This window comes from Micromonospora sp. NPDC047670 (assembly GCF_043204915.1).
GTDB lineage: Bacteria > Actinomycetota > Actinomycetes > Mycobacteriales > Micromonosporaceae > Micromonospora.
In genome coordinates this window covers 181,328-238,190 of record NZ_JBIDDA010000001.1, presented here as the reverse complement: position 1 = coordinate 238,190, position 56,863 = coordinate 181,328, and the positions used below count along the sequence as shown (strand labels likewise).

At 73.0% G+C, this 56,863-nt stretch carries 50 protein-coding genes and 1 riboswitch (1 of these 51 only partly in view); of the genes, 10 read left to right on the top strand and 40 right to left on the bottom strand.

Annotated elements, in window-relative coordinates; all coding sequences use genetic code 11:
- Together ACGF7U_RS01160 and ACGF7U_RS01155 are read right to left on the bottom strand one after the other, a co-directional pair.
- A protein-coding gene (locus tag ACGF7U_RS01160; RefSeq protein WP_393102058.1) for an anti-sigma factor family protein crosses the window boundary here: on the bottom strand, positions 1 to 61 show its beginning. 632 nt of this gene lie to the left of the window's left edge; 61 of the gene's 693 nt are visible here — the first part of the coding sequence; the start codon lies at positions 59 to 61; its stop codon lies off the left edge, out of view.
- Positions 58 to 552: a sigma-70 family RNA polymerase sigma factor gene (locus tag ACGF7U_RS01155; RefSeq protein ID WP_393102885.1), complete on the bottom strand. Its 495-nt coding sequence runs from the start codon at positions 550 to 552 to the stop codon at positions 58 to 60. The genes ACGF7U_RS01160 and ACGF7U_RS01155 overlap by 4 nt, the downstream gene beginning before the upstream one ends.
- A gap of 248 nt (positions 553 to 800) precedes the next feature.
- On the opposite strand from ACGF7U_RS01155, the gene ACGF7U_RS01150 reads away from it, so the two are divergent.
- Positions 801 to 2,924 carry a PhoX family protein gene (locus ACGF7U_RS01150; RefSeq protein WP_393102057.1) on the top strand — a complete coding sequence of 708 codons (2,124 nt, stop codon included), beginning with the start codon at positions 801 to 803 and terminating at the stop codon, positions 2,922 to 2,924.
- Between the two features lie 110 nt (positions 2,925 to 3,034).
- Here the strand turns inward: ACGF7U_RS01150 and ACGF7U_RS01145 are convergent, their stop codons facing one another.
- Positions 3,035 to 3,817: an IclR family transcriptional regulator gene (locus ACGF7U_RS01145; protein ID WP_393102056.1), complete on the bottom strand. Its 783-nt coding sequence runs from the start codon at positions 3,815 to 3,817 to the stop codon at positions 3,035 to 3,037.
- Positions 3,818 to 3,971: 154 nt separating this feature from the next.
- Between ACGF7U_RS01145 and ACGF7U_RS01140 the strand changes: the two genes are divergently transcribed.
- A complete protein-coding gene (locus ACGF7U_RS01140; protein WP_393102055.1) occupies positions 3,972 to 5,153 on the top strand; it encodes an MFS transporter in 1,182 nt (393 codons plus the stop codon).
- Between the two features lie 85 nt (positions 5,154 to 5,238).
- Here ACGF7U_RS01140 and ACGF7U_RS01135 read toward each other — a convergent pair whose 3' ends face one another.
- The 26 genes from ACGF7U_RS01135 to paaA form a co-directional block, all read right to left on the bottom strand.
- On the bottom strand, positions 5,239 to 6,324 hold the full coding sequence (locus ACGF7U_RS01135) for a polyprenyl synthetase family protein (protein WP_393102054.1): 1,086 nt from the start codon (positions 6,322 to 6,324) through the stop codon (positions 5,239 to 5,241).
- Positions 6,325 to 6,414: 90 nt separating this feature from the next.
- Positions 6,415 to 7,968, bottom strand: a complete 1,554-nt coding sequence (gene nuoN, locus ACGF7U_RS01130) for an NADH-quinone oxidoreductase subunit NuoN (protein WP_393102053.1) — start codon at positions 7,966 to 7,968, stop codon at positions 6,415 to 6,417.
- 52 nt (positions 7,969 to 8,020) lie between these two features.
- Positions 8,021 to 9,556 carry an NADH-quinone oxidoreductase subunit M gene (locus ACGF7U_RS01125; RefSeq protein WP_393102052.1) on the bottom strand — a complete coding sequence of 512 codons (1,536 nt, stop codon included), beginning with the start codon at positions 9,554 to 9,556 and terminating at the stop codon, positions 8,021 to 8,023.
- Positions 9,557 to 9,620: 64 nt separating this feature from the next.
- Positions 9,621 to 11,579, bottom strand: a complete 1,959-nt coding sequence (nuoL, locus tag ACGF7U_RS01120) for an NADH-quinone oxidoreductase subunit L (RefSeq protein ID WP_393102051.1) — start codon at positions 11,577 to 11,579, stop codon at positions 9,621 to 9,623.
- Positions 11,580 to 11,590: 11 nt separating this feature from the next.
- On the bottom strand, positions 11,591 to 11,890 hold the full coding sequence (gene nuoK / locus ACGF7U_RS01115) for an NADH-quinone oxidoreductase subunit NuoK (RefSeq protein WP_089002424.1): 300 nt from the start codon (positions 11,888 to 11,890) through the stop codon (positions 11,591 to 11,593).
- The gene (locus ACGF7U_RS01110) at positions 11,887 to 12,657 is read right to left on the bottom strand and encodes an NADH-quinone oxidoreductase subunit J (protein ID WP_393102050.1); all 771 of its coding nucleotides are present in this window, start codon (positions 12,655 to 12,657) and stop codon (positions 11,887 to 11,889) included. Before ACGF7U_RS01110 ends, nuoK begins: the two co-directional genes overlap by 4 nt.
- Positions 12,654 to 13,295 carry an NADH-quinone oxidoreductase subunit NuoI gene (gene nuoI / locus ACGF7U_RS01105; protein ID WP_393102049.1) on the bottom strand — a complete coding sequence of 214 codons (642 nt, stop codon included), beginning with the start codon at positions 13,293 to 13,295 and terminating at the stop codon, positions 12,654 to 12,656. Before nuoI ends, ACGF7U_RS01110 begins: the two co-directional genes overlap by 4 nt.
- Before the next feature lies 1 nt (position 13,296).
- Entirely contained in the window at positions 13,297 to 14,652 is a 1,356-nt protein-coding gene (nuoH, locus tag ACGF7U_RS01100; RefSeq protein ID WP_393102048.1) for an NADH-quinone oxidoreductase subunit NuoH, read from the bottom strand.
- Entirely contained in the window at positions 14,649 to 17,138 is a 2,490-nt protein-coding gene (locus ACGF7U_RS01095; protein WP_393102047.1) for an NADH-quinone oxidoreductase subunit G, read from the bottom strand. The genes nuoH and ACGF7U_RS01095 overlap by 4 nt, the downstream gene beginning before the upstream one ends.
- A 55-nt stretch (positions 17,139 to 17,193) precedes the next feature.
- Positions 17,194 to 18,510, bottom strand: a complete 1,317-nt coding sequence (nuoF, locus tag ACGF7U_RS01090) for an NADH-quinone oxidoreductase subunit NuoF (protein ID WP_393102046.1) — start codon at positions 18,508 to 18,510, stop codon at positions 17,194 to 17,196.
- Positions 18,507 to 19,685, bottom strand: a complete 1,179-nt coding sequence (nuoE, locus tag ACGF7U_RS01085; RefSeq protein WP_393102045.1) for an NADH-quinone oxidoreductase subunit NuoE — start codon at positions 19,683 to 19,685, stop codon at positions 18,507 to 18,509. The genes nuoF and nuoE overlap by 4 nt, the downstream gene beginning before the upstream one ends.
- A 52-nt stretch (positions 19,686 to 19,737) precedes the next feature.
- A complete protein-coding gene (locus ACGF7U_RS01080) occupies positions 19,738 to 21,063 on the bottom strand; it encodes an NADH-quinone oxidoreductase subunit D (protein WP_393102044.1) in 1,326 nt (441 codons plus the stop codon).
- Positions 21,060 to 21,797 carry an NADH-quinone oxidoreductase subunit C gene (locus tag ACGF7U_RS01075; RefSeq protein WP_393102043.1) on the bottom strand — a complete coding sequence of 246 codons (738 nt, stop codon included), beginning with the start codon at positions 21,795 to 21,797 and terminating at the stop codon, positions 21,060 to 21,062. Before ACGF7U_RS01075 ends, ACGF7U_RS01080 begins: the two co-directional genes overlap by 4 nt.
- The gene (locus ACGF7U_RS01070; protein ID WP_393102042.1) at positions 21,794 to 22,465 is read right to left on the bottom strand and encodes a NuoB/complex I 20 kDa subunit family protein; all 672 of its coding nucleotides are present in this window, start codon (positions 22,463 to 22,465) and stop codon (positions 21,794 to 21,796) included. The genes ACGF7U_RS01075 and ACGF7U_RS01070 overlap by 4 nt, the downstream gene beginning before the upstream one ends.
- Positions 22,466 to 22,479: 14 nt before the next feature.
- On the bottom strand, positions 22,480 to 22,845 hold the full coding sequence (locus tag ACGF7U_RS01065) for an NADH-quinone oxidoreductase subunit A (protein ID WP_091099323.1): 366 nt from the start codon (positions 22,843 to 22,845) through the stop codon (positions 22,480 to 22,482).
- A 134-nt stretch (positions 22,846 to 22,979) separates the two neighbouring features.
- Positions 22,980 to 24,257, bottom strand: coding sequence for a geranylgeranyl reductase family protein (locus tag ACGF7U_RS01060; RefSeq protein WP_393102041.1), 1,278 nt, complete (start codon positions 24,255 to 24,257; stop codon positions 22,980 to 22,982).
- Positions 24,258 to 24,437: 180 nt separating this feature from the next.
- Positions 24,438 to 24,668: a hypothetical protein gene (locus tag ACGF7U_RS01055; protein ID WP_393102040.1), complete on the bottom strand. Its 231-nt coding sequence runs from the start codon at positions 24,666 to 24,668 to the stop codon at positions 24,438 to 24,440.
- A gap of 80 nt (positions 24,669 to 24,748) precedes the next feature.
- Positions 24,749 to 25,459: a demethylmenaquinone methyltransferase gene (locus tag ACGF7U_RS01050; protein WP_393102039.1), complete on the bottom strand. Its 711-nt coding sequence runs from the start codon at positions 25,457 to 25,459 to the stop codon at positions 24,749 to 24,751.
- Positions 25,460 to 25,559: 100 nt separating this feature from the next.
- Positions 25,560 to 26,783, bottom strand: a complete 1,224-nt coding sequence (locus tag ACGF7U_RS01045; protein WP_393102038.1) for a cell wall anchor protein — start codon at positions 26,781 to 26,783, stop codon at positions 25,560 to 25,562.
- A gap of 255 nt (positions 26,784 to 27,038) precedes the next feature.
- The gene (locus ACGF7U_RS01040; RefSeq protein WP_393102037.1) at positions 27,039 to 28,211 is read right to left on the bottom strand and encodes an LPXTG cell wall anchor domain-containing protein; all 1,173 of its coding nucleotides are present in this window, start codon (positions 28,209 to 28,211) and stop codon (positions 27,039 to 27,041) included.
- A 342-nt stretch (positions 28,212 to 28,553) separates the two neighbouring features.
- A complete protein-coding gene (gene mqnC, locus ACGF7U_RS01035; RefSeq protein ID WP_393102036.1) occupies positions 28,554 to 29,744 on the bottom strand; it encodes a cyclic dehypoxanthinyl futalosine synthase in 1,191 nt (396 codons plus the stop codon).
- Between the two features lie 174 nt (positions 29,745 to 29,918).
- Entirely contained in the window at positions 29,919 to 31,028 is a 1,110-nt protein-coding gene (gene paaE / locus ACGF7U_RS01030) for a 1,2-phenylacetyl-CoA epoxidase subunit PaaE (protein WP_393102034.1), read from the bottom strand.
- Positions 31,025 to 31,501, bottom strand: a complete 477-nt coding sequence (gene paaD, locus ACGF7U_RS01025) for a 1,2-phenylacetyl-CoA epoxidase subunit PaaD (protein ID WP_393102883.1) — start codon at positions 31,499 to 31,501, stop codon at positions 31,025 to 31,027. The genes paaE and paaD overlap by 4 nt, the downstream gene beginning before the upstream one ends.
- Positions 31,495 to 32,220, bottom strand: coding sequence for a 1,2-phenylacetyl-CoA epoxidase subunit PaaC (paaC, locus tag ACGF7U_RS01020; RefSeq protein ID WP_393102033.1), 726 nt, complete (start codon positions 32,218 to 32,220; stop codon positions 31,495 to 31,497). The genes paaD and paaC overlap by 7 nt, the downstream gene beginning before the upstream one ends.
- 76 nt (positions 32,221 to 32,296) lie before the next feature.
- A complete protein-coding gene (gene paaB, locus ACGF7U_RS01015) occupies positions 32,297 to 32,617 on the bottom strand; it encodes a 1,2-phenylacetyl-CoA epoxidase subunit PaaB (RefSeq protein ID WP_393102032.1) in 321 nt (106 codons plus the stop codon).
- The gene (gene paaA, locus ACGF7U_RS01010) at positions 32,614 to 33,681 is read right to left on the bottom strand and encodes a 1,2-phenylacetyl-CoA epoxidase subunit PaaA (RefSeq protein ID WP_393102031.1); all 1,068 of its coding nucleotides are present in this window, start codon (positions 33,679 to 33,681) and stop codon (positions 32,614 to 32,616) included. The genes paaB and paaA overlap by 4 nt, the downstream gene beginning before the upstream one ends.
- Positions 33,682 to 34,041: 360 nt before the next feature.
- On the opposite strand from paaA, the gene ACGF7U_RS01005 reads away from it, so the two are divergent.
- Both ACGF7U_RS01005 and ACGF7U_RS01000 read left to right on the top strand, forming a co-directional pair.
- Entirely contained in the window at positions 34,042 to 34,998 is a 957-nt protein-coding gene (locus ACGF7U_RS01005) for a hypothetical protein (protein WP_393102030.1), read from the top strand.
- Entirely contained in the window at positions 34,998 to 35,939 is a 942-nt protein-coding gene (locus tag ACGF7U_RS01000; protein ID WP_393102029.1) for a hypothetical protein, read from the top strand. Before ACGF7U_RS01005 ends, ACGF7U_RS01000 begins: the two co-directional genes overlap by 1 nt.
- Before the next feature lie 17 nt (positions 35,940 to 35,956).
- Here the strand turns inward: ACGF7U_RS01000 and ACGF7U_RS00995 are convergent, their stop codons facing one another.
- The 3 genes from ACGF7U_RS00995 to ACGF7U_RS00985 are packed head-to-tail and all read right to left on the bottom strand — an operon-like array spanning position 35,957 to position 38,794.
- Entirely contained in the window at positions 35,957 to 36,808 is an 852-nt protein-coding gene (locus ACGF7U_RS00995) for a menaquinone biosynthetic enzyme MqnA/MqnD family protein (protein ID WP_393102028.1), read from the bottom strand.
- Between the two features lie 34 nt (positions 36,809 to 36,842).
- On the bottom strand, positions 36,843 to 38,171 hold the full coding sequence (locus tag ACGF7U_RS00990) for an MFS transporter (protein ID WP_393102027.1): 1,329 nt from the start codon (positions 38,169 to 38,171) through the stop codon (positions 36,843 to 36,845).
- A 41-nt stretch (positions 38,172 to 38,212) separates the two neighbouring features.
- Positions 38,213 to 38,794 (bottom strand): ArsR/SmtB family transcription factor, encoded by a 582-nt coding sequence (locus ACGF7U_RS00985; protein WP_393102026.1) that lies wholly within the window; start codon positions 38,792 to 38,794, stop codon positions 38,213 to 38,215.
- Between the two features lie 281 nt (positions 38,795 to 39,075).
- Here ACGF7U_RS00985 and ACGF7U_RS00980 point away from each other — a divergent pair, with 281 nt between their 5' ends.
- The gene (locus ACGF7U_RS00980; RefSeq protein ID WP_393102025.1) at positions 39,076 to 41,274 is read left to right on the top strand and encodes a HelD family protein; all 2,199 of its coding nucleotides are present in this window, start codon (positions 39,076 to 39,078) and stop codon (positions 41,272 to 41,274) included.
- Positions 41,275 to 41,310: 36 nt separating this feature from the next.
- On the opposite strand, the gene ACGF7U_RS00975 is transcribed toward ACGF7U_RS00980, so the two are convergent.
- Positions 41,311 to 41,601, bottom strand: coding sequence for a DUF1905 domain-containing protein (locus ACGF7U_RS00975; RefSeq protein WP_393102024.1), 291 nt, complete (start codon positions 41,599 to 41,601; stop codon positions 41,311 to 41,313).
- 308 nt (positions 41,602 to 41,909) lie between these two features.
- Between ACGF7U_RS00975 and ACGF7U_RS00970 the strand changes: the two genes are divergently transcribed.
- On the top strand, positions 41,910 to 42,671 hold the full coding sequence (locus ACGF7U_RS00970; protein WP_393102023.1) for a VOC family protein: 762 nt from the start codon (positions 41,910 to 41,912) through the stop codon (positions 42,669 to 42,671).
- 227 nt (positions 42,672 to 42,898) lie between these two features.
- Here ACGF7U_RS00970 and ACGF7U_RS00965 read toward each other — a convergent pair whose 3' ends face one another.
- The 4 genes from ACGF7U_RS00965 to ACGF7U_RS00950 form a co-directional block, all read right to left on the bottom strand.
- Complete coding sequence (locus ACGF7U_RS00965) at positions 42,899 to 43,768, bottom strand: ABC transporter ATP-binding protein (protein WP_393102022.1); 870 nt, start codon at positions 43,766 to 43,768, stop codon at positions 42,899 to 42,901.
- Positions 43,765 to 44,868 carry a FecCD family ABC transporter permease gene (locus ACGF7U_RS00960; RefSeq protein ID WP_393102021.1) on the bottom strand — a complete coding sequence of 368 codons (1,104 nt, stop codon included), beginning with the start codon at positions 44,866 to 44,868 and terminating at the stop codon, positions 43,765 to 43,767. The genes ACGF7U_RS00965 and ACGF7U_RS00960 overlap by 4 nt, the downstream gene beginning before the upstream one ends.
- Positions 44,869 to 44,881: 13 nt before the next feature.
- On the bottom strand, positions 44,882 to 45,820 hold the full coding sequence (locus tag ACGF7U_RS00955; protein ID WP_393102020.1) for an ABC transporter substrate-binding protein: 939 nt from the start codon (positions 45,818 to 45,820) through the stop codon (positions 44,882 to 44,884).
- A 111-nt stretch (positions 45,821 to 45,931) separates the two neighbouring features.
- Positions 45,932 to 46,014, bottom strand: a riboswitch (cobalamin riboswitch).
- Between the two features lie 167 nt (positions 46,015 to 46,181).
- Complete coding sequence (locus ACGF7U_RS00950) at positions 46,182 to 48,071, bottom strand: M14 family metallopeptidase (protein WP_393102019.1); 1,890 nt, start codon at positions 48,069 to 48,071, stop codon at positions 46,182 to 46,184.
- Between the two features lie 212 nt (positions 48,072 to 48,283).
- Between ACGF7U_RS00950 and ACGF7U_RS00945 the strand changes: the two genes are divergently transcribed.
- On the top strand, positions 48,284 to 49,615 hold the full coding sequence (locus tag ACGF7U_RS00945) for a C39 family peptidase (protein WP_393102018.1): 1,332 nt from the start codon (positions 48,284 to 48,286) through the stop codon (positions 49,613 to 49,615).
- Between the two features lie 111 nt (positions 49,616 to 49,726).
- On the opposite strand, the gene ACGF7U_RS00940 is transcribed toward ACGF7U_RS00945, so the two are convergent.
- From ACGF7U_RS00940 to mqnE, 3 genes are read right to left on the bottom strand one after another with little or no spacing between them, the layout of a single operon-like run.
- Positions 49,727 to 50,002, bottom strand: a complete 276-nt coding sequence (locus ACGF7U_RS00940) for a DUF4229 domain-containing protein (protein ID WP_393102017.1) — start codon at positions 50,000 to 50,002, stop codon at positions 49,727 to 49,729.
- Positions 50,003 to 50,048: 46 nt separating this feature from the next.
- Positions 50,049 to 50,471 (bottom strand): hypothetical protein, encoded by a 423-nt coding sequence (locus ACGF7U_RS00935; RefSeq protein ID WP_393102016.1) that lies wholly within the window; start codon positions 50,469 to 50,471, stop codon positions 50,049 to 50,051.
- A 23-nt stretch (positions 50,472 to 50,494) separates the two neighbouring features.
- Positions 50,495 to 51,664, bottom strand: coding sequence for an aminofutalosine synthase MqnE (mqnE, locus tag ACGF7U_RS00930; protein ID WP_350686558.1), 1,170 nt, complete (start codon positions 51,662 to 51,664; stop codon positions 50,495 to 50,497).
- 242 nt (positions 51,665 to 51,906) lie between these two features.
- Here mqnE and ACGF7U_RS00925 point away from each other — a divergent pair, with 242 nt between their 5' ends.
- The 3 genes from ACGF7U_RS00925 to ACGF7U_RS00915 all read left to right on the top strand — a co-directional run.
- Positions 51,907 to 53,481, top strand: coding sequence for an NlpC/P60 family protein (locus ACGF7U_RS00925; RefSeq protein ID WP_393102015.1), 1,575 nt, complete (start codon positions 51,907 to 51,909; stop codon positions 53,479 to 53,481).
- A gap of 166 nt (positions 53,482 to 53,647) precedes the next feature.
- Positions 53,648 to 54,979 (top strand): hypothetical protein, encoded by a 1,332-nt coding sequence (locus ACGF7U_RS00920; RefSeq protein ID WP_393102014.1) that lies wholly within the window; start codon positions 53,648 to 53,650, stop codon positions 54,977 to 54,979.
- Between the two features lie 281 nt (positions 54,980 to 55,260).
- Positions 55,261 to 56,863 (top strand): DEAD/DEAH box helicase (locus tag ACGF7U_RS00915; RefSeq protein WP_393102881.1); only part of this gene is annotated, 1,603 nt, incomplete at its 3' end.

Sequence of the window (56,863 nt, the reverse complement as noted above, 5' to 3'; positions counted from 1 at the left end):
CGGGAGCCAGCGCACCCAGCACGTACGCGCCGTCGTCGTGCGCGAACTCGCACCGGGTCATCCGGTCACCCCCATCTCGGCAAGCACCAACCGTAGTGAGCGCAGGGCGTAGTGCGTCCGCGACTTCACCGTGCCCGGCGGCACGCCCAGCCGGGAGGCCGCCTCCGCCACCGACCGGCCCTGGTAGAAGCACTCCACCAGCACCTCGCGGTGGGTGGGGCTGAGCCGGTTCAGCGCCTCGGCGACGGTCCAGGCCTCCACCGCGCGCTCCGCCTCGTCGACGGTCTCCGAGGGCTCGGGCAGTTCGTCGGTGAAGACCTCGCCGACCCGCGTGGAGCGGCGCCGCCAGGCGTCGATGGCCAGGTTGCGGGCGGTGGTGAAGAGCCAGGCGCGGACCGAGCCGCGCGCCGGGTCGAGCGACCCCGGGTGCCGCCAGGCCCGCAGCAGCGTCTCCTGCACCAGGTCCTCGGCCCGCTGCCGGTCGCCGTTGACGAGGCGCAGGGCGTGCGCGTACAGCGCCTCCGCGTGCTCGTCGTGCAGCGTGCGGAGCAGTTGGGCGTCGTGGTCGCTGATGGCGGTCTCCTCGCTCTCGGGCGCGAGTCCGGCGGTGGCGTTCGCACGGGAATACGCGTGGTCGCCCCGATCGGTTCAGCCGCAGGTCACCCTGGCCTCCCGGCGCAGGTGTTCACGCCCGGTTCACGCCGCCGCCGACGCCCGCTCACCGCGTCCTCCTACCGTCCGGCGGGTACGCACGCCAGCGGCTGTCCGGCGTGCACCGACCCCTCCAGGAGGCTCCTTCCATGAGCGACCGTCCCCGGCTGCTCCCGTTGCTGGGCGCCACCCGCCACGGCAGCCGCGACGCCATGACCTGTCTCTACCGGTGCGGCAACGCCTGCGACCACCCGGTGCCGAACACCTCCGACAACGCGTACTTCGGTGACGTGGTGGGCGCGGAGGTCTCCCGGCGCGGCGTAGTCCGGGCCGGCGCGGTCGGCGCGCTGGTCCTCGGCTTCGGTGGCGCGGCGGCCGGCGCGCTGGCCGCCGCCCCCGCCGCGGCCGCCCCCGCCACTCCCGTGGTCCCCGAGGCCGCCGGCTTCGGCCGTCCGGCCGGCGGCGTCGGCAGCGGCGCCCTGACCTTCAAGCCGGTGCCGCCCAACACCCTGGACAGCCTCGTCGTCCCCAACGGGTACGACCACGCGGTCGTCATCCGCTGGGGCGATCCCGTCGTCCCGGGCGCGCCCGAGTTCGACCTGCACGGTCAGACCGCCGCCGCGCAGGCCAAGCAGTTCGGCTACAACAACGACTTCGTGGGGGTGCTGCCGCTGGACGGTCGCGGCCGGCGGGCGCTGCTCGTGGTCAACCACGAGTACACCAACGAGGACCTGATGTTCCCCGGCTTCACCGGCCAGGACGCCCTGACCGTGGAGCAGCTCCGGATCGCCATGGCCGCGCACGGCATGTCCGTGGTGGAGTTGGAGCGGGTGGACGGCACCGGGCAGTGGCGGCCGGTCGGCAACGGCCGGCGGCCGTACAACCGGCGGATCACCGCGCTCGCCACGAAGTTCGAGCTGACCGGCCCGGCCGCCGGCTCGGACCACCTGAAGACCGCCGCCGACCCGAAGGGTCGTACGGTCGTCGGCACCCTGAACAACTGCGCCGGCGGCGTGACCCCGTGGGGCACCGTGCTCTCCGGCGAGGAGAACTTCAACCAGTACTTCGTCGGCGGCGACGCGGTGGCCGCCGAGCTGAAGCCGAAGCTGGCCCGCTACGGCATCACCACCACCGCCCGCTACCCGAACGGCAGCCGCAAGTGGGAGCGCGCCGACGAGCGGTTCGACCTGGCGAAGCACCCGAACGAGGCGAACCGGTTCGGCTGGATCGTGGAGATCGACCCGTTCGACCCGGAGAGCCGCCCGCGCAAGCACACCGCGCTGGGCCGGTTCAAGCACGAGGGCGCGAACGTCATCGTCGCGAAGAGCGGGCACGTGGTCGCGTACATGGGTGACGACGAGCGCTTCGACTACCTCTACAAGTTCGTCTCCGACAAGAAGTTCATGAAGGGCAACTCCTGGGTCGCCCGCCGGCACAACCTGACCCTGCTGGAGTCGGGCACCCTCTACGTCGCCGAGCTGAAGCAGAGCAGCGCCGGCGAGATCGACGGTTCCGGCAAGCTCCCGTCCGACGGCGCGTTCAACGGCCGGGGCCGCTGGATCAAGCTGGTCAGCGGCAACCGCTCGTACGTCGACGGGATGACCGCCGCCGACGTGCTCACCTTCACCCGGCTGGCGGGCGACAAGGTCGGGGCGACGAAGATGGACCGCCCCGAGGACGTCGAGCCGAGCCTGCTCACCGGCAAGGTGTACGTGGCGCTGACCAACAACACCGACCGGGGCAAGACCGAGAAGCCGGCCGCCGACGAGGCGAACCCGCGCAACCTCAACAAGCACGGCCAGGTGCTGGAGCTCATCGAGGACGGCGGCGACAACTCCGCCGAGACGTTCGCCTGGTCGCTGCCGATCGTCTGCGGCGACCCGGCCGACCCGTCGACCTACTTCTCCGGGTACGACAAGACGAAGGTCTCCCCGATCTCCTGCCCGGACAACGTCGCGTTCGACGCCACCGGCAACCTCTGGATCTCCACCGACGGCAACGCGCTGGGCAGCAACGACGGCCTCTTCGCGACCGCCGTCGAGGGGCCGGAACGGGGTCACCTCAAGCAGTTCCTGACCGTGCCGGTGGGCGCGGAGGCCTGCGGCCCGTTCATCACCGGCGACAACCGCTCGGTCTTCGTGGCGGTGCAGCACCCCGGTGAGATCAGCGGGGCGTCGGTCGAGAAGCCGGCGTCGAACTGGCCGGACGGCGACTACGCCAAGCCCGGCGTGGTGGTGACCTGGCGTCTGGACGGCGGGCCGATCGGCAGCTGACTCCTCCTCGGGCGGTCCGGCGCCGGACCGCCACCGGGGGCCCTCACCCCAACCGGGGTGCGGGCCCCCGGTCGTTTCCGCCCCGGACACCGCCACGCGGCGCGGCCGGGTCAGCTGTCGGCGGCCAGGCAGTCGGCGATCGTCCGGGCGACCGTGAGCAGCTTCGCCCGGACCACCCGGGCCGAGGTCATCATCTCGCCGGCCGGCAGGGCGCAGGCCAGCACCACCCGGCGCTCCATGTCCTTGTCGGGGCTGACCAGCACGGCGGCGCAGGCCACGCCCTGCCGGAACTGGCCCAGCTCCAGCTGCATGCCCCGCCGGTCGCCGGCGGCCAGGTCGGCCTCGAACGCCTCCGGGGTGGTCAGGGTGGCCGAGGTGAACGGGCGCATGCCGTATTCCCGCAGGTAGCGGAAGCGCTGCTCGGCCGTCAGCGTGGCGAGCAGGGCCTTGCCCAGGGCGGTCGCGTGCGCCCCCTCGTCGAACCCGGGCACCATGTCCTCCAGGTACGGCGAGCGGGGCCCCTCGGCGACGGCCGTGACCGCCACCTGGCCGCCCACGAACCGACCCAGGTAGTGGCTGTAGCCGGTGTCCAGGGCGGCCCGGCGCAGGCTCTCGCCGACCGTCGGCGGCCCCCGGAACGCCGTCACCAGCTCGCGGTAGCGGTCGGCCACCTCCAGACCCACGATGTACGTGCCGTCCTCGCGCCGGATCACGTAGCCCTCGTAGGCCAGGGTGCGGACCAGGTGGTAGGTCGTCGCCACGGTCAGCTCACACCGACGGGCGATCTGCTTGACGGTCAGCCCCTTCGGGGCACGACCGACCGACTCGAGCACTCGTAGCGCGCGGGACACGCTCCGGATGAGGTCCGAAGGTTCCGCCAAGGGGTCGCGCACAACCACCTCCGCCGCCGGGGACTTACACCATATGAAAAACAGGCCCGGTGCGAAATGCCCGTTCGGATGGAGGATGCCAGATCATCCCGAACCGTGCGTACCCCTGCCGCCACGATCCGTGACCCGAAACGGGCTCGGGTAGGTTGGCCGAGCTATGACCAGCACCACACTCGACCCCGCTCCGGGCGTCACCCCGCCCCGCCCCGCGCGTGCCGCCGCCGGCGCCGTCGCGGTCACCATCGCGTCCGTCCTGCCGGTCTTCCTGGTCGGCGGGCTCGCCGTGCAGATGGGCGACGACCTCGGCTTCTCCCCCGCCGGGCTCGGCCTGGCCGTCTCCGTCTACTTCGGGGTCGGCGCGCTGGCGTCGGTGCCGTCCGGGCGGCTCGTGGAGCGGTACGGGCCGGCCGTGGTGGCCCGCAGCGCCATCCTGCTCTCCGCCGGGACGATGCTCGCCGTCGCCGCCCTCGCCCGGTCGTACGCCGTGCTGGTCGGGCTGCTGGCGCTCGGCGCCGCCGCCAACGCCCTCGGCCAGCTCGCCAGCAACGCCGCGCTGGCCCGGCACGTGCCGGCGCGGCGGCAGGGGCTGTCGTTCGGGGTGAAGCAGGCCGCCATCCCCGTCTCCACCCTGCTCGCCGGTGCGGCGGTGCCGACGGTCGCGCTGACCGCCGGGTGGCGCTGGGCCTTCGTGGCGGCCGCGGGCGCGGCCCTGGCGGCACTGCCGGCCGTACCCGCACGGGAGCCCCGCCCGGACCGGACGACCACGCCCACCCGGGCCGGGCGCGCCACCGCGGCCCTGCTGGTGGTCGGGGCCGCCGCGATGCTCGCCGCGGCCGCCGCGAACGCGCTGGGCACCTTCGTGGTGGACTCCGCCGTCGACCGGGGACTGACGCCCGGGCTGGCCGGCCTGACCCTGACCCTCGGCAGCGCGGTCTGCGTCGTCGCACGGGTCGGTGCCGGCTGGCTCGCGGACCGGCGCGCCACCGGTCACGTGGCCGTCATCGCCGGCATGCTCGTGCTCGGCGCGGGCGGGCTGGGCCTGCTCGCGGCGGCCGGCTCGGCGCCGCTGGTCCTCGGCGTGGTGCTCGGCTTCGGCCTGGGCTGGGCGTGGCCCGGGCTGATGACCTTCGCGGTGGTCCGGCTGCATCCGCAGGCCCCGGCCGCCGCCACCTCGATCACCCAGACCGGGGTGTACGCGGGCGGCTGCCTCGGCCCGCTGGGGCTCGGCGCGGTGGCCGCCCACGCCGGCTACCCGGCGATGTGGCTGACCGCCGCAGCGGCGATGCTGGCCGCCGCAGCCCTGATGCTCACCGGCAGCCGGCTGCTCACCCGCCGGTGACCGGGCCGGGGCGACCCTCGGCTCGGCACCACGGGCACGAGTGACCGGCCGGGCCGGTCGCGCCCCACGCGAGGCGGGCCGGGTGTCAGCTGGTGCGGTCGGCGATGTAGTCGCAGAGGGATTCGAGGGCGCGGCGGGCCGGGCCCTGCGGGAGCGGCGCGAGCTGCTCCCGGGCCTCCTCGGCGTAGCTGCGGACGGTCTCCCGGGCCCGCTTGAGCGCCGGGCTCTCGCGGAGCAGGCCGAGAGCCTCGGCGTGCAGGTCGTCGTCGGTCAGCGGGCCGGTGGCCAGGATCTCCCGCAGCCGCACCGAGGCGGCGTCGGCGTCGTCCGAGCCGAGCGCGTAGAGCACCGGCAGGGTCGGCACGCCCTCGCGCAGGTCGGTGCCGGGCGTCTTGCCCGACTCCACCGACTCGGAGGCGATGTCGAGCAGGTCGTCGGAGAGCTGGAAGGCCACGCCGATGGTCTCGCCGTAGCCGGCCAGGGCCTCGATGTGCTCCGGCGAGGCGCCGCCGAACATGCCGCCGAAACGGGCCGAGGTGGCGATCAGCGAGCCGGTCTTGCCGGCGATCACGTCGAGGTAGTGGGCCACCTGGTCGTCCCCGGGGCGGGGGCCGACAGTCTCGGCGATCTGACCGTGCACCAGCCGGGCGAAGGTGCGCGCCTGCAAACGCACGGCCTCGATGCCCAGGTCGGCGGCGATGTCGGCGGCGCGGGCGAAGAGGTAGTCGCCGACGAGGATGGCGACCGAGTTGGTCCACCGGGAGTTGGCGCTCGGCGCGCCCCGGCGCACGGCGGCCTCGTCCATCACGTCGTCGTGGTAGAGCGTCGCCAGGTGGGTGAGCTCCATCACCACCGCGGCGGGCACGACCTGGGCGTTGGTCGGGTCGCCGAACTGCGCGCCCAGCGCCACCAGCAGCGGGCGGAACCGCTTGCCGCCGGCCTCCACCAGGTGCCGTGCGGCCTCCGTGACGAACGGGTCGGCGCTGGCCACACTGGCCCGCAGCTCGGCCTCGACGCTCTCCAGCAGGCCCAGCACGGACGCCTCGACGCGGGGGTCGGCGAGATAGAGGCCGAGCGCGCCGAACTGACTCGTGCTCACCCTGGTCCGACGGCCGCCGGACCCGGGGGCACCTGAACGCTCGCCAGCCGGATTCACCACGCCATCAACCATGCCACACCCCTCCGACCTGCCCGGGACGGGGGATACGGCGCGGGGGCCGGCACGCTGTGGCGTACCGGCCCCCGCGGGCGTGAGCGTCGGTCATCTGACAAATTCGGCGGCACCGGTGGCCAGGTCGAGCAGCGGCGCGGGGGCGACACCGAGGACCAGGGTGGCGATCACGCCGATCATCAGTGCGGCGGAGGTCAGCCCGCCGGGCACGGCCACGGTGGGGGTCGACTCGCCCGGCTCGGAGAGCCACATCATCACCACGACCCGCAGGTACGGGAAGGCCAGCACCATGCTGGTCAGCACGCCGGCGATCACCAGCCACGCCTGCCCGCCGTCGAGCGCCGGGCCGAAGACCGCGAACTTGCTCGTGAAGCCGCTGGTCAGCGGGATGCCGGCGAAGGCGAGCAGGATGAAGGTGAAGATCCCGGCGTAGAACGGCGAGCGCCGCCCCAGCCCCGCCCAGCGGGACAGGTGGGTGGCCTCCCCGTCGGCGTCGCGCACCAGGGTCACCACGGCGAACGCGGCGAGCACCGAGAAGCCGTACGCGACCAGGTAGAACATCGTCCCGGAGACGCCGTCGGCGCTCGGCGCCAGCACGCCGACCAGCAGGTAGCCGGCGTTGGCGATCGAGGAGTACGCCAGCAGCCGCTTGATGTCGGTCTGGGTCACCGCCAGCACCGCGCCGATCAGCATGGTCAGCACCGCCACCGCGCCGAGGACCGGGGTGAAGTCCCACCGGGCCCCGTCGAAGGCGACGTGGAACACCCGCAGCAGGGCACCGAACGCGGCGACCTTGGTGCAGGCGGCCATGAAGGCGGTGACCGGGGTCGGCGCGCCCTGGTAGACGTCCGGCGTCCAGACGTGGAACGGGGCGGCCGCGGCCTTGAAGAGCAGGCCGATGGCGAGCAGCGCCATGCCGGCGAAGAGCAGCACCGGGCTGGCCGGGGAGTCCGCGACGGCGGCGTGGACGGTGGCGAAGTCGACGCCCGCCGGCCGGCCCGGGACGCCCGAGGTGAAGCCGTACACCAGGGCCACGCCGAACAGGAAGAAGGCCGAGGCGTACGCGCCGAGCATGAAGTACTTCAGCGCGGCCTCCTGGCTCAGCAGGCGCCGGCGACGGGCCAGCGCGCAGAGCAGGTACAGCGGCAGCGAGAAGACCTCGAGCGCGATGAACATGGTCAGCAGGTCGTTCGCCGCCACGAAGATCAGCATGCCGCCGATCGCGAACGTGGTCAGCGGGTAGACCTCGGTGAGGCCGTTCTTGCCCTCGGCCTGCCGCCGGTCGTCGGCCGACTCGGCGGTGACCGCGGCCTGGGCGACGAACGCCCCGCCCCGCTCCACCGAGCGCTCGCCGATGAGCAGCAGCGCCATCGCGGCGAGCACCAGGATCGCGCCCTGGAGGAAGAGCGTCGGCCCGTCCACCGCGATCGCCCCGCCGATGGTGATCGACCGCTCGTCGGCCGCCAGCACCACCATGGTCAGCGCGGCGAGCACCGCCAGCAGGGCCAGCGACAGCTGCACCACGTGCCGGAGCCGGCGGGGCACGAACGCCTCGACCAGCACGCCGAGCAGCGCGGCGCCCAGCATGATCAGAGTCGGCGCGAGCGCCGCGTAGTCGATCGACGGCAGTTTCAGCTCGGTCACTGCGCAAACCTTTCGTTCGCGACTGCGGGGCTCGCGAGCTCACGCCTCGCGCTCACTTTGCCGCCTCCTGGACGGTGCCGCCCGAGGTCGGGGCGGGGTCGGTCCGGCCGACGTCCTGCATGGTCGCCTGCACGGCCGGGTTGATCACGTCGGTCACCGGCTTCGGGTAGAAGCCGAGCAGCACGATCAGCGCGATCAGCGGGGCGACCACGAACTTCTCGCGCAGGTTGAGGTCGCGCCGCATGCCGTCGACCTCGGTCAGCGCCGGGTTGAGCGTGCCCTGCGTGGTGCGCTGCACCATCCACAGCACGTACGCGGCGGCCAGGATGATGCCGAGCGTCGCGATCACCGCGACCGGCTTGTTCACCGTGAAGGTGCCGATCAGCACCAGGAACTCGGAGACGAACGGCGCGGTGCCGGGCAGCGCGAGCGAGGCCAGACCGGCGAAGAAGAGCACTCCGGCCAGGATCGGCACCAGCTTGCCGGCGCCGCCGAAGTCGCTGATCAGGGCCGAGCCGCGCCGGGCGATGAGCATGCCCACCACCAGGAAGAGCAGGCCGGTGGCGAGCCCGTGGTTGACCATGTAGAGCACGGCGCCGGTGCCCGCCTGCGTGGTGAAGGCGAAGATGCCCACGCCGATGAAGCCGAAGTGCGCGATCGACGTGTACGACACCAGCCGCTTCAGGTCGTTCTGGCCCACCGCCAGCAGCGCGGCGTAGATGATGCCGATCAGGCCCAGCGCCAGCGCCCACGGGGCGAACCACTTGGCCGCGTCCGGGAACAGCGGCAGGCAGTAGCGCAGGATGCCGAAGGTGCCGACCTTGTCGAGCACGCCGACGAGCAGCGCCGCCGCGCCGGCCGGGGCCGCGCCACCGGCGTCCGGCAGCCAGGTGTGGAACGGGAAGAACGGCGCCTTGATCGCGAACGCGAGGAAGAAGCCGAGGAAGAGCCAGCGCTCCGTGCCCGTGGAGATGTCCACCTGGGACAGCGCCTGCCAGTCGAAGGTCTTCCCGCCGACCACCCAGAGGCCGATCACCGCGGCGAGCATGAACAGACCGCCGACCAGGGAGTAGAGGAAGAACTTCACCGCCGCGTACTGCCGCTGGTGGCCGCCGTAGCTGCCGATGAGGAAGTACATCGGCACCAGCATGACCTCGAAGAACACGTAGAACAGGAACACGTCGGCGGCGGCGAAGACGCCGATCATCGTGCACTCGAGGACGAGCAGCAGCGCGAAGTAGACCGGCACCGACCGCTTCGACGACTCGGCGTCGTGCCAGGACGCCAGGATCACCAGCGGCACCAGCACCGCGATCAGCATCAGCATGACCAGCGCGATGCCGTCGGCGGCGAAGGTGAAGTTGACGCCCCAGTTCGGGATCCACGCGTAGGACTCGCGGAACTGGAAGCGGTCACCGCCGACCTTGAAGGTCACCCACATGACCACCGACAGCGCCAGCACCAGCAGCGACCAGCCGAGCGCCACCTGCTTGGCCAGCTCCGGCCGGCTGCGCGGCAGGAAGGCCACCACCAGGGCGCCGACCAGCGGTGCCACGGTGAGCACCGAGAGGAACGGGAAGTCGGACATTATGCGGCCTTACCTCCGTCGTCACTGCGCGGTCCGCCGACGACGGCCGCCTGGAAGAGGTCGATCACGCCAGCCACCCCGCCTCGACGGCCAGGAACGCCGCCACCACCAGCAGCGCGCCGGTCAGGATCGAGGTGGCGTACGACCGGACGAAGCCGGTCTGGAGCCGCCGGAGCCGACCGGAGCCGCCGCCGACCGCCGCGGCGAGGCCGTTGACCAGCCCGTCCACGCCCCGGTTGTCCAGGTAGACCAGCGCCCGGGTGAGGAAGATGCCCGGCTTCTCGAAGACCGCCTCGTTGAACGCGTCGGTGTAGAGGTTGCGCCGGGCGGCGGTGACCAGCACCCCGGCCGGCTGCGGCGCGGTGGCCGTGCCGCCCCGGAACAGGAACCAGGCCAGCCCGGCGCCGAGCACGGTCACCAGCAGCGAGAGCACGGTGATCACGGTGTGCGAGAGCACCGCGTGGTGGCCCTCCTCCTGGCCGCCCAGCCCCGCGGTGGCCTCCAGCCAGTCCGGCACCGAGGTGGCGAGCAGGAAACCCGCCCCGACCGAGCCCACGGCGAGGAGGATCAGCGGGATGGTCATGAGCTTCGGCGACTCGTGCGGGTGCTCGATGTCCTCCGTCCAGCGCTTCGGCCCGTGGAAGGTGAGCACGAAGAGCCGGGTCATGTAGAACGCGGTGAGCCCGGCGCCGAGCAGCGCGGCCATGCCGAAGAGCCAGGCCGTCCAGTCCTCCCGCTCGAACGCGGCCACGATGATCGGCTCCTTCGAGAAGAAGCCGGAGAACGGGAACATGCCGATGATGGCGAGCCAGCCCATCATGAAGGTGATCCAGGTGATCTTCATGTGCTTCGACAGCCCGCCGAAGCGGCGGATGTCGACCTGGTCGTTCATCCCGTGCATGACCGAGCCGGCGCCGAGGAACATGTTCGCCTTGAAGAAGCCGTGCGCCAGCAGGTGCACGATCGCCAGGGCGTACGCCGCGCCGCCGAGGCCGACGCCGACGAACATGTAGCCGATCTGGCTCACCGTCGACCAGGCCAGCACCCGCTTGATGTCGTCCTTGGCCGCGCCGATGACGCAGCCGATCAGCAGGGTCAGCGCGCCGACGCTCACCACCACGAGCTGGAGGGTGGAGTTGGCCGAGAAGATCGGGTTGGACCGGGCGATCAGGTAGACGCCGGCGGTGACCATGGTGGCGGCGTGGATGAGCGCCGACACCGGGGTCGGGCCCTCCATCGCGTCCGGCAGCCACGCCTGGAGCGGGAACTGGCCGGACTTGCCGGTCGCGCCGAGCAGCAGCAGCAGGCCGAGCACCAGCACGGTGGTCGCGCCCAGCGCGCCGACGCCGTTGAAGACCTCGTCGTACTGCGTGGTGCCGAGGGTGGCGAACATGATGAAGATGCCGATTGCCAGGCCGGCGTCGCCGACCCGGTTCATCAGGAACGCCTTCTTGCCGGCCGTGGCGGCGCTCGGCCGCTCGTACCAGAACGAGATCAGCAGGTACGACGCCAGGCCGACGCCCTCCCAGCCGAAGTAGAGCATCACGTAGTTGTTGCCGAGCACCAGCAGGAGCATGGCGGCGACGAACAGGTTGAAGTACCCGAAGAACCGCCGCCGGCCCGCGTCGTGCGCCATGTACTCGACCGCGTAGAGGTGGATCAGGAAGCCCACCCCGGTGATCAGCAGCACGAAGACGGCGGCCAGCGGGTCGAAGAGCAGACCGAAGTCCACCCGCAGGTCGCCGACCGTGATGAAGTCCCAGAGGCTCAGCTCGACCGACTTGTTCTCCAGGCCACGCAGCTGGAAGAAGTAGGTCAGGCCCAGCACGAACGCGGCGCCGATGGCGGCCACCCCGAGCCAGTGCCCCCAGCGGTCGGCCCGCCGGCCCAGCAGCAGCAGGACCGCCGCGCTGACCAGCGGGATCGCCACCAACAGCCAGACGCTGCCCAGCAGCCCGTCCGCCGTCGCGTAGGCGATGGTGCCCGCCGGCTCAGCCGGGGCGTTCGTCAGAATCGTTCCCACCGCAGGACCCCTCAGTACTTCAGCAGGTTGGCGTCGTCGACGCTCGCGGAGCGCCGGGTCCGGAAGATCGCCATGATGATGGCGAGCCCGACCACGACCTCGGCCGCCGCCACCACCATCACGAAGAACGCCATGATCTGGCCGTTGAGGTCACCGTTGATCCGGCTGAAGGTGACCAGCGTCAGGTTGGCCGCGTTGAGCATCAGCTCGACGCACATGAACAGCACGATCGCGTTGCGTCGGATGAGCACGCCGACCGCGCCGATGGTGAACAGCACCGCGGCCAGCACCAGGTAGTAGTCGGGCGTCACTTGTCGGTCCCCTTCAGCGTGGTCTCCCGGTCGGTGAGCTCGCGCACCGGCAGGATGTCCGGGGTGCTCCCCTCGGTCAGCCGGCCGTCGGGCAGGCGGGCCGGGGTGGCCACCGAGGAGGAGGTCGCGTAGACACCCGGGCCGGGCTTCGGGCCCGGGTAGTTGCCCGGGGCGAAACGCGCCCGCATGGTCGTCGGCTGGTCCAGCTTGTCCTGCTTGCGCCGCTCGAGGTGCGCCAGCACCATCGCGCCGACCGCGGCGGTGATGAGCAGCGCCGAGGTCAGCTCGAAGGCGAAGACGTACTTGGTGAACAGCAGCCGGGCGATGCCCTGCACGTTGCCCTCGGCGTTGGCCTGCTCCAGGCCGACGGCCGAGGTGCCGTCCAGCGCGCGCCAGAGCCCGCCGCCGACGAGGCCGGCGAAGCCGAGCCCCAGCACCACCGCGGCGACCCGCTGCCCGCGGAGCGTCTCGATCAGCGAGTCCGAGGCGTCCCGGCCGACCAGCATCAGCACGAACAGGAACAGCATCATGATCGCGCCGGTGTAGACGATGATCTGCACCATGCCGATGAACGGCCCCGCCTGGAGCACGTAGAACACGCCCAGGCAGAGCATGGTCAGCACCAGCCAGAGCGCCGAGTGCACGGCGTTGCGCGCCGCGACCATCCCGATCGCGCCGATCAACGCCAGCGGGGCCAGGATCCAGAAGGTGACCTGCTCCCCGCCGGAGACACCGCCCGCCGCGGCGAGCACCGTCTGCGTGGTCATGCTCCGTCCCCCTTGCCGGCCGCGGCCCGCTGGGCGTGCTGCTCGGCGCCGGGGAAGGTCACGCCGGGGTGCTCCTCCACCTGGTACCGGCCCGGGTTGTTGGCCGAGTGCTCGGCGCCGGCCGAGGTGCCTGGGTTGGTCAGCGCGCCGACGTAGTAGTCCTTCTCGCTGTCGCCCAGCCGCATCGGGTGCGGCGGCTGCTCCATGCCCGGCAGCAGCGGCGCGAGCAGCTGCTCCTTCGTGAAGATCAGGTCCTGCCGGCTGTCCCGGGCCAGCTCGTACTCGTTGCTCATGGTGAGCGAGCGGGTCGGGCAGGCCTCGATGCAGAGCCCGCAGAAGATGCACCGGGCGTAGTTGATCTGGTAGACGCTGGCGTACCGCTCACCCGGCGAGAAGCGCTGCTCGTCGGTGTTGTCGCCACCCTCGACGTAGATCGCGTCCGCCGGGCAGGCCCAGGCGCACAGCTCGCACCCGATGCACTTCTCCAGCCCGTCCGGGTGCCGGTTCAGGATGTGCCGCCCGTGGTAGCGCGGCGCCGAGACCGGCGGCTTGAACGGGTAGTCGGTGGTGACGACCTTCCTGAACATGTGCGAGAAGGTGACACCGAAGCCCTTGAACGTTCCGGTGATCGCGCCCACGTCACACCTCCCTGGAGTCCGAGCCGGCGGCGATGTTGGCCGGCTCCCGCTCGGCGACCACGCGCCTGGTGCGCGGGCTCGGTGGTACCTGCAGGTCCATCGGGGGCAGCGGGAAGCTGCCGTGCGGCCGGTTGTCGACCTGCTCCTGGACGGTCGGCTTCGGCTGCGGCTTCCGGCTCGGCCACAGCAGCGTGGCGAGGAGCAGGATGCCGGCCGGGATGCCGACCGCGATCAGCTTGCTGCGCGAGTCCCAGTCCTCGATCGAGCGCAGGCCGGACAGGACGAGGATCCAGACCAGGTTGATCGGGAGCAGCACCTTCCAGCCGAAGCGCATGAACTGGTCGTAGCGCAGCCGGGGCAGCGTGCCCCGCAGCCAGACGAAGACGAAGACCAGCAGGACGACCTTGGTGAAGAACCAGAGCATCGGCCACCAGCCGGAGTTGGCGCCGGCCCAGATCGTGGTGATCGGCGCCGGGGCCCGCCAGCCGCCCAGGAAGAGCGTCGTGGTGACCGCGGACATGGTGACCATCGAGACGTACTCGCTGAGCATGAAGAGCGCGAACTTCAGCGAGCTGTACTCGGTCATGAAGCCCGCGACCAGCTCGGACTCCGCCTCGGGCAGGTCGAACGGCGCGCGGTTGGTCTCGCCGACGGTGGCGATGAAGAAGATGACGAAGCTGGGCAGCAGCAGGATCGCGTACCAGCCGGGGGCCGGGACCTCGACGCCCGCGATGCTCAGCCGGGTGCCGTCCGCCTGGGCGGCGACGATCCCGCTGGTGGACATCGTGCCGGCGGTCATGAACACCGCCACGATGCTCAGGCCCATGGCGACCTCGTACGAGATCATCTGGGCGCTGGAGCGCAGGCCGCCGAGGAGCGGGTAGGTCGAGCCGGAGGCCCAGCCGCCGAGCACGATGCCGTAGATGCCCATCGACGAGCAGGCCAGCAGCACCAGCACCGCCACCGGCACGTCGGTGACCTGTAGCGGCGTCCAGTGGCCGAAGATGCTCACCATCGGGCCGAACGGCACCACCGACAGCGCGGTGACCGCGCAGATCACCGAGATGGTCGGCGCGAAGAAGTAGACGACCTTGTCGGCCGCCTTCGGCAGGATGTCCTCCTTGAAGGCCATCTTGAGGCCGTCGGCGAGGGTCTGCAGCAGGCCGAACGGACCGACCTGGTTGGGGCCGGGCCGCACCGCCATGCGGCCCACGACCCGCCGCTCGAACCAGACGCCGAGCAGGGTGGCGAGCAGACCGAAGACGAAGGCGAAGACGATCTTGATGAGGACCAGCCACCACGGGTCCCGGCCGAAGTCGGCCAGCGTCGGGTCCTGGGCCAGGTAGACCGCGTTCACTGGATTGCACCCCCTGCGTTGAGGAGCGGGCCCGGGCGGTCGGTCGCGTCGGCGGCGACCGCGGCGGCGGGGATCCGGACGACCGCGCCGGACGTCGCGCCGAGGCTGCGCCGCACGGTCGCGCCGGGCGAGTTGGTCGGCAGCCAGACGACGCCGTCCGGCATCTCGGTGATCGCCGCCGGCAGGGTCAGCGCCCCCCGGTCGGTGCCCACCGTCACCGGGTCGCCGTCGGCGACGCCGAGCGTCTCCGCGGTGCCCTTGCCCAGCCGGACCACCGGCGGGCGGGCGGTGCCCGCGAGGTGCTCGTCGCCGTCGGTGAGGCTGCCCAGGTCGATCAGCTGGTGCCAGGTGGCGAGCACCGCCTCGCCGGCGCCGGGCTGCGGCACCGTGGCGGGCTCCACCGCCGGGGCGGCCGGCCGGTCGGTGCGGGTGCGCGGCAGCGCGCCCAGCTCGCGGCGGACGCTGAGCACGTCGCCGGTGCCGAGCCGCACGTCGAGCTGGGCGGCGAGCGCGTCCAGCACCCGGCCGTCCGTCATCGCGCCCGTGTTCAGCACCGCCTCGAAGGTGCGCAGCCGCCCCTCCCAGTCCAGGAAGCTGCCGGCCTTCTCCGCCACCGGGGCGACCGGGAAGACCACGTCGGCCCGGCGGGCCACCGCGCTCATCCGCTGCTCCAGGCTGACCAGGAACGGCACCGCGTCCAGGGCCGCCTCGGCCAGCCGGGGGTCGGCCAGGTCGGCCGGGTCGACCCCGGCCACCACCAGCGCGCCGAGCTGGTCGTTGGCGGCGGCGGCGAGGATGCCGTCGGTGTCCCGGCCGGCCTGGCTCGGGATCACCCCGGCCGCGATGTCCCAGGCCTCACCCAGCTCCGCCCGGGCGGCGGGCTCGGTGACCAGCCGGCCACCGGGGAGCAGGTTGGGCAGGCAGCCCGCGTCGACCGCGCCGCGGTCGCCCGCGCGCCGCGGCACCCAGGCCAGCTTCGCGCCGGTACGCCGGGCGACGTCCGCGGCGGCGGAGAGGCCGCCCGGAACGCTCGCCAGCCGCTCGCCGACGATCAGGATCGCGCCCTCGGCGCCCAGCGCCTCGGCGACCGTGGCGTGCTCGGCGAGCACGGTCGCCTCCTCGCCCGGCACCACCCGGGCCAGCTTGGCCCCGAGCTTTTCCAGGCCGCGGGTGGCGAACGGCGCGATCGCGTACACCGTCAGCTTCTTCTTCAGGTACGCCTTGCGCAGCCGCAGGAAGAGGATCGGGCACTCCTCCTCCGGCTCCAGCCCGACCAGCACCACGGCCGGCGCGTTCTCCACGTCGGCGTACGTGACGTCGGTGACCCCGGCGACGGAGCTGGCCAGGAAGTCGGCCTCCTCACGGGAGACCGGCCGGGCCCGGAAGTCGATGTCGTTGGTGTTCAGCGCGACCCGGGCGAACTTCGCGTACGCGTAGGCGTCCTCGACGGTCAGCCGGCCGCCGGTCAGCACCGCCGTGCCCCGCCCACCGTCCCGCGCCGCACGCAGTCCCTCGGCCGCCACGGTCAGCGCCTCGCTCCACGACGCCTCGCGCAGCTCGCCGGTGCGCTCGTCACGCACCAGCGGGGTGGTCAGCCGGTCGAAGGCGCGGGTGTACTGGAAGCCCCACCGCCCCTTGTCGCAGTTCCACTCCTCGTTCACCGCCGGGTCGTCGCCGGCCAGCCGCCGCAGCACCTTGCCCCGCCGCCAGTCGGTGCGCTGGGCGCACCCGGCCGAGCAGTGCTCGCAGACGCTCGGGGTGGAGACCAGGTCGAACGGGCGGGCGCGGAAGCGGTACTGGGTGCCGGTCAGCGCGCCGACCGGGCAGATCTGCACGGTGTTGCCGGAGAAGTACGAGTTGAACGGGACGTCGCCCGTCTCCTCGCCGGGCTCCGCGCCGTACTCCTCGTCCCGGTAGATGTTGATCTCCTCGGCGGACGACCGGCCCATCAGGTCGATGAACTTGTCGCCGGCGATCTCCTCGGAGAACCGGGTGCAGCGCTGGCACAGCACGCAGCGCTCGCGGTCGAGCAGCACCTGGGTGCTGATCGGCAGCGGCTTCGGGTACTCCCGCTTGTGCTCGTGGAACCGCGAGTCGCTGCGACCGGTGGACATCGCCTGGTTCTGCAGCGGGCACTCGCCGCCCTTGTCGCACATCGGGCAGTCGAGCGGGTGGTTGAGCAGCAGCAGCTCCATGACCCCCTCCTGCGCCTTCTTGGCGACCGCGGAGGTGAGCTGGGTGCGCACGACCATGCCGTCGGCGACGGTCTGGGTGCAGGAGGCGACCGGCTTGCGCTGCCCCTCCACCTCGACCAGGCACTGGCGGCACGCGCCGGCCGGGGCCAGCAGCGGGTGGTCGCAGAACCGGGGGATCTCGGTGCCCATCTGCTCGGCGACCCGGATCAGCAGCGCCCCCTTGGGGGCGGTGACCTCGACGCCGTCGATGGTGAGCGTGACGGTCTCGGGGGCCTTGACCACGTCAGTCATCAGAGCCGCCTTCCATTCGCGACTGCGGGACTCGCAAGCTCGTTCCTCGCGCTCATCAGTGCGCTCCCACCAGCTGCTTGTCCGACAGCTTCGGCGCGGTACGTCCCTCGATGTAGTCGAGGTAGTCCTGCTTGAAGTACTTCAGCGACGAGGTCACCGAGCTGGTCGCACCGTCACCCAGGCCGCAGAACGAGCGGCCGAGGATGTTGTCGCAGGTGTCGAGCAGGGTGTCCAGGTCCTCGTGGGTGCCCTGGCCGGCGAGGATCCGCCGGTAGACCCGGACCATCCAGTAGTTGCCCTCGCGGCACGGGGTGCACTTGCCGCACGACTCGTGGTGGTAGAACTCCAGCCACCGGTAGGTCGCGTAGACCGGGCAGTCCTGGTCGGAGAAGATCTGGGTGGCCGTGGTGCCGAGGATCGAGCCGGCCGCCGCCACCCCCTCGAAGTCCAGCGGCACGTCCAGGTGCTCGGCGGTGAGCAGCGGCGTCGACGAGCCGCCGGGCGTCCAGAACTTCAGGTTGTGGCCGGGCTGCATGCCGCCGGCCAGCTCGATCAGCTCCCGCAGCGTGATGCCCATGGAGCACTCGTACTGGCCCGGGTTGGCGATCCGGCCGGAGAGCGAGTAGATCATCGGGCCGGAGGACTTCTCCGTGCCCATGGTCTTCCACCAGTCCGCGCCGCCCAGCACGATGTACGGCACGCTGGCGATGGTGCCGACGTTGTTGACGACGGTCGGGCTCGCGTACAGGCCGTGGGTCGCCGGGAACGGCGGGCGCAGCCGGGGCTGGCCCCGGAAGCCCTCCAGCGAGTCCAGCAGCGCCGTCTCCTCGCCGCAGATGTACGCCCCGGCGCCGGAGTGCACCACCAGGTCCAGGTCGAAGCCGCTGCCCTGGATGTTGCGGCCGAGGTAGCCCCTCGCGTACGCCTCCTGCACGGCGTTGCGCAGCCGGCGCGCGGCGTGCACCGCCTCGCCCCGGATGTAGATGTAGGCGCGGCTGGCCCGGATCGCGTACGACGCGATGATCACGCCCTCGACGAGCGAGTGCGGGTCGTGCGTCATCAGCGGGAGGTCCTTGCAGGTGCCCGGCTCGCCCTCGTCGGCGTTGACCACGAGGTAGTGCGGCTTGCCGTCGCCCTGCGGGATGAACCCCCACTTGAGACCGGTCGGGAAGCCGGCGCCGCCGCGACCGCGCAGCCCGGAGTCCTTGATGAGCTGGATCAGGTCGTCCGGGTGGGCCTTGAGCGCCTTGCGCAGGGCCGCGTAGCCGTCGAGCTTCTCGTAGGTGCCGATCCGCCAGGCGTCCGGCGACAGCCAGCGCTTGGTGAGTACCGGCGTCAGCTTGGCCAGGGTCTCCGGCCGGGGAGTGGTCACTTCTGGACCCCCGTCTCGCTCGCGCGGGCGGAGCCCGCGCCACCGGCGCCGGCCCCCGCCTCGGCTTCCTTGAGGTTGCGCTCCTGCGCCCCGGCCTCGTCGCCGGCGGGCTTGCCGTCGCCGGCCGGCGCGTTGGCCGCGGCTCCGGCGGCCTCCGCCGCCTGGGCGTCCCGGGGCGCCGGCGGCACGGCGTCCGTCGGGACCTTGGTGCCCGGCGCGTCCGGCACGGCGGTCGCCGCGTCGGGCTGCCGGGTCTCGGCGGCCCGCACCTCGGGCGACTTGTCGTCCGGCGCCTTCACGTCGCGGGTGGTGCTGCCGGCTGCCTCGGCGGGGCGGGCCGGCTCGCCGACGCCCGCGTTGGCGGCCGTACCCGGACGGGCCGCGCCGCCGTTCGACGCGGCCTTGGCCGGCTCGGTCCCGGCCGGCGCCGGGGCCGGCTTCGCGGCGGCCTCGGTCCTGGCCTTCGCCTCGGCGGCGGCCCTGTCGGCCTCGGCCTTGCTCCGGATCGGGGTGTTCGGGTCGAAGCCCGGCACCGAGATGCCGTGTTCCTGCGCCAGCCGCAGCCCGCGCAGGGTGGGCTCCCCCGGCCCGCCGTCGGCGACCGCGCCCTCGCGCTCGTCGGCGAAGCCGGCGAGCTGCACCGCCATCTCCTTGAGCGTGCAGAGCCGGGCGCCCCGGGTCGGCATCGGCCGCCCACCGGCGCGCAACTCGTCGACCACGCCGACCGCGGTCTGCGGGTCCACGCCGTCGAAGAAGTCGTAGTTGACGGTCATCACCGGCCCGTAGTCGCAGGCCGCCAGGCACTCGGCGTGCTCCAGGGTGATCTTGCCGTCGGCGGTGGTCTCGTCGTGCCCCACCCCGAGGTGCTCGGCGAGGGTGTCGTAGACCTTCTGGCCACCGAGCACGTCGCACATGGTGTTGGTGCAGACGCTGACCAGGTAGTCGCCGGTCGGCCGGCGCTTGTACATGGTGTAGAAGGTGGCCACCGCGCCGACCTGGGCCTTGTTCAGGCCCAGCACCTCGGCGCAGAACTCCACGCCGGCCGGCGAGACGTAGCCCTCCTCGGCCTGCACCAGGTGCAGCAGCGGCAGCAGCGCCGACCGGGACCGGTCGGCCGGGTAGCGGGCGATGATCTCCCGCGCCCGGGCCCGGGTCTCGTCAGTGAAAACGCTCATCAGCGTCGCCTTCCGTTCGCGACTGCGGGGCTCGCAAGCTCACTCCTCGCGCTCACCTGTCACACCCACCCATGACGGGGTCCAGCGAGGCGCCGCCGGCGATCACGTCGGCGATCAGGCCGCCCTCGGCCATCGCCGGGAGGGCCTGGAGGTTGACGAAGCTCGGTTCGCGGTAGTGCACCCGGTACGGCCGGGTGCCTCCGTCGGAGACGGCGTGCACGCCCAGCTCGCCGCGGGGCGACTCGATGCCGACGTAGACCTGGCCCGGCGGCACCCGGAAGCCCTCGGTGACGAGCTTGAAGTGGTGGATCAGCGACTCCATCGACTGACCCATGATCTTCGCGACGTGCTCCAGCGAGTTGCCCATGCCGTCGACGCCGATGGCGAGCTGCGCCGGCCACGCGATCTTCTTGTCGGCGACCATCACCGGGCCCGGCCGGAGCCGGTCCAGCGCCTGCTCGACGAGCTTGAGCGACTCCCGGATCTCGGCGAGCCGGACCAGGTAGCGGCCCCACACGTCGCCGTCGGTGTGCGTCGGCACGTCGAACTCGTACGTCTCGTAGCCGCAGTACGGCATGGTCTTGCGCAGGTCCCAGGCCAGGCCGGCGGAGCGCAGCACCGGACCGGTCACGCCGAGCGCCACGCAGCCGGTCACGTCGAGCACCGCGACGTTCTTCGTCCGCTCGATCCAGATCGGCTGCCCGGAGAGGAGGTCCTCGTACTCCTTGAGCTTCTTCGGCATCAGCTTCAGGAACTCGCGGATCTTGACGATCGCCTCGTCCGGCACGTCCTGCGCCACGCCGCCCGGCCGGACGTACGCGTGGTTCATCCGCAGGCCGGTGATGATCTCGAAGATCTCGAGGATGTGCTCCCGCTCGCGGAAGCCGTACAGCATCATGTTGATCGCGCCCAGCTCCATGCCGGTGGTGGCCAGCCAGACCAGGTGCGAGGAGATCCGGTTCAGCTCCATCATCAGCACCCGGATGGTGGTCGCCCGCTCGGTGATCTGGTCGGTGATGCCGAGCAGCTTCTCCACGGCCAGCGCGTACGCCGTCTCGTTGAACAGCGGGGAGAGGTAGTCCATCCGGGTCACGAAGGTGCTGCCCTGGACCCAGTTGCGGTATTCGAGGTTCTTCTCGATGCCGGTGTGCAGGTAGCCGACGACCGAGCGGGCCTCGCGGACCGTCTCGCCCTCCAGCTCCAGGATCAGCCGGAGCACGCCGTGCGTGGACGGGTGCTGCGGGCCCATGTTGACGACGATCCGCTCGTCGTTGATCGGGTCGGTGCCCGACACGACGCTGTCCCAGTCGCCACCGGTGACGGTGAAGACCTTGCCCTCGGTGGTGTCGCGCTCGGTGGCGTAGTTCGACGTGGTCACTGGTACGACCTCCGCTGGTCCGGCGGTGGAATTTCAGCGCCCTTGTACTCGACGGGCACGCCGCCGAGCGGGTAGTCCTTGCGCTGCGGGTGCCCCTCCCAGTCGTCCGGCATGAGGATCCGGGTCAGGTTGGGGTGGCCGTCGAAGACGATGCCGAACATGTCGTACGTCTCGCGCTCCTGCCAGTCCGCCGTCGGGTAGACCGAGGTGACGCTCGGCAGGTGCGGGTCCTCGGCGGGGACCGCGGCCTCCAGCCGCACCGTGCGGCGGTAGGTCATCGAGGTGAGCTGGTAGACGACGTGCAGCCGGCGGGAGTCGGCGCCGAGGTAGTCCACCCCGGACACCGAGGAGCACAGCTCGAAGCGGAGCGCCAGGTCGTCCCGCATCACCTGGCAGACCTCGGCGATCCGCTCCGGGCGGATGTGCAGGGTCAGCTCGCCCCGGTCGACAACGACCTTCTCGATGGCGTCGCCGAAGGCCGGGTACGCCTCCTCCAGCGCGTCGCGGACCTCGTCGAAGTACCCGCCGTACGGCCGGGGGGCGTCCTCGATGGTCCGGCGCTGGCGGACCAGGCCGCCGAAGCCGGAGACGTCGCCGGAGCCCTGGTTGCCGAACATGCCGCGGCCGGCCGGGCTGGCCGGCGGGTACTCGGCCGGCGCGGTGCTGCTGGCGCCGGCCGGCGTCACCGGTACCGGCACGCCGCCGTCGTTCGCCTTGTCGTTAGGTGCGGTCACTTGACGCCCCCGTGCAGGTGGTTCTGGGCCTTCATCCAGTTCTCGATCCGCAGCTGCTCCTCGCGACCCTCGCGGACCGCCTTGGTCCACTCGGCCCGCCGGGCCTTGTCGCTGCGGTACGACGACGGCATCGAGCCGTACGGGACGACCGGGACGTCACCGCGGGCCTGGCGCGCCTCGAGCATCTTGCGGCCGTTCGGGCCGAGCGGCTCGTACATGATCTTCTCGCGCAGCTTGAGGACCGCGTCGATGAGCATCTCGGGCCGGGGCGGGCAGCCGGGGAGGTACATGTCCACCGGGACGACGTGGTCGACACCCTGCACGATGGCGTAGTTGTTGAACATGCCGCCGCTGCTGGCGCAGACGCCCATCGAGATCACCCAGCGGGGCTCCGCCATCTGGTCGTAGATCTGGCGCAGCACCGGGGCCATCTTCTGGCTCACCCGACCGGCCACGATCATCAGGTCGGCCTGCCGGGGCGAGGCCCGGAAGACCTCCATGCCCCAGCGGCCCATGTCGTAGTGCGGGCCACCGGCGGCCATCATCTCGATCGCGCAGCAGGCCAGGCCGAAGGTGGCACCCCAGACCGACGATTTCCGCGACCAGTTGACGAGCTTCTCCACCGAGGTGAGCAGGACACCGGCGGGGAGCTTCTCCTCGATACCCATCTGAGGTTCCTCCCTCAGTCCCAGTCCAGGCCGCCGCGCCGCCAGACGTAGGCGTAGGCGACGAAGACCGCGACGATGAACAGGACCATCTCCACGAAGCCGAAGATCGGCAGGGCGTCGAACGAGACCGCCCAGGGGTAGAGGAAGATGATCTCGATGTCGAAGACGATGAAGAGCATCGCCGTCAGGTAGAACTTGATCGGGAACCGGCCGCCGCCGACCGGCTGCGGGCTGGGCTCGATGCCGCACTCGTACGCCTCGAGCTTGGCCTTGTTGTAGCGCCGGGGACCGGCGAAGCGGGCGGCGCCCACGGAGAACAGCGCGAACCCCGCGGCGAGGGCGAACAGCCCGATGATCGGTGCGTAAGGCGAGAGCGACATCGTTTTCTCCTGCTCGTCCTTCCCTGCCCCTGGTCCTTGACAAAAATCACACTATTCACGTCCCTCGCGACGGTTGTCGGCGGGGGTCGATCTTTGTCCGCGCCCGCGGCCGTCGCCGGCCGCGGGCGCGGCCGTCACACGGCTGGCGCGGCCTTCGTCATCGCGTTGATGACCCGGTCCATCGCGTCCCCGCCACGGGGGTCGGTCAGGTTGGCCAGCAGCTTGAGCACGAAGCGCATCAGCATCGGGTGCGGCATGCCGTGCTTCGTGGCCATCCGCATGATCTCGGGACGGCCGATGAGCTTCACGAAGATGCCGCCGAGCCGGTAGTAGCCGCCGAAGCGGGCCTTCAGCTCCGTCGGGTAGGCGGTCAGGGCACGCTCGCGCTCCGCGCCGGCCGGGCGGGCGAGCGCCTGCACGGCGATCTCCGCGGCCAGCTCGCCGGACTCCATCGCGTACGCGATGCCCTCGCCGTTGAACGGGTTGACCATGCCGCCGGAGTCGCCGACCAGCATCACGCCCCGCGTGTAGTGCGGCACCCGGTTGAAGCCCATCGGCAGCGCGGCGCCGAGGATCGGCCCCTCCGCGTTCGCCTCGTCGGTCATGCCCCAGTCGGCCGGGGTGTTGGCCAGCCAGTCGGTGAGCAGCCGGCGGTAGTTGGTCTTGCCGAACGCGGACGAGGAGTTGAGCACGCCGAGGCCGACGTTGACCCGGCCGTCACCCAGCCCGAAGATCCAGCCGTACCCGGGCAGCAGGTTGTCGCCGCTGTCCTTGCTGCGCAGCTCCAGCCAGGACTCCAGGTAGTTGTCGTCGTGCTTGGCCGCCGAGCGGTAGTAGCGCCGGACGGCGACCCCGATCGGCCGGTCCTCCCGCTTGGCCAGCCCGAGGGCGAGCGGGAAGCGGCCGGAGACCCCGTCGGCCGCGACCACCAGCGGCGCGTGGAAGGTGGCGGGCTCCTTGTCGGGACCGACCTCCGCCTCGACGCCGACCACCCGACCGTCCGGGTCGAGCACCGGGCCGACGACGTTCACGCTGGTGCGCAGCTTGGCGCCGGCGGCGACGGCCCGCTGGGCGAGCAGGTCGTCGAAGTCCAGCCGGGTGCGCACCAGGCCGTAGTTGGGGAAGCTCGCCAGGTCGGGCCAGTCCAGCTCCAGCCGGACGCCGCCGCCGATGACCCGCAGGCCCTTGTTGCGCAGCCAGCCGGCCTCGGGCGAGGTGTCCACACCCATCCGGACCAGCTGCCGGACCGCGCGCGGGGTCAGCCCGTCGCCGCAGACCTTCTCCCGGGGGAACTCCGTCTTCTCCAGCAGCAGCACCCGTACGCCGTGCCGAGCCAGGTGGTACGCGGTAGCCGACCCACCGGGACCGGCGCCCACGACGATCACGTCGGCGTCATGCTCCACCGCGGTCATCTCGCGCCTCCTCCCGCATGCTCGTGAAATGCTTCACAAGCCAGACGGAGGGAGTCTATGACCGGCGTCATATCCCCGCCGGATCAGGGGTACCTAACTTGCCGGAAACCTGCCCGTCGAGGTCGGGACCGGACGTCCACCGAGGTCGGACCGGGTGCCCGCCGAGGTCCGGACCGGGCGTCAGTGCCGGGCGGGGGTGGCCGCGTCCAGGCCGGCGTCGAGCCGGATCGTCTCGGGCAGGTGCTCGCGCAGCGCGCCGCCGGCGGCGCGGTCCAGCGCGGCCAGCACCTCGGCCACCACCTGACGGACGTCGGCGGGGTCCGCGCCGGCCAGCTCCCTGAGCTGGGCGATGAGTTCGGCCGCGTCGTCGTCGGTGGCCTCCGCCCCGGCCGCCTGCTCTGGTCCCGTCATGGGGCGAGCTTACGGGGCAAAGTGGACCAAAAACGGATATTCACGAAAGAGCCGGGTGCCACCGTCGCGGCCCCGGCCGGTCAGTCGCGGACCGCCCGGTGCAGCGCCGCCAGGCCGCCGGTCAGGTTCCGCCAGGCCACCGAGCCCCAGCCCGCCGCCTGGATGCGCTGCGCCAGGGCGGCCTGGTCCGGCCAGGCCCGGATCGACTCGATCAGGTAGACGTACGCGTCGGGGTTGCTGGACACCACCCGCGCCGCCGTCGGCAGCCACCGCATCAGGTACGACAGGTAGGCGGTGCGGAAGACGGCGTTGGTGGGGTGGCTCAGCTCGCAGATCACCAACCGGCCCCCGGGGCGGGTGACCCGGGCGAACTCCCGCAGCGCCGCCTCGGTGTCGACGACGTTGCGCAGCGCGAACGAGATGGTCACCGCGTCGAAGACGCCGTCGGCGAAGGGCAGCCGCAACGCGTCACCCGCCAGCAGCGGCACCGACGGACGGGTGCGCTTGCCGGCGTACAGCATGCCCAACGACAGGTCGGCGCCGACCGCGTACGCCCCGGACCGGGACAGTTCCTCGGTGGAGACACCCGTGCCGGCGCCCACGTCCAGCACCCGCTCGCCGGGGAGCAACCCGAGCGCCTGCCGGGTGGCCCGGCGCCACGCCCGGTCCCGGCCGGCCGTCATCACCGTGTTGGTCAGGTCGTAACGAGCCGCCACGCCGTCGAACATCGCGGCGACCTCGTGCGGCTGCTTGTCCAGGCCGGCGCGCTGGCCCTGCGGGGTACGGCTCACCCCTCCACTCTGCCAGCCCGGCTCCGGCCGACGCCCGGCGGGTCGGCGGGCACGCGACAGGGGCGGGGTGGTCGCCCACCCCGCCCCTGTCCGGCGTCACTCAGTCGGTCGACTTCTCGTCGCCGGGGGCGACCAGGACGACGTCGCGCCGCCGGGAGATCAGCAGCAGCGCGCCGCCGGCCAGCAGCACGGCCGCGCCGATGCCGCCGATCAGGCCGGCCTGCACGCCGGTCACCGGCAGCCCGCCGCCGTCACCGTCACCGCCGCCCGTGCCGCCGCCCGGGGTCGTGCTCGGGGTCGGCGTCGGCTCCCCGCTCGGGGTCGGCGTCGGGGTCGGCTGCGCCGACAGGTCGACGAACGCCTCGAAGACGGTGTGGTTGTCCATCTCGTCGACCTCGGCGAAGGTCTTCCGCTGTGCCGGCCCGGCGACCTTCGCCTCCGCCTCCGCCTCGCCCTGGGCGGCGTCCAGCCCGTACGCGAAGAGGTCGCCCTCCCGGAGCACCGGCTCGGTCACGTCGTCGCCGACGGTCACCCGCACGTCCGCCGTGTAGTACTCGCCCGGCTCGACGACGGCGCCGGAGTCCTCGCAGAACGCCTGCGCCCGGCCCTCGAAGTCCTGCTGGAGGCAGCCCTCGGGCAGCTTCGCGAAGCTGACGCCGGCCGGGAGGGAGAGGCCGTAGAAGAGGCCGGTCGCGGGCCGGCTGCCGTCGTTGTAAACCGCCCAGTCCAACGGGACCGTCTCGCCCCGGCGGACCGGCTTCAGGTCGGGCTCGTCGGCCACCGCGCCGTTGACCACGACGTTGGCCTGGACGTCCTGCACCCAGGAGGTGAGGTCGTAGCCGGGCTTCGTCACCGTCACCGGCACGTCGACGCTGTTGTTCTCCTTGTCCGGGTCCCCGGTGGCCGAGCTGATCGTCACCTTCAGCACGCCGCCGTCGCCCCTGCGCCCGGCGCTGAACAGCGGGACGCCGAAGTCCTCGCTGGTGCCGCCCCGCAGGTCGCCGAGGAGGCAGGTGAAGCTCTTGCCGGTCACCTCGCAGCCGTCCGGGACGACGAAGCCGACCTTCTTCTTGAGGCCGCTGGTGTCCACGGTCACGGTGACGCCCCTGGCGTCGACGTCGCCCGCGAGGTTGTTGACGGTGAACTTGAACGGCTTGGCCTTGGCGGCGTCCACGCCCCTGGCGAGCTGGCCGCTGATCGGCACCAGGTCCAGATCCGCCTGGTCGGCGGCGTACGCCGGGACGGCGACGGTGGTCAGGCCGCCCGCCGCGAGGAGCGCCACGGCGCCGGCGCGGGCCAGGGCCGAGCGGTGGAACAGGGTCATCGGTCCCCCGGGGGTTAGGGAAGAAACGGATGGTTGCGGAACCGAGCGGACCGTATCGAAGGTCGATGCGACGCGCCAGCACGGGGATCATCTTTCATCCGTCCGTCCGACCCGGCCGAACGGACGGAGGGGCGGGACGGATGCCCGTCCCGGACCGGCGCGCGCAAGGGACAGCGGGGGCGGGATGGTCACCCATCCCGCCCCCGCTGCCGTGCGTTATGTGAACGACCCGCGCGGGTCGATGGAGGACGACCGTCAGGCGGTCGGCTTCTCGTCGCCCGGGGTCACCAGGACGACCCGGCGGCGCCGCGCGACGACGAACATCGCCGCACCCGCGATCAGGACCGCGCCGCCGATGCCGCCGATCAGGCCGGTCTGCGGACCGGTCAGCGGCAGGCCCGGCTCCTCGCCGCCACCGCCCGCGCCGCCCTTGGCGGTCACGACGACAGCGTACGCGTCGGTGTTGTCGGTGGCGTCCACCTCGGTGGCCGCCACGGCCTCGGCGTTGGCCGGGAGCGCGCTCCTGCCCGCGGCGCGGGCGGTGCTCGCCTGGCTGCCGAGCGCCTCGACGGTGACCTGGCCACCGGTCAGGCTGCCCGCCTTGACGTCCTTGCCGACCGAGAGCAGGTGGTAGAACCGGCCGCCCGAGATCAGCTCGTCGCCGTCCTTGTCCTGCGACACCGGGATCAGGTCGGCGTCGCGGTAGGTGCAGACGAGCGAGGTCTTGCCGGAGTCGTACTCGCAGCCCTCCTCGGCCTCGGCGAAGGTCACGCCCTTGGGCAGCTTGACGCTGATCTTCAGCCCGGCGGCGGTGGCGTCACCCTGGTTGAAGGTGGAGTAGATGAGCTGGGCGGTGTCGCCGGCGCGCAGGTCACCCGCGACCTTGATCTTGTCGCCCTCGACCGTGACGGCCTTGGTCACGTCGCCCGCCACGACGGTCAGGTCCGGGCCGGTGCCCTCGACCTTGACCTTGACGGTCACCTCGTTGTTGGACTCGTCGGGGTCGGAGCCCTCGTGCAGGATGATCGCGCTGATCTGGCCGGCGTCACCCGTCGCGCCGCCCTTGCGGGTCAGCGGGAAGCCCCAGTCGATGTCCCCGCCGGCGGGCAGGGTGTCACCCTCGATGCCGCAGAGGATCAGGCCGTCCTCGCGCGGGTTGCAGCCGCTCTCGTTGATGTCGACCTTGCTGGTGTCCAGCTTGCTGATGTCGAGCCCGACCACGATGCCCTTGGCGTCCACCTTGCTCTTGTTGAGCAGGGAGACGGTCGAAATCTTGCCGGGCGCGCCCACCGCGATGGTGGTGCCGCTCGCCTCGATGGCCAGGTCGGCCGAGGTGTCGGCCAGAGCCGGGGCGGCGAAGAGGCCCGCGGCCAGGACCCCGGCGGCGCCGGCGCCGGCGAACGACAGCGCGCGGTTACGGAAGATCATTGGAGAGTTCCCCCCGTGGGGTGCAGGAACGGTACGGGCCGGGACGTTAGCGGTCCGCGATCAAGCCCGCCACCCCCGCCGGCCACCGGGTTGATCAGTGCGGCTAAGAAATGCTTAAGGATTGCCCGGATTGATACGTCTTGCTGCCCTCGGTCAGCGGAACAGGCGGCTGGAACGGCAACCGAATCGAGATCATCGGCTGGCAACCAGTCACCCGATCGGCCGGGGGCCGGGACCACCGCCGGTCACGCTCGGTCAACTCGCCGTTCACCGGGCCGGTCGGGGTACGGCGACGCCCCACCGTCGGTCGACGGTGGGGCGTCATCGGCGCGGTGGCACCGCTCAGCGGGCGTCGACCAGCGGGAGGGTCTTCCCGGCGCCGCCGCCCGGCAGCGCGATCGAGGAGAAGTGCGAGACGACCCGCTCGTCGGTCGGGTCGTCGGCGGGGGTCCGGTGCACCGCGAGGCGGTTGTAGAGGGTGTCACGCTGGGCCGGGATCCGGTCCGCCGAGCGGATCATGCCGATCAGCTCGTGCAGGTTGGAGCGGTGCCGCGCGCCGGCGGAGGAGATGACGTTCTCCTCCAGCATGATCGAGCCGAGGTCGTCCACGCCCATGTGCAGGGCGAGCTGCCCGACGTCCTTGCCGGTCGTCAGCCAGGACGCCTGCAGGTGCGGCACCGTCTCGAAGAAGAGCCGGGCCACCGCGACCAGCCGCAGGTATTCGAGCGTGGTGGCCTGGGTGCGGCCCTTGAGGTGGTTGTTCTCCGGCTGGTACGTCCACGGGATGAACGCCCGGAAGCCCCGCGTGCGGTCCTGCACGTCGCGGATCATCCGCAGGTGCTCGATCCGCTCGGCGGCCGTCTCGCCGGTGCCCATCATCATCGTGGCGGTCGACTCGACGCCCTGCCGGTGCGCCAGCTCCATGACCTCCAGCCAGCGCTCGCCCGACTCCTTGAGCGGCGCGATCGCCTTGCGGGGGCGCGCGGGCAGCATCTCGGCGCCGGCGCCGGCGATCGAGTCCAGGCCGGCCGCCTTGATGCGGGCGATGGCCTCGTCCAGGCTGACGCCGGAGACCTTGGCCATGTGCAGGATCTCGCTCGGGCCGATCGAGTGGATGGCGAGCTGCGGGTACGCCTTCTTGACCGAGGAGAACAGCTCCTCGTAGTACTCCACGCCGTAGTCGGGGTGGTGCCCGCCCTGGAGCATGACCTGGGTGGCGCCCAGCTCGACCGCCTCACCGCACCGGCGCAGGATCTCCTCGGTCGGGTGGGTCCAGCCCTCCTTGTGCTTGGGGGCCCGGTAGAACGCGCAGAACTTGCACGCCGTCACGCAGACGTTGGTGTAGTTGATGTTGCGGTCGATCAGGTACGTGACGATGTTGTCCGGATAGCGCCGCCGGCGCACCGCGTCGGCGGCCTCGCCCAGGGCGTGGAAGGGCGCCTCGGTGTAGAGCAGCAGGGCCTCCTCGGGCGTGATCCGCCCGCCGTCCGCGCCGCGCTGCAGGATGTCGTCGATCTCCCGGCTCACCGTCACGCCTCCGAGCCTACGTCGGCCGCCCGCGCACCCGCACCGGGCACCACCGCCGGTGACCCGCACCCCAGGGGCACCGGGACCGACCGCCGGCCCGGATGGCCCCGGCACGGGCACGGCACGCGGAACCGCCGGGGCGCGCCGTCGCGTCGACCCCGGCCGCCGCCCGGCGGACGGTCAGGCGTCGTAGTCGACCGTGAGCCGGTCGGTGGTCGGGCTGGACTGGCAGGTGAGGACGTAGCCGGCGGCCACCTCGTCCGGCTCCAGGGCGTAGTTGCGGGCCATCGTGACCGCCCCGTCGACCACCCTGGCCTTGCAGGTCGAGCAGACCCCGCCCTTGCAGGCGTACGGCAGCTCGCCGCGGACCTTGAGCGCCGCGTCCAGCACCCGCTCGTCGCGGCCCATCGTGAAGCTCGACGACCGGCCGTCCAGCACGATCGTCACCTCGGCGCCGGCCCCCGGCTCGTCGGCCGGGCGCCGCGGCGGGGCGGGGGCCTCGTCGACGTGGAACAGCTCCGTGTGCACCGCCGACTCCGGCACGCCGCGCCCGGTGAGCACCTCGCGGGCGTCCACCACCATGCCGTACGGGCCGCAGAGGAACCACTCCTCGATGGCGTCGCCCGGGACGATGGTGTCCAGCAGCCGGCCCAGCCGGTCGGCGTCGATCCGGCCGGAGAGCAGCGGCGACTCGCCCTGCTCCCGGGAGAGCACGTGCACCAGGTGCAGCCGGGTCGGATGGCGGTCCTTGAGGTCGGCCAGCTCCTCGGCGAACATCACCGTGTTCGCCGTGCGGTTGCCGTACACCAGCGTGAAGGTGCTGGCCGGCTCGACGGCGAGCGCCGTCGCGACCAGCGCGAGCACCGGGGTGATCCCCGAGCCGGCGACCACCGCGCCGTAGTGGCGGGCCCGGTCCGGCGCGAAGGCCGTGGTGAAGTGCCCGAGCGGCGGCAGCACCTCGACCGTGTCGCCGCCGCGCAGCGCGCCGCAGGCGAACGCGGAGAACGCGCCGCCGGGGATCTCCCGCACGCCGATCCGCAGCCGGCCGTGCCGGGCCAGTTCCTCCGGCGTGGAGCAGATGGAGTACGACCGCCGCACGTCCTCCCCCGCGTCGGTGCCGCGCCGGACGGTGAGGTGCTGGCCGGCGGAGAACGCGAAGGTCTCCCGCAGCTCCGGCGGTACCGCGAAGGTGATCGCCACGGCGTCGCCGGTGAGCCGGTCGACGGCGGCGACGGAGAGCGGGTGGAAGACGGGCCGGCGACGAACCGGACGGGTGATGGTGACAGTCACAGCGCCTTCAGGTGGTCGAAGGGTTCACGGCAGGAGCGGCAGCGCCAGAGCGCCTTGCACGCGGTGGAGCCGAAGCGGCTGACCTGCTCGGTCTCGGGCGAGCCGCAGCGTGGGCAGCGGACGGCGAGGGTCAGTGGCACCACGGTGCCGGTGCGGACGGGGGCCGGCGGGGCGATGCCGGCGGCGGCGAGCTTGGCCCGGCCGACGTCGGAGATCCAGTCGGTGCTCCAGGCCGGGCTGTAGACGGTGCGCACGTCGGCGTCGGGGTGACCGGCGGCGGCCAGCGCCCGGCGGATGTCGGCGCGGATCACGTCCATCGCCGGGCAGCCGGTGTAGGTGGGGGTGATGGTCACGACGACCCGGCCGGTGGCCGGGTCCTCGTCGACCGCCCGCAGGATGCCGAGGTCGGCGATGGTGACGACCCGGATCTCCGGGTCCACCACCGCCGCCACGGCCTCCCGCGGAGTCACCAGCGCGCCCCGGGGTGGGCGCGGTGCAGCACCTGCATCTCCGCGAGCAGGTAGGACAGGTGCTCGGTGTGCACCCCGTCCCGCCCGCCGGCCGGCGCCCAGCCGCCCTCCGGCCGGGTCAGTGTGGCCTCGTCGAGCACGGCGGACACGGTGGCGTCGAAGTCGGCCCGCAGGGTGGCCGGGTCGACCGGCGCCGCCGGATCCGCCGCGAACAGCTCGTGGACGTACGGCCAGACCTGGTCGACCGCCGCCTGCATGCGCCGGTGCGACTCCTCGGTGCCGTCGCCGAGCCGCCGCACCCACAGCGAGGCGTGGTCGAGGTGGTAGGCCGACTCCTTGCGGGCCTTGGCGCCGATCGCGGCCAGCCGCTCGTCGGCACAGCCGGCGAGCGCGGTGTAGAGCGGGAGCTGGTAGGCCGCGAGGAAGAGCAGCTTCGCCATGGTGACAGCGAAGTCGCCGTTGGGCAGCTCCACGAGCAGGCAGTTGCGGAACTCGCGGTCGTCGCGGAGGAACGCCAGCGCGTCCTCGTCCCGGCCGGCGCCCTCCAGCTCACCCGCGTACGACAGCAGGAGCCGGGCCGCGCCGAGCTGGTCGAGGGCGATGTTGGCCAGCGCGATGTCCTCCTCCATCTCCGGCGCGCGGGTGGTCCACTCGGCCAGCCGCTGGGCGGCGACGAGGGCGTCGTCGCCGAGGGCGAGGGTGAAGCCGAAGGGGCCGGTCACGCCGACACCTCGCTCCGCCCTGCGGCGGCGCGACGCGCCCCGGTGCTGAACCGGACGGTCCGTTCGCTGCGCTCGCTCACAGGTGCGCCACCCCGTCCGGCACCTCGTAGAAGGTGGGGTGGCGGTAGACCTTGTCGGCCGCCGGGTCGAAGAAGGCGTCCTTCTCGTCCGGGCTGGACGCGGTGATCGCGCCGGCGGGCACCACCCAGATGGAGACGCCCTCCTGGCGGCGGGTGTAGAGGTCCCGGGCGTTGCGCAGGGCCAGCTCGGCGTCGGGGGCGTGCAGGCTGCCGACGTGGGTGTGCGACAGCCCGCGCCGGGCCCGGACGAAGACCTCCCACAGCGGCGAGGGATCCTTCGCCCCGCGCTGTCCGGTCCGCTCGCTGTGCTCGCTCACGCGGCCACCTCCTCCTTCTTCTCCACCCGCTTGGCGGCGTACGCCGCGGCGGCCTCGCGCACCCAGGCGCCGTCGGCGTGGGCGCGGCGGCGGTGCTCCATCCGCTGCCGGTTGCACGGCCCGTCGCCCTTGATGACCCGCATCAGCTCGTCGTAGTCCGGCTGGGTGAAGTCGTACGACTGCCGGGACTCGTTCCAGCGCAGGCCCGGGTCGGGGATGGTCAGGCCGAGGATCTCGGCCTGCTGCACGCACATGTCCACGAAGCGCTGGCGCAGCTCGTCGTTGGAGAACCGCTTGATCTTCCAGGCCATGGACTGCGCCGAGTGGGTGGAGTCGGTGTCCGGCGGGCCGAACATCGCCAGCGACGGGTACCACCACCGGTCGACCGCGTCCTGCGCCATCGCCTTCTGCGCTGCGGTGCCGTGCGCCAGCGTGTGCAGGATCTCGTAGCCCTGCCGCTGGTGGAACGACTCCTCCTTGCAGACCCGGATCATCGCCCGCGCGTACGGCCCGTAGGAGCAGCGGCAGAGCGGCACCTGGTTGACGATGGCGGCGCCGTCCACCAGCCAGCCGATCGCGCCGACGTCGGCCCAGGTCAGGGTGGGGTAGTTGAAGATCGAGCTGTACTTCTGCCGGCCGCTGAGCAGCAGCTCGACCAGCTCGTCCCGGCTGATCCCGAGCGTCTCGGCGGCGGCGTAGAGGTAGAGGCCGTGGCCGGCCTCGTCCTGCACCTTCGCCAGCAGGATCGCCTTGCGCTTGAGGGAGGGGGCGCGGCTGATCCAGTTGCCCTCCGGCTGCATGCCGATGATCTCGGAGTGCGCGTGCTGGGCGATCTGCCGGATCAGCGTCTTCCGGTACGCCTCGGGCATCCAGTCACGCGGCTCGATCTTCTGGTCGGCGTCGATGACCTCGGCGAAGTACGCCGCGAGATCCTCGTCGGGGCCGGGGGCGCCGTTGCGCCGCCCCCGCTCGGCGGCCTCCCGCAGGGCCGCCTCCGCCGCCTCGACCTCGCCGAGCAGGCCACCGCCGGGTGCGTCCTCGGCGGAGAAGTCGTTGCCATACATGAGGTCAAGTGTTACAGCTTGCAACTCGCCGCACCAGAGGGGTGTAACAGGTTTCCGAAGCCGGCCCAGGGCGGCGCGACGACCGATGCCGGACGGCCAAACTATGACTTGGGTCACGAGGCGAAGATGAATCACCCCAATGGCCGCATAGCGGCCCGATATCCCGCCTTCATGGCAAGTTGCCAGGTGTCGGGTTCTGGCGCGCCACCGATCCGCACGTAGACTTCCCCCGGTCACACCGATCGGCTGCCGACGATCGCCCCCAGCAACACGGAGGCCGCCCCCGGCCTCGGCGAGCCGCCGATCCGTCCGGACAACAAGCCGGTCCCCCCGGCCCTGACATCTGGAGCTCACCCACTCATGCGATCCCGCGTGACCCTGGTGCTCGCCGTCGTGGCGGTCCTCCTCGGTGGCGGCCTGCTCGTGCCGGCCGCGTACGCCCGACTCGCCGGCGACGACGCCGCGAGCGGCGGAAGCGGCGGCGGGAGCGTCGCGGCGCCCGCGCCGACCCCGCCCCCGCCGCCGACCCTGGCCGCCGGACCGGTCTCGGTGAACTTCAAGGGCGAGTTCTTCTCGTGGGCCCTGATGGACCGGGAGACCGGCGAGATCTCCGGGTCGAAGAACATGGCCTCCACCAGCTCCACCGAGTCGATGATCAAGGCATGGTTCGCGGCGGACTACCTCCGCCAGCTCGGCGACAAGCCGCTGTCGGCCGAGCGGAGGAAGCAGATCGTGACCGCCATCCGGGACAGCAACGACGACGCGGCCAACGCCCTCTACGGCGCGGTGGGCCGCGCCGCCACGATCAGGCGGATGGTCAGCACCTGCCAGCTCACCGACACCGGGCCGGGCAACGTGCCGGGCTACGTGGGCTGGTGGAGCTTCACCCGGATGTCCCCGCGCGACGCCGTCCGGCTCGGCGACTGCATCGCCGACGGCACGGCCGCCGGCCCGAAGTGGACCAAGCTCCTGCTGGACGAGATGGCCAAGGTCCGGGGCAGCACGGCCGCCAAGGACCAGAAGGCCCGCTCGGGCGGCGGCCGCTGGGGCATCATCGACGGCCTGCCGGAGTCGATCCTCAGCCAGGGCCCGGTCAGCATGAAGAACGGCTGGACCCCGTTGAACTACGACGGCAACTGGCACGTGAACTGCCTCGCCGTCACCGAACGGTGGAGCCTGGCGGTGATGCTGCGCTACCCGCAGAAGAGCGGGCTGAACTACGGCGCGCAGACCTGCGCGTCGGTCGCCAGCCAGTTGGTGACCCCACAGCCCGGCGCCGCCCTCAGGGTGCCGCAGCAGCCGGTCGGGAAGCTCTGATGGCGCGGCAGGGCCGGGACGACCGGCGCGGCGACGCCTCCCCCGTCAGGCTGATCGCCGTCGCGGTGATCCTGATCGGCCTGGTGCTCGTGTCGCTGCGACTGCTGCCGGGCTCCCCGTTCGAGTCCACCGCCGCCGCCACCTGGGGCGAGCCGGCCGCGCCGGCCGACCGCGGCGCGAGCACGCCGGGCGACCGCAGTTCCCGGCCGCCGCCGTCGCCGAGCCCGGAGCCGGAGCCGCTGCCGTTCGAGGCGAGGGACCTCGACCTGGACATCGACGGCTGGTACTCCTGGAGCGTCCTCGACCGCCGGAGCGGCGAGATCATCGGCTCGGACAACATGGACGAGACCAGCACCACCGCCTCGCTGATCAAGGCGTGGATCGTCGCCGACTACCTGCGCCGGGCCGACGAGAAGGACCAGACGCCGAGCGACGCCAAGCTCGCCGACGCCACGAGGATCATCCGGGACAGCGACAACACCCGGGCCCAGCAGTTCTACAACGCCATCGGCGGGTCCGCCTCGATCAAACGACTGCTCGCCATGTGCGAGCTGACCGACAGCAAGGTCGCCCCGGACGGCGGGTGGAGCCGCACCGCGCTCTCCCCCCGGGACACCGCCCGGATGGGGGCCTGCATCGCCGACGGCCGGGCCGCCGGGCCGAAGTGGACCAAGTGGCTGATCAACGAGATGCGGCTGGTCCGCGGCGCGGGTGACTTCGGCATCCGCAAGGCGTTCCCGGCGGCGGAGCGCAAGACCATCGCCATCAAGAACGGCTGGATCGACCGGACCAGGGAGCAGGAGATGCACATCAACTGCCTGGCCATCGGCGACACCTGGACGATGGGCGTGATGGTCCGCTACCCGATCGGCAAGGGCTACGAGTACGGCATGAAGAACTGCCAGAAGATCACCGAGGCCCTCCTCCGCGACCCCGTCTGACGCTCGCCCCTCCCGGGTCAGCCCATGAAGAAGTCGGGGCCGGTGTCGGGCAGGGCCGGGGCGGCGCCGAGGGCGGCGGCGCGGCGCGCGAACTCGCGCAGGCCGGCCACCTGACGGTCGCCGAGCGAGAAGTCCAGCGCCCGGAAGTACGAAGCCAGGGTCTCCGCGTCGAACGGCTCCCAGCGCGCGCCCGCCTCGGCGACCTGGTCCAGCTCCGCGAGGCAGAGGTCCCGCGAGCGCAGGAACGCCTCGTGCACCTCCTTGACCAGGCCGGGGTGGGCGGCGGCGAAGTCCCGGCGTACCGCCCAGACGGCGAAGACCATCGGCAGGCCGGTCCACTCCCGCCACGCCTGCCCGAGGTCGGTGACCTCCAGCCCGCGCTTCGGCGCCTCGTAGAGCGCGCGCAGCGCCACGTCACCGATCAGCACCCCGGCGTCGGCCTCCAGCAGCATCTGGGTCAGGTCCGGCGGGCAGCGGAAGTACTCGGGATTCACCCCGTACCGCTCGCCGAGCAGGAGCTGGGCCAGGAGGACCCCGGTCCGCGAGGTCGAGCCCAGCGCCACCTTCCCGTGGCCGAGCTCGGCCAGCGGGCGGGTGGAGACGATGTTGACCGACAGCACCGGGCCGTCGCTGCCGACCGCCAGATCGGGCAGGAGCAGCAGTTCGTCGGCGTGGCGCAGGTACTCCACGTGCGAGATCGGGCCGATGTCCAGGTCGCCGGCGACCAGCGCGGCGCTCAGCCGGTCCGGCGAGTCCTTGTGCAGGTCGACGTCGATCAGGGCGCCGGAGCGCATCAGCCCCCAGTAGATCGGCAGGCAGTTCAGGAACTGGATGTGCCCGACCCGGGGGCGTGCGACGTGCTCAGCCATGTCCCGACCGTATCCCCGCGATCCGCCCGAGGGCTCAGCGGGCCGGCGCCGGAGTGGCCAATCCCGCATCCGCCCTCGCCGGGGCGTCCGACGCCGGCGCGGCACCCGCCGGCACCTCGTGCGTGTCCGTGGGCGGGCCGGCGACCGCCCGCGCGGGAGCCGCGCGGGCCGCGCGGCGGAGGGGCAGCGAGACGGCGGCCACCGCCAGCAGCCCGGCCAACCCGCACCCGGCGACCAGCGGCCGGGGCTCGACCGCCTCCAGCAGGAGGCCGCCGGCCAGGAAGCCGACCATCGCGGCGCCCTGGACCGCCGCGCCGAAGGAGGCGAAGGCGCGGCCCCGCGCCGCCTCCGGCACGCGGCGGGCCAGCAGCACGTTGTTGAAGACGTTGCTGCCGCCGTTGAACACGCCGCCGGTCAGCCAGATCGGCACCAGGAGCAGGGCCGTCGGTACGGCCGCCGAGGCCAGCACCATCAGGCAGCAGGCACCGAGCAGCGCCAGGCTGGCCCGGACCAGCGTGCCGTCGCGGTCGAGCCGCCGGACCACCCGCGCGAAGAGCCACGCGCCGGCCAGGACGCCGAGGGTCCAGGCGCCGGTCACCAGCCCGTACACCGTGGTCGAGCTGCCCAGCGTCTCCCGGATGAAGAACACCTCGATCACGTTGATCGCCCCGACGGCGCCGAACACCCCGGCGACGCTGGCCACCATCGCTACCAGCAGCGGGTCGTGCCGCAGCCGCCAGGCCGGCGGCGCGGCGGCGTCGCCGGCCACCGCCGGCCGCGCGGGCCCACGGCCCCCTCTGCGGGTACGGATCAACAGCCCGGCCGCCACCAGCGCGAGGTAGGTGCCGGCGGCCACGAGCAGCGGCAGTCGCGTGCCGAACCCGCCCACCAGCAGCCCGGCCAGCGCCGGGCCGGCGAGCATGCCCAGCGTGCCCGCCGACTGGTTGAGCGCGCTGGCGCGGGGCAGGTCCTCGGCGCGCACCATCGCCGGCACCAGCGCGGAGAGCACGGGCTGGGTGAGGGCGAGGCCGGTGGCGAGCAGCCCCACCAGCACGATCACCAGGCCCGGGTGCCCGGCATGGGCGAGCGCGAGGCAGACGCCGGTCTGGGCGAGCCCCGCGGCCACCAGCAGGACGCGGCTGTCCACCCGGTCCGCGAGCCGGCCGGTCAGCGGCGCGAGTGCCACCAGCGGCAGGGTGGCGGCCAGCAACAGGCCCGAGACGGCGAACCCGCCGGCCCCGGCCGACTGCAGCGCCAGCGTGAGTGTGCTGGCGGCGAGGAAGTCGCCGCAGGTGGAGACGCCCCGGGCGGCGGTCGCGAGCCAGACGTCCGGCCAGCGCGACGGACCAGGCGTGAAGGACATACTTCGAAAATAATCCTTCACACCTGCCGGGACAACCCCCTTCAGTCCACCGGCAACGCCTTGTAGTGGACCGAGACGGTGCGCGCCGAGGGCGGCGGGTCCACCCGCGACCGCTTGCGGTACGGCTCGAACAGGCGGTCCACCGCCTCGTTGAGCTCGCGCAACTCGGCCGCCGTGAGCAGCAGTTGCGAGTCGGCGAGCCGGCTCGCCGCGTACCACTCGGCCGGCTCTTCGGGCGCGCGCCGCAACCAGTCCCGGCTGCGCTCCAGGTCGCGGGCCAGCCACGCCTCCACCAGCGCGCGCTCGGCCGCCCTGGCCTCCGGCGCCGCGGCGCGCCCGGCCTCGACGGTCCAACTCGGGCTGACCGTCCGCCAGACGCGTTCCCGCGCGTCACCGCGGGTCGGCGCCGGCTCCACCAGGCCGGCCTTCGCCAGTTCCCGGAGGTGGTAGCTGGTGGCGCTCGGGGAGAGACCGACGATCTCCGCGCACTCGGTGGCGGTCGCGCCGGCCTCGATCGAGCTGAGGTGTTCCGTGATCGCGAGTCGGGCCGGGTGGGCCAGCGCACGCATCACCTGCGGATCGCTGATGGTCACCCGGGGTCGCTCGGCACGCGGCTCCGTCATCCCCCCATGATCCCGGCCGCCGGTCGTCGACGGCCACCGGCCACCGGCAGCCGGTGCGACGGAGTTTGTCGGCGACGCCGGGGGCGGATCTCCCGGGGCCCGGGGCGGTCCCCGGGTGGGCGGGTAATTCGGTGGAGCGGGAGCCCGTGGGCGCGTAGGCTGACAGGCCGCTTGACGGCCAGGGTGACGTGAGCACCGCATCGGACGTCCCGCGCCGGGGGCCGGCCATCCGCCCGCCGGACACGCGAGCGATCAGCAGATGACCTCGATGGGGATTCAGCGTGACCGCAGTCGACCTCGACCTCGACACCGACCTCGCCGCCGAACGCGAGCACCTCGCCACCTCCCGGGCCGCCCTGAGCCGGATGCGGGAACGCGCCGAGGCCCTCTTCGCCACCGGCGACCAGGTGGCCGGCGACGCGTACGCCGCCGAGACGCTCGGGCGCACCCTGGCCCGCCGGGTCGCCGAACTCGCCGACGACCCGACCACGCCGCTCTTCTTCGGCCGCCTCGACTTCGGTCCGCCCGCCGACGGCCCGCCCGCCGACGGCGCGTCCACCGACGACCCGCCCAACGACCACGAGGCGGGCGCCGGGCACCCGGACCACGCCGGCCGTCGCTACCACGTCGGGCGGCGGCACGTCACCGACGAGCGGGGCGAGCCGCTGGTGCTGGACTGGCGGGCCCCCGTCTCCCGGTCGTTCTACCGGGCCAGCGCGAGTGACCCGCAGGGCGTGGCGGTGCGGCGCCGCTTCGGGTTCAGCAACGGGACGCTGACCAGCTTCGAGGACGAGCACCTCGACCGGGGCGAGGAACTCGGCACGGCCAGCCGGATCCTGACCGCCGAGATCGAGCGGCCGCGCGTCGGGCCGATGCGCGACATCGTCGCCACGATCCAGCCCGAGCAGGACGAGTTGGTCCGGGCCGACCTGGCCGACTCCATCTGCGTGCAGGGCGCGCCGGGCACCGGCAAGACGGCGGTCGGCCTGCACCGGGCCGCGTACCTGCTCTACCTGCACCGGGAGCGGCTGCGCCGGGCGGGTGTGCTGATCGTCGGGCCGAACCGGGCCTTCCTGTCGTACATCGCGGCGGTGCTGCCGGCCCTCGGCGAGGTCGAGGTCGAGCAGGCCACGGTGGAGGACCTCGTCGGCCGGGTGCCGGCGCGGGCGGTCGACGACCCGGCGGTCGCGGCCGTCAAGCACGACGCCCGGATGGCCGAGGTGCTGCGCCGGGCCGTCGACGCGCACATCGGCGAGCCCATCGAGCCGATCATGGTCTCGGACGGCTCGTACCGCTGGCGGATCGGGCTGGACCCGCTGCACCGGGTGGTCGAGGAGACCCGCCGGGAACGGCTGCCGTACGCCACCGGGCGGGAGCGCGTCCGGGCCCGGGTGGTGGCCCTGCTCCAGCGGCAGGCCGAGGCGCGGCGCGCCGAGTCGCCGAGCGACGCCTGGCTGCGCCGGATGGGCAGGTGCGCCCCGGTCACCGCCTTCCTCGACGCGGTCTGGCCGGCGCTCACCCCGGAGGGGCTGGTGCACCGGCTGCTCACCGACGCCGACCTGCTGGCCACCACCGCCGAGGGGCTGCTGACCGCCGACGAGCAGGCGCTGCTGGGCGGGACGGCCGCCCCGGACGGGACCCCCGGTGCGGCGGCAGCCGGTGCGGCGGACGCCCCGCGCCCGGCGCGCCGCCCCGCCACGACCGGGACGAAGCTCGGGCGCACCCCGAAGGCCACGAAGTGGACGGCCGCCGACGCGGTGCTGATCGACGAGGCGGCCGGGTTGATCGAGCGGCCGGCCGGCTTCGGTCACGTCGTGGTCGACGAGGCACAGGATCTCTCCCCGATGCAGTGCCGGGTGATCGCCCGACGCAGCGAGCACGGGTCGATCACCCTCCTCGGCGACCTGGCCCAGGGCACCGCCCCGTGGGCCGCCGCCGACTGGCGGGAGTCCCTGCGCCACCTGGGCAAACCGGACGCCGTCGTGGTGCCGCTGACGGTCGGTTTCCGGGTGCCCGCCGCCGTGGTCGCGTTCGCCAACCGGCTGCTGCCGGCGCTCGCCGTCGACGTGCCGCCGGCGGAGTCGCTGCGGCGCGACGGCACGCTGGACGTGCGTACCGTCGGCGACCTGACCGCCGCGACGGTGGCCGAGGTGCGCGCGGCGCTGGCGTTCGACGGCTCGGTGGCGGTGATCGCCGCCGACGACGCGGTCGGCGGGCTGCGGGCGGCGCTGGACGCCGCCGGGATCGAGACCGCGACCGTCGACGAGCCGGCCGCCGCGGCGCGCGTGACGGTGGTGCCCGCGACCCTGGTCAAGGGCCTTGAGTACGACCACGTCATCGTCGTCGAGCCGGCGGCGATCGTGGCGGCCGAGCCACGCGGCCTGCACCGGTTGTACGTGGTGCTCACCCGGGCCGTCTCCCGCCTCGCGGTGCTGCACGCCGCGCCGCTGCCCGAGCCGCTCGGCCCGGCACCGTCCTGACGATCACGGCAGCGCGGAGCCGGCCACCACTGCCGCCTACATCCGCTCCGGGTCGACCTCGATCGACACGGTGACGACGTCGCCGTGATCCTTGCCCGAGCGGATGCGTGCCGGCACGGCCAACAGCCAGCCGGCCGCCCTGTCCCGCCAGACACTGGTCGCCCAGGCATGCCCGTCGACCGTGGCGATCACCGGCGCTCGACCGAACGCCCCGGCGGTGTCGGGCGCGTGCTCGGGCGGCACGGGCGCGAACACCCACCCGCCTGCCGACCAGCGAACCAGCGTCGCGTCGAACGTCGGCTGCGGCGGGGTGCCTGCATGGGCCATCGTCGCTCCCTTCGGCGGGTGTCGGCGGGCGGGAGGGGTGACCCGCGCCGCCACCATGTTCCGGCAGGGCTGCGACAGTCCGGACACGTCTTCGAGCGGGCGGTAGCACGGACGTCCCACCGTGGCGTGGCCATACTGGGTGGTCCGGGTGGTGCTGCCGGCGGGCCGGGCGGGTGGGCGGGCCGGTGCGACGAGGGTCGACGGTTCAGCTGACGTTTCGTCCGATCCGCCCCGAGGTGGCGCGGGTCGGTGCCACGATGCCGGCAGGGGCAGGCCGTCGTGGCCGCCCCCCGCCGAGAGGGGTCGACGTGAGCACCGTCCCGCCGGGCACACCCTGCTGGGCCGACCTCGCCACCCCCGGTCTCGCCGACGCGCGGCGGTTCTACCCGGAGCTGTTCGGATGGACGGGCCGGATCGACCCGGAGCCCGAGGCGGGCGGCTACACGGTCTTCCTGCTCGGCGGACGGGCGGTGGCGGGCGCGGGACCGCCGGCCATCCCCGACCAGGTGCCGATCTGGTCGACGTACCTGGCGACCGACGACGCGGACCTCGTGGCCGGCCGGGTCGAGCGGGCCGGCGGGCAGGTCGTGGTGCCGCCGTTCGAGGTCTTCGACCGGGGACGGATGGCGGTCTTCGCCGATCCGGCCGGGGCGGCCTTCAGCGTCTGGCAGCCGATGGCGATGCCCGGGGCCGAGGTCTTCGACACGCCGGGCGCGCTGACCTGGACCGAGCTGGTCACCCCCGACCCGGAGGGGGCGAAGGTCTTCTACGAGCTGGTGTTCGGCTGGCACCCGGACGACCAGCAGGTGGGCCCGGTCACCTACACGGGCTGGCGGCTCGGCACCCGGATCGTGGCCGGCATGGTGCCGCCGCTGGGCGACGGGTTCCCGGCGGACACGCCCGCGTACTGGTCGGTGTGGTTCGCGGTTGCCGACGCCGACGCGGCCGCCGCCCGCGCCGCCGAGCTGGGCGGCACCATCCTGGTTCCGCCCCAGCCGACCCCGATGGGCCGCTACGCCGCCCTCCGCGACCCCCACGGCGCCCTCTTCAACGTCCTCACCCGCCCCTAACCCACCCAGCACCCAGCACCCAGCGCCCAGCGCCCAGCGCCCAGCGCCCAGCGATCTTGCACTTCCTGTCCTCGCCTTGCCCCGCTTCGCCCCGTTCGTCTGGGCACAAAGTACAAGATCGCGGAGGACTGCCGAGGGGGCGAGGGGGCGAGGGGGCGAGGGGGCGAGGGGGCGAGGGGGCGAGGGGGCGAGGGGGCGAGGGGGCGAGGGGGCGAGGGGGGCAGGGGTCAGGGGCGGGGGCGGACGGGGACCACCAGGGGGCCGTGGTCGCCGTCGATCACGCGGACGGTGGCGCGGTACCAGGTGGCGAGGAGTTGCTCGGTCAGCACCTCGCGCGGGGTGCCGGCGGCGACGACCCTGCCGTCGGCGAGCAGCACCATGCGGTCGGCGTACTCGCCGGCGATGGAGAGGTCGTGCATGGTGGCGAGCACGGTCAGGCCGTGCTCGCGGCGGAGCCGGTCGACCAGCTCCAGCACCTCCTGCTGGTGGCCGATGTCCAGGGCGCTGGTCGGCTCGTCCAGCAGCAGCAGGGTCGCGCCCTGGGCCAGCGCCCGGGCCAGGAAGGCCCGCTGCCGCTCGCCGCCGGAGAGGGTCGCCAGCTCGCGGTCCCGGAAGCCGGCCAGGTCCAGCCCGTCGAGCACGTCGTACGCGGCGGCCAGGTCGGCGGCGGACTCCCGGCCCAGCGGCGGGATGTAGGGCGTGCGGCCCAGCAGCACGTAGTCGAGCACCGACATGCCGGCCGGCACGACCGGGGACTGGGCCACGGTCGCCACCACCCGGGCCCGGTCGCGGCGGCGCAGCGCCTCGCTCGGCGTACCGAAGAGGGAGATTGCGCCCGGCGCGGGCAGCAGGCCGCCGACGGCGCGCAGCAGGGTCGACTTCCCGGCGCCGTTCGGACCGATCACGGTGACCCACTCGCCCGGGGCGACGGTCAGGTCGACGCCGCCCAGGATCGGCGTGCCGTCCAGGCGGACGTGCAGGTCGCGCACCTCGACGGCGGGGACGGCCGCCCGGTCGTCGCCGGCCGCCGGCCGCGAAGCCGGCGCGGGTCCCGCGTCGGCCGCGGGGCGCGGCGCCGGCGCACGTCGCGGGCTCATCCGAGCACCCGCCGCGAGGTGCGCAGGACCAGGACGAAGAACGGGCCGCCGAGCAGGGCGGTGACCACCCCGATCGGCACCTCCGCCGGGGCGGCGGCGGTCCGCGCGACCACGTCGGTCAGGGCCAGGAACGCGCCGCCGAAGAGCAGCGAGAGCGGCAGGATCACGCGGTAGCTCGACCCGGCGAGCAGCCGTACGGTGTGCGGCACGATGATCCCGACGAAGCCGATCAGGCCGGAGGCCGAGACCGCGGCGGCGGTGCCGAGCGAGGCGGCGACGATCAGCAGGTAGCGGGACCGCTGCGGGTGCAGGCCGAGGCCGGTCGCCTCGTCGTCGCCCACGGAGAGCACGTCGAGTTCGCGCCGGTGCAGCAGCACCACCAGGGCCGTGACCAGGAAGTACGGCAGCAGCAGCCGGACGTCGTGCCAGCCGGCGGTGGCGAGCCGGCCGAGCAGCCAGGAGTAGACGTGCTGGATGCTGTCGGAGTTGCGTTGCAGCAGGTAGGTCTGCCCGGCGGAGAGGAACGCGGAGACGGCCACCCCCGCCAGGATCAGCGTGGCCGTGGAGCGGCCGCGCCCGCCGGAGGCGCCGAGCAGGTACGTCATCGCCACCGCCCCGAGCGAGCCGACGAACGCGGCCAGCGGGATGGTGAGGGGCAGACCGGTCAGCGCGCCGGCCGTCCCGGCGCCGAGGGTGATCACGGCGGTGACCGCGAGCCCGGCCCCGGCGGCCACGCCGAGCAGGTACGGGTCGGCCAGCGGGTTGCGGAACACGCCCTGGTAGCAGCCGCCGGCCAGGGCGAGCAGCCCGCCGACGAGCAGGCCGAGCACCACCCGGGGCAGTCGCAGCTCGGTGACGATGGCGATCTCGCGCTCGGTCAGCCCGCTGTCGATGCGTACCCCGGGGATGAGGTTGAGCAGTTCGGCCGCGACGCTGCCCGGCGGCAGGCTGACCGGGCCGAGCGACACCCCGGCGACCAGGGCGACCAGCACGGCGGCGACGCCGGCGACGAGCCAGCGCGGCCGCAGCCCGGCGGGCCGGGACGCGGGCTGCGTCCCGGCCGATCGGGTGGCTGATGCCCTGGCGAGCGCCCTGGTCATCGACGGGTGCGGGTCACGCCGGCACCTTGGCGGTCGCGTCGACGATCGCGCGGAGCAGGTCGACCACGCGGGGGCCCCAGCGGGAGGCGACGTCGTCGTCGAGGGCGACGATCTGGTTGTTCTTCACCGCGGTGACGCCCGACCAGCCGGCGCGCGCCTTGACCGTGTCCGCGCTCTGCTGGCAGCACTTGGTGTCGGCGAGGAAGATGAAGTCCGGGTCCGCCTTGACGATCACTTCCTGCGACAGCTGCGGGTAGCCGCCGTTCTTGCCGTCGGCGTCGGACGGGTCGGCGATGTTCTCCAGGCCGGCCATCGCGTAGAGCGAGCCGATGAAGGTCTTGCTGGTCGCGGTGTACAGCTCCGGGCCCAGCTCGTGGTAGTAGGTCAGCTTCTCGGCGCGCTGCGGCAGGCCGGCGACCAGCTTGGCGATGTCGTCCTTCATCCGCTTGGTCACGTCGGCCGCCTCGGTGGCGTGGCCGGTGAGCGCGCCCAGCTCCGTGATCTGCCGGTACGAGTCGTCCAGGGTGGTCGCCGCCGGGGTGAGGTAGACCGGGATCTTCAGCGTGGTCAGCTGCTCGACGATCTTGTTGCGGTCGTCCGAGATCACCACGAGGTCGGGGCTCTTGCCGGCGATCGCCTCGGCGTTCGGGGAGAAGCCGGAGAGGTCCGTCTTCGGCGCGTCCGCCGGGTAGTTCGAGTTGTCGTCGACGGCGGTGACCTGCTTGCCGGCGCCGATGGCGAAGAGCATCTCGGTGGCCGACGCGGAGAGCGACACGATCTTCTCGGGCCGCTTGTCGAGCGTGAGCTTGCCGACGGTGACCGGGAAGGCGGCCGCCGCCGAGCTGCCGCCGCCGGTGGCGGGCGTGTCGGAGGTCTTCTCGGCGCAGGCGCCGAGCGCGAGCGCGGCGACCGCGAGGGTCGCGGCGAAGAGCCGGGGGGTACGTCTGGACATCTGTCCTCCTGTCGGTCGAGGAGCGTGGTGCTTCGCCGACAGGGACCCGGTGCGCCCGTCCGCGAGGCGCCCTTCCTCGAGAGCGCGAGTCGCGACCACTGACGCAGGCGACCTGGCTCGTCCCCGCCGCGCCCGGCCTCGGCCGGGAGTGGTGGGGCATCACAGTTGCGGGACAGCGCCGGGTTCGCACCGGCTTCGCTGCTAGTGGTCGGTAGAACGGTAGCGCACGCCCCGGACGTGCCTCGACGATCCAGGTCGCATCGGCGCATGTTGATCGACAACAGCGGCGATATGCCCTGGATCGACGGTGCGTGGGGGGTGGGTGGGGCCCCGGCGGGGGCGGGACGGGGCCCCACCCGGGTCAGGAGCTGGTGATGGTGACGTTGTCCACAGCCGCCTCGACCAGGCTGGCGCCCGAGGCGTCCGCCGCCTCGACGAGGATCCGCACCGACTGGCCGGCGTACGGGGTGAGGTCGGCGTTCGCCACCGCCCAGGCGCCGTTGCGGTTGGTGGCCGCGCCGGACTGGGTGAACAGGGCCGTGGTGCCGCCGTTGTGCACCACGCTGATCCGGAGGTAGTCGGCCGACGAGGCGTTCGACCCGTGCGCCAGGTACCAGGCCAGCGAGAGCGTCAGCGTGCCCGAGGCCGGCAGGGTCACCGCCGGCGACCGGGCGCTGGTCACCCCGCCGTCGACGTCGTAGTCACCCGCCGCGGTGCCGGCCAGCCGACCGGTGACCAGGTCGTTGGTGCCGCCGTACGGGGTGAGCTGCTTGGCGCCGCTGGAGGTGGTCGCCTGGGCGGCGCCCCGCTCCCACGCCCCGAGGGTCGCGGTGTCGGTACCGTTCGGGTTGGTGGTCCAGCCGGTGGCCGTCTCGAAGGTGTCCGACCAGACCGTGGTGCCACCGCCACCGCCGCCGCAGTACTGCGCCTCCTTGCCGATCACCCGGTACGGGCAGTCGGCGTACTCGCTGAGCAGCAGGACCGCCTCCCGGTTGCGCGAGGTCTGGGCGGGGATCACCTCGTCGGGCGGGTAGAAGCCGCCGCCGCCGGCCGATCCCGGGTACATCTCGAAGGTGTACGCCCAGATGCCGTGCTGTCCCCACATCCAGTCGATGCTGTCCCCGTCGGTGATGTAGAGATCACTGGACTGCTGCGGGGTGTAGCCGTTGGTGTTCGCCATCTGCTGCCCGAGGGTGGCGAAGGTGTTGTACTGGTCGGTGCTCATGCCGGGGGCGGTGTTGTTGTAGGTGTAGCCGAACGGCCAGAGCACCAGCTCCGAGTACGTGTGGAAGTCGATGTTGGCCTTGATCTGCTGCGTGCCGCCGACCACCCGGCTGTTGACGAAGTTGCGCAGCGCCGCCGTCTCCGGCGCCGAGAACGCCGACGGCCCCCGGTAGGTGTCCGACGAGGTCGAGCCGGACGAGCCGCCGCAGCAGCCCCACTGGTAGGACCAGTTGCGGTTCAGGTCGGTGCCGACGTACGACGAGCCGCTGTTCGGCTGCCGGTTCTTGCGCCAGGAGCGGTAGGAGCCGGTGGCGATGTCGTACTCGCTGCCGTCGGGGTTGACCGTCGGCACGATCCAGATCTCCCGGCTGTTCACGACGTTCGTGATCCGGGAGTCGGCGCCGTAGCTGTCGGTGAAGAGATTGAGCAGGTAGACCGCCATCTCGACGGTCAGGTGCTCGCGCGCGTGCTGCTGGGAGTTGAACAGGATCTCCGGCTCGGCCTCGTCGGTGCCGACGTTGTCGGAGATCTTCACGGCCATCAGGTCGCGGCCCTCGTACGAGGAACCGATGCTGATCTTCCGGGCGATCGACGGGTGGTCCGCGACCACCTTGTTCACCGCGGCGGTCAGTTCCGCGTAGTCGTGGTAGTTGGAGTCGGCCGGCGGGAAGGCGGCGGTGCCGACGTCCCCCTCGGCGTGGCTGTGGCCGTGGTCGTCGGTCGACGGCCCGGCGACCGCCTCCAGCCGGAAGCCGAGCCGGGTGATCGCCGCCGCCTCGGCGGGGGTGGCCGAGACGTTCAGCACGCCGTGCTCGACGTAGTCGATGGCGGCGCCGGTGCCGGCGACGGCGGTGCGGTCGGCCACCGTACGCGGGCCGAGCACCCGGTAGGACGTGGCCGCGGCGTCGGCGGCGTGGTCCGGTGCCGGCCGGGCGGTGGCCGGCGCGGCGGCGACGGTGAGCAGTCCGAAGCCGGCGGCGACGGCGAGCGCCAGGCGACGGCGGAGGGCGGGCTTGCGGAAGGCCATGGACAACCTCCTCGGGGGGCGGGAGGAGATCCCGCTCGGTGGAGGACACTCCACCACCGCTCACATGGTCATATCAACATTCATCGCTATCTTGTTGCATGCCATCCTGATCCTCACGTCGGCAAGGATTTTCCAACTGTCGACCTCTGGCGAAAGTTCCTTCCGAGCGGGACACTGACCCGCAACGATCCGTCCGTCCCTGCGGAGGACCCATGGCCAGACCCCGCCTGCGCGCGGCCGCCCTCGCGGCCGCCACCGCGCTCACCCTTCTCGGCACCGCCGCGCCCGCCGGCGCCGTGGCCGGCACCGCCACCGTCGTCCACGACGAACAGATCACCTACCACGACTGGGCCGGCGCCGCCGACTGGTCCGCGGGCACCGCCGCGGGCACGGTGGCCACCCCGACCGGCCTGACGCTGGCCACGCCGGTCGGCACCACCAGCTACAAGGACCCGCACACCAACATCAAGCGGAACTGGGCGTACGGGACGTGGACGTCCCCGGTGACCGACGTCGGCTTCGACGCCACCGAACTCATCGCCTCGTGGAACGCGGACACCCCTGCGGGCACCTGGATCCAGGTCGAGCTCCAGGGGACCTACACCACCGGCGACCGCACCCCCTGGTACGTGCTGAGCCGCTGGGCGTCCGGCGACGCCGACATCAAGCGGACCAGCGTCGACAAGCAGGGCGACAAGTGGTCCAGCGTCTGGACCGACACGTTCTCGATCAACGACGCCGCCGCCGGTGTGCTGCTCCGGGCGTACCAGCTCCGGCTGACCCTCCACCGCGACCCGACCACCACCGTCTCGCCGGTGGTCCGGATGCTCGGCGCGATGAGCTCGAACGTGCCCGACCGGTTCACCGTCGAGCCCAGCGCCGGCGGGATCGCCTGGGGCAGGGAACTCGCCGTCCCGCGCTACTCGCAGAACATCCACGCCGGCCACTACCCCGAGTACGACGGCGGCGGCCAGGCATGGTGCTCCCCCACCTCCACCACGATGGTCATCGAGTACTGGGGCCGGAAGGCGTCGCCCGAGGACACGGCCTGGGTCGACCCGACCTACCCGGACCCGACGGTCAACCACGCCGCCCGGATGGTCTACGACTACCAGTACGACGGCGCCGGCAACTGGCCCTTCAACACCGCGTACGCCGCCAGCTTCCCGGGCCTGGAGGCACGGGTCACCCGGCTGCACTCGCTGGACGAGGTGGAGCGCTTCATCGCCGCCGGCATCCCCGTCGTCACCAGCCAGTCCTTCCTCGCCAGCGAGCTGGACGGGTCGAACTACGGCACCGCCGGGCACCTGTTCGTGGTGGTCGGCTTCACCGCCGACGGTGACGTGATCGTCAACGACCCGGCCTCGTCCAGCAACGACGTCGTGCGCAACGTCTACCCGCGCGAGCAGTTCGAGCAGATCTGGCTGCGCACCAAGCGGATCACCGCCAGCGGCGGAACGGGCAGCGGCCCCGGCGGCGTCGTCTACCTGATCAAGCCCACCGACGTCCCGTGGCCCCAGGTCCCCGGCTCCACCAACTGGTGACCTGACCGCCCGACGTCACGGTTGAGGGGCGCCCGTCCCGGCGGGACGCGCGCCCCTCGCCACGTCCGGACCCCGTCGCCTCCGGACGCCGGTCGCGTCCGGACCCGCCCGTCACTTCCCGGCGGCCGGACCCTCCGGGTCCTGGTCGTCGCCGGCCAGCGCGGAGCGCAGGCGCTCCTTCTCGGCGCGGCGGCGCTCGGCGGCCTCGGCCATCTCCGTGGCCATCTCGTCCCGCCAGCCCTTGAGCAGGAAGAACGACGCGGCGGCCGAGAAGGCCAGCGCCAGCATCAGCTTGACGAAGAGGTTGATGTCGACCAGCCAGAGGGCCGCCAGCACGGCGACGAACAGCCCGATCCGGCCCAGCGTGTACTTGACCGCCGCGCTCACGTTCCGCACTCCGTTTCTCCGCCGCCGGGGTGACCCGGGGGCAGGTTCAGCCCGTCCGGCGGGCCAGCCAGTGGACGCCGTGGAACCAGACCACCGCATACGCGAGGGTGAGGGCCGCCGCGCCCAGCCCGCCGGAGACCAGCGGCGGAAGCCCGGCGGCCAAACCGGCCACCGCCAGCCCCGCGACCAGCCCCACCGCGACGGCGGCGAGCGCCGCCACCACCCGGGCCGCCCCGAACTCCCAGGCCCGGAAGTCGTCCCAGAACAGCCAGGCGGGCAGGATCACCGCCAGCCAGCCGTTGGCCCGGCCGAAGTCGCCGCTGCCGACCAGCGCGAACGCCCAGTCGAACAGCAGCACCGCCAACACGCCGATGACCAGGCCGGCCAGGCTCACCCCGAGCAGGTCGCCCAGGGTGAGGATGCGTCCCTCGGCGTCGCGCCGGGGAAACCCGCTCCGCTGCTCGGTCATGGCCTACGAGATTACGTGCCGGCTCAGGCCCAGACCTGCTGCGGCTCGGCGCGGCGCTCCGCCAGGGACGGGGCGGCGTCGTACTCGCGGACCACCTCGTAGCGCGTGTTCCGCTCGACGGGGCGGAAGCCGGCGTCCCAGATCAGGTGCAGCAGGTCGTCCCGGTGCATCGTGTTCGGGGTGCCGTACGAGTCGGCGTCGTGGGTGATCTTGTATTCGACGACCGAGCCGTCCAGGTCGTCCACGCCGAAGTTGAGCGAGAGCTGGGCCACCGAGAGCCCGTGCATCACCCAAAAGCACTTCACGTGCGGGACGTTGTCGAAGAGCAGCCGGGACACCGCGAAGGTCTTGAGCGACTCGGCCGGCGAGGCCATCGTCGTCCGCGCCTGGATCCGGTTGCGGATCTTGCCGTCCGCCGAGTCGACGAAGTCGTGCTGGTAGCGCAGCGGGATGAAGACCACGAAGCCGCCGGTCTCGTCCTGCAGCTCGCGCAGCCGCAGCACGTGGTCGACCCGGTGCCGGGGCTCCTCGATGTGGCCGTAGAGCATCGTCGACGGCGTCTTCATGCCCTTCGAGTGCGCCAGCCGGTGGATCCGCGACCAGTCCTCCCAGTGGCAGGCGTGGTCGACGATGTGCTGGCGGACCTCCCAGTCGAAGATCTCCGCGCCGCCGCCGGTCAGCGACTCCAGGCCGGCGTCCATCAGCTCGTCGAGGATCTCGTCGGCGGTCAGGCCGCTGATCTTCTCGAACCACTGCACCTCGGTCGCGGTGAACGCCTTGAGCTTGACGTTCGGCAGCGCCGCCTTCAGCTCGCGGAGCACCTTGGGGTAGTAGCGCCACGGCAGGGTCGGGTGCAGGCCGTTGACGATGTGCAGCTCCGTGAGCTGCTCGTCCTCCATCTCCTTGGCCTTGCGGACCGCCTCGTCGATGCGCATCGTGTAGGCGTCCTTCTCGCCCGGCTTGCGCTGGAACGAGCAGTACGCGCACGAGGCGGAGCAGACGTTGGTCAGGTTGAGGTGCCGGTTGACGTTGAACATCACCCGGTCGCCGTTGAGCTCCGTGCGCCTGTGATGGGCCAGTCGCCCCAGCCACGCCAGGTCGTCGCTGTCGTAGAGGGCGATGCCGTCCTCGCGGGTCAGCCGCTCGCCGGCGTACACCTTCGCTTCGAGCTCACGCTTGAGTCCGGCGTCCATCGAAAGCCACGTCCCTTCCACCTGCGGTAGGAATCGAGCCTACGTCGGCCCGCCGACGCCCCCGCAGCACGGTCGGCCCGCGTGCCCGCGCTCACCGAACTCTCAGCCTCCCGTTACCTGTCGACGCATCGACATCGCTGCCTGGGTGAGGTAAGACAGGGTGGGACGTTCCACACACACTGGTAGCGTCCTCACCGCCGCGCCCACCCGGCGCGGCGACACCACGCCGGACGGGGAGCGGAATGGGCGACAGCGGGCGCGGGCGACGGCAGCGACGGCGGAGCCCGGTGATCTCGCCGGTGCTGCGCCCGGCGCTCTGGTCCGCCCTGCTCGGGGCGGTCGCCGCCACGGTCCTCGCCAATCCGGTGCAGGCGGACCCGGCGCTGCCCACCGGCGTCCCCGACACCGGGGCCCGCCCGGTCGTCGCCGGATCGCTCCAGCTCCCCGGCGGCGCGCCGGTCGCCGGAGTGCCGGGCCTCGTGGGGACGCCGGCCGGCAACCTGATCAACGGCCCGCTCGCCACCCAGATCTACGCCGCCGAGGCCCAGGTCGGGCAGCTCCGCGACCAACTGCTCGTGCTGCTGCAGAAGCGCACCGAGGCCGAGACCCAGCGCGCCACCGCCGAACGCGACCTCGGTCTCGCCCGCGACGCGCTGGCCCGCGCCCAGCAGGGCGCGGACGCCGCCGCCGCGGGCGCGTTCAAGGCCGCCGCCGCCCTCCCGCCCGGCGAGTTCGCCGACGACCTGCACGAGCTGAGCCGGCTCTCGCGGATCATCCGTGGCGAGAAGGCGGAGGGCGGCACCACCGCCGCCGAGGGCGAGCTGTCCCGCGCCCGCACCGGCGAGCAGGCGGCCAGCCAGGCGATGGTGTCGGCGGAGTCGCGGCTCAAGGGCGCCCAGACGGAGTACGCCACCGGCGAGAAGGCCCTGCGCGACGCCGAGGCCAAGCTCGCCAAGCTGCGCCGCGACAACGCCGCGCAACTGATCGAACTCGAGCGCCAGCAGGAGGCCGCCGAGCAGCGCCTCGGCGCGGGCTACCTCGGCAACGAGACCGCCAACGGGCTGGCCGCCCACCCGACGGCCCTGGCCGCCCTGGCGTACGCCAAGGCGCAGCTCGGCGACCCCTACCTGTGGGCCGCCGAGGGGCCGGACCGGTTCGACTGCTCCGGCCTGATCTACGCCGCCTACCGGTCGGCGGGCTACTACGGGCTGCCCCGGGTCTCCCGGGACCAGTACTACGCCACCCGGTCCCGCACCGTGTCCCGCACCGCGCTGCTCCCCGGTGACCTGCTCTTCTTCGCCTCCGGCACGAGCTGGACGACGATCCACCACATGGGGATGTACGTCGGCGGGGGCAAGATGATCCACGCGCCCACCACGGGTGACGTCGTCAAGATCTCCACGGTGCGCTGGTCCCGGCTCTACGCCGCGACCCGCGTGATCGGGGCGGTGCCCGCGCCGACCACCACCCCGTCGCCCAAGCCGACGCCGAGCAAGCCGGCCACGCCGAAGCCGACGGGCAGCGCGAAGCCGACCCAGTCGGCCACGCCGTCGCCGACCCCGTCCGCCACCACGTCGCCGTCGCCGACACCCACCGCGCCGCCCTCGCCCACGACGTCACCGACCCCCACGACGTCGCCCTCGCCCACGGCCTCCCCGACGACCGGGGCCAGCGCCTCGACCGCGCCGTCGGCGAGCCGCTCCGCCTCGGCCGCGCCGAGCGCCACGTCCGGCAGTGTGGCGCCGACCACGGCGGCGGACAGCGGCGACCCGGAGGGCGGCGCCTCGGCCACCGCCTCGGCGAGCACCGGTAGCTGACCGGGGGGGCGTCGCCCCGCCGGGCGCGCCGACGCCGGTTCGTACCGACCACGGGCCCCATACGCACTCCGGCTGTGCCGCACGGCCGGAATGTGGCACGGTGACAGTCAGACACGTCCGGTCCGACGTCGCGGATCCGGGCGCGAGCGTGGCGCGGAGGGCGAGCATGGCCGAGCAAGAGGTTCCGGCGGAGCCGGTCGACCACGGATCCACGCCCGACCGGAGCCGCGCCGGGGCCGCGCAGCCTTCGGCGCCCGGCGGGTCCATCGCGACCGCGACCGACGGCGGGCCCGCGTCGGGCACCGGCCCCTCGGGGCCGTCGGGGGAGCCCGTCGACGTACGCCGACAGCCGGCCCGCGGCCGGGTGAGCGTGGCCACCGTCGCCGCGCCCGGCGAGGGCGACGCGGCACCGCCGGCCCGGCCGGCCGCCGGCACCACCTACCGGGCCACGGGAACCACCGCCCCGGCCGGCGCGGTGGTTCCCGAGCAGCGCGCCACGGCCGCGGCGGCCCGGGCCAGCGCCGCCGTACCGGGAATGCGACCGGCCTCGGCTGACGAGGCCGCGGCGATCCGGTCGCGCACCGGCGAGGCCAGGGTCTACCGGGCCGCGCCGGTCAATCCGGAGCCGCCGGAGCCCGCCCAGCCGCCGGAGCCGGCGCAGCCGCCCAAGCCACCCGTCCCGGAGCCCGAGCCGGCGCCGGCCCCCGTACCGCCGGTGCCCGGCCCGACCCCGCCGTCGCCCACGCCGCCGGTTCCGAACCCGAACCCGCCGCTTCCCGGCCCCCACCCGCCCGGCCCGGTGCCGCCCCGCCCGGGGCCCACGCCCCCGGGGCCGGTGCCGCCCGTGCCGGGTCCGCCGGCGCCGCCTCCGGGACCGCCGCTGCCCGCCCCGCCGCCCCCGCCCGGCCCGATGCCGGCGCCGCCGTTCCCCCCGCCGCCCGTCACGGCCGCCGCGCCGCCGTTCTCGGCCCCGCCGGTCTCCGCACCGCCGGTCTCCGGACCGCCGGTCGCCGCGCCGCCCGTGCCCGCTCCCGCGCTGCCCACGTGGCCGCCACCGAGCAGCCCGGGTGACCGCCGGCCCGGTGGCGCCGAGCCGGCCGCGGCTCCCCGGGAGGCGCGCCGGTTGGCCGGCCGCCCGGCCGACACGGCTCCGGTCGGGCACCCGCCCACCCAGGGCGGACGGTCGGACGGCACCTCCGCCGGGCGCTACGACGGCGGGCCCGACCTGGGCACGATCTACGGCGGCGGCACGGACGGCCCGGGTTTCGCCACGGTCTCGTTCCCGACCAACAACCCGATGGAGAACTCGGGCTCGCTGACCGGGCACATCCTGGCCCAGGGCTGGACGGAGACCTCCACCGAGGAGCGGTCCAGCACCACCAGGGTGGTGATCGTCCTGGCCGCCTCGCTGGGCCTGCTCGTGGCGATCAGCGTGCTGGTCGTCCTGCTCGCCACAGACACCATCGGCGGGCTGGTGGGCGGCGCCCTGACCGAGTGAGCCGTCCGGCGACGACCATGGTGAGCCCGCCCACTACCGATCCGTGGTGCGGTGGCGGGTTCGCCGAACCGCCGTACACTGGTGGAGATCACTGACCCGGCGCGCCGTGCGCGCCCATGGGCGATCTTGCGGGCGATTCGGCGGCGTTCAGCTGCGGCAGGCCATCGCGAAGATGCGCCCCGCTCGAAAGGCATTTCTTGACCACGTTTGCTGAACCCAGCACGTTTCCGTCCGCCCTCCAGACCGCCGACGCGCAGACCGCCGAGCCGGCCGCCGCACCGGTGACGGCCGAGGCCACCGACTTCGCCGCGTTGGGGCTGCCCCAGCCGCTGGTCCGCACGCTCGCCCGGCAGGGCATCACCACCCCGTTCGAGATCCAGCGCGCCACCATGCCGGACGCGCTCGCCGGCCGGGACGTCCTCGGTCGGGGCCAGACCGGCTCCGGCAAGACCCTGGCCTTCGGCCTGCCGCTGCTGGCCCGGGTGGCCGACGGCGGGCGGGCCCGGCCGCTGCGCCCGCGCGCCCTGGTCCTGGTGCCGACCCGCGAGCTCGCCATGCAGGTCAACGACGCGCTGCTGCCGCTCGGCAAGGCCGTCGGCGTGTTCCTGAAGACCGCCGTCGGCGGCGTGCCGTACGACCGGCAGATCGACGCCCTGCGACGCGGCGTGGAGATCGTCGTGGCCACGCCGGGGCGGCTGGGCGACCTGATCGCCCGGGGCGTCTGCCACCTGGACGACGTCGAGGTCACCGTTCTCGACGAGGCCGACCAGATGGCGGACATGGGCTTCCTGCCCGAGGTCACCGAGCTGCTGGCGAAGACGCCGGCGGGCACCCAGCGGCTGCTCTTCTCGGCCACCCTGGACGGTGACGTCGACGCGCTGGTCAAGCGGTTCATGACCGACCCGGTGACCCACTCGACCGCACCGTCCACCGCCTCGGTGTCCACGATGGACCACCACATGCTGCTGATCCCGCCGCACGACAAGTTCCCGGTCGCGGCGTCCATCGCGGCCCGGGACGGGCGGACCATGGTCTTCGCCCGCACCCAGCTCGGCGTGGACCGGCTGGTCGAGCAGCTCGCCGCGGTCGGCGTACGCGCGGGTGGGCTGCACGGCGGCAAGACCCAGCGGATGCGCACCCGCACCCTGGCCGAGTTCCGCGAGGGCCGGATGAACGTCCTGGTCGCCACGGACGTGGCGGCCCGGGGCATCCACGTGGACGGCGTCTCGCTGGTGCTGCACGTCGACCCGCCGAAGGACCCGAAGGACTACCTGCACCGCGCGGGGCGTACCGCCCGGGCCGGGGAGTCGGGCGCGGTCGCCACGCTGGTCCTGCCCAAGCAGCGCCGGACGACCCTCGCCATGCTGGAGAAGGCCGGCGTGACGCCGGCGGAGACCCGGGTGCGGGCCGGCGACCCGGCGCTCGCCGAGCTGACGGGCGCCCGCGAGCCGAGCGGCGTCCCGGTTCGCAACGAGCCCGAGGAGCCGCGCCGGCACGGCGACCGGCCGGGCGGCCCGCGCCGCTTCGGTGACCGCGACGCCCGGGGCGAGCGCCGCTACGGCGACCGTCCCCAGGGCGAGCGCCGTTACGGCGACCGGCCCACCGAGGGACGCGGCTACGGCGAGCGCGGTTTCGCGGACCGGGGCGAGCGGCGCCACGGCGACCGGCCCTACGGCGACCGTCCCCAGGGGGAGCGGCGCTACGGCGACCGGCCCACCGACGGCCGCAGCTACGGCGACCGCCCCCAGGGCGAGCGCCGCTACGGCGACCGGCCCACCGACGGCCGCAGCTACGGCGACCGCCCCCAGGGCGAGCGCCGCTACGGCGACCGGCCCACCGACGGCCGCAGCTACGGCGACCGCCCCCAGGGCGAGCGCCGCTACG

Excerpts from the sequence above, each read along its gene's own strand:
- ACGF7U_RS01150 (WP_393102057.1), top strand. The coding sequence starts at position 801 with ATGAGCGACCGTCCCCGGCTGCTCCCGTTGCTGGGCGCCACCCGCCAC.
- ACGF7U_RS01140 (WP_393102055.1), top strand. The coding sequence starts at position 3,972 with ATGACCAGCACCACACTCGACCCCGCTCCGGGCGTCACCCCGCCCCGC.
- ACGF7U_RS01135 (WP_393102054.1), bottom strand. The coding sequence starts at position 6,324 with ATGGTTGATGGCGTGGTGAATCCGGCTGGCGAGCGTTCAGGTGCCCCC.
- ACGF7U_RS01125 (WP_393102052.1), bottom strand. The coding sequence starts at position 9,556 with ATGTCCGACTTCCCGTTCCTCTCGGTGCTCACCGTGGCACCGCTGGTC.
- ACGF7U_RS01110 (WP_393102050.1), bottom strand. The coding sequence starts at position 12,657 with ATGACCACGCAGACGGTGCTCGCCGCGGCGGGCGGTGTCTCCGGCGGG.
- ACGF7U_RS01095 (WP_393102047.1), bottom strand. The coding sequence starts at position 17,138 with ATGACTGACGTGGTCAAGGCCCCCGAGACCGTCACGCTCACCATCGAC.
- nuoE (WP_393102045.1), bottom strand. The coding sequence starts at position 19,685 with ATGAGCGTTTTCACTGACGAGACCCGGGCCCGGGCGCGGGAGATCATC.
- ACGF7U_RS01070 (WP_393102042.1), bottom strand. The coding sequence starts at position 22,465 with ATGGGTATCGAGGAGAAGCTCCCCGCCGGTGTCCTGCTCACCTCGGTG.
- ACGF7U_RS01065 (WP_091099323.1), bottom strand. The coding sequence starts at position 22,845 with ATGTCGCTCTCGCCTTACGCACCGATCATCGGGCTGTTCGCCCTCGCC.
- ACGF7U_RS01060 (WP_393102041.1), bottom strand. The coding sequence starts at position 24,257 with ATGACCGCGGTGGAGCATGACGCCGACGTGATCGTCGTGGGCGCCGGT.
- ACGF7U_RS01055 (WP_393102040.1), bottom strand. The coding sequence starts at position 24,668 with ATGACGGGACCAGAGCAGGCGGCCGGGGCGGAGGCCACCGACGACGAC.
- ACGF7U_RS01045 (WP_393102038.1), bottom strand. The coding sequence starts at position 26,783 with ATGACCCTGTTCCACCGCTCGGCCCTGGCCCGCGCCGGCGCCGTGGCG.
- ACGF7U_RS01040 (WP_393102037.1), bottom strand. The coding sequence starts at position 28,211 with ATGATCTTCCGTAACCGCGCGCTGTCGTTCGCCGGCGCCGGCGCCGCC.
- paaA (WP_393102031.1), bottom strand. The coding sequence starts at position 33,681 with ATGTATGGCAACGACTTCTCCGCCGAGGACGCACCCGGCGGTGGCCTG.
- ACGF7U_RS01005 (WP_393102030.1), top strand. The coding sequence starts at position 34,042 with ATGCGATCCCGCGTGACCCTGGTGCTCGCCGTCGTGGCGGTCCTCCTC.
- ACGF7U_RS01000 (WP_393102029.1), top strand. The coding sequence starts at position 34,998 with ATGGCGCGGCAGGGCCGGGACGACCGGCGCGGCGACGCCTCCCCCGTC.
- ACGF7U_RS00995 (WP_393102028.1), bottom strand. The coding sequence starts at position 36,808 with ATGGCTGAGCACGTCGCACGCCCCCGGGTCGGGCACATCCAGTTCCTG.
- ACGF7U_RS00990 (WP_393102027.1), bottom strand. The coding sequence starts at position 38,171 with ATGTCCTTCACGCCTGGTCCGTCGCGCTGGCCGGACGTCTGGCTCGCG.
- ACGF7U_RS00985 (WP_393102026.1), bottom strand. The coding sequence starts at position 38,794 with ATGACGGAGCCGCGTGCCGAGCGACCCCGGGTGACCATCAGCGATCCG.
- ACGF7U_RS00975 (WP_393102024.1), bottom strand. The coding sequence starts at position 41,601 with ATGGCCCATGCAGGCACCCCGCCGCAGCCGACGTTCGACGCGACGCTG.
- ACGF7U_RS00965 (WP_393102022.1), bottom strand. The coding sequence starts at position 43,768 with ATGAGCCCGCGACGTGCGCCGGCGCCGCGCCCCGCGGCCGACGCGGGA.
- ACGF7U_RS00960 (WP_393102021.1), bottom strand. The coding sequence starts at position 44,868 with ATGACCAGGGCGCTCGCCAGGGCATCAGCCACCCGATCGGCCGGGACG.
- ACGF7U_RS00955 (WP_393102020.1), bottom strand. The coding sequence starts at position 45,820 with ATGTCCAGACGTACCCCCCGGCTCTTCGCCGCGACCCTCGCGGTCGCC.
- ACGF7U_RS00950 (WP_393102019.1), bottom strand. The coding sequence starts at position 48,071 with ATGGCCTTCCGCAAGCCCGCCCTCCGCCGTCGCCTGGCGCTCGCCGTC.
- ACGF7U_RS00945 (WP_393102018.1), top strand. The coding sequence starts at position 48,284 with ATGGCCAGACCCCGCCTGCGCGCGGCCGCCCTCGCGGCCGCCACCGCG.
- ACGF7U_RS00935 (WP_393102016.1), bottom strand. The coding sequence starts at position 50,471 with ATGACCGAGCAGCGGAGCGGGTTTCCCCGGCGCGACGCCGAGGGACGC.
- mqnE (WP_350686558.1), bottom strand. The coding sequence starts at position 51,664 with ATGGACGCCGGACTCAAGCGTGAGCTCGAAGCGAAGGTGTACGCCGGC.
- ACGF7U_RS00925 (WP_393102015.1), top strand. The coding sequence starts at position 51,907 with ATGGGCGACAGCGGGCGCGGGCGACGGCAGCGACGGCGGAGCCCGGTG.
- ACGF7U_RS00920 (WP_393102014.1), top strand. The coding sequence starts at position 53,648 with ATGGCCGAGCAAGAGGTTCCGGCGGAGCCGGTCGACCACGGATCCACG.